General features: G+C 66.6%; 55 protein-coding genes (1 of these 55 only partly in view). 48 read left to right on the top strand and 7 right to left on the bottom strand.

What is annotated here, in order from left to right:
• The 5 genes from B5F79_RS08910 to B5F79_RS08890 form a co-directional block, all read left to right on the top strand.
• Positions 1-169 carry the end of a homoserine O-succinyltransferase gene (locus B5F79_RS08910; protein ID WP_087220450.1) on the top strand. 797 nt of this gene lie to the left of the window's left edge, so the window shows 169 of its 966 coding nt (coding positions 798-966); its start codon lies beyond the left edge, outside the window; it ends in the stop codon at positions 167-169.
• 61 nt (positions 170-230) lie between these two features.
• The gene (locus B5F79_RS08905) at positions 231-692 is read left to right on the top strand and encodes a helix-turn-helix domain-containing protein (protein WP_087220447.1); all 462 of its coding nucleotides are present in this window, start codon (positions 231-233) and stop codon (positions 690-692) included.
• A gap of 139 nt (positions 693-831) precedes the next feature.
• A complete protein-coding gene (locus B5F79_RS08900; RefSeq protein ID WP_143786281.1) occupies positions 832-2,496 on the top strand; it encodes a serine/threonine protein kinase in 1,665 nt (554 codons plus the stop codon).
• Between the two features lie 107 nt (positions 2,497-2,603).
• Positions 2,604-3,155, top strand: coding sequence for a hypothetical protein (locus B5F79_RS08895; RefSeq protein WP_087220441.1), 552 nt, complete (start codon positions 2,604-2,606; stop codon positions 3,153-3,155).
• A gap of 29 nt (positions 3,156-3,184) precedes the next feature.
• Entirely contained in the window at positions 3,185-4,246 is a 1,062-nt protein-coding gene (locus B5F79_RS08890; protein WP_143786280.1) for a DUF6591 domain-containing protein, read from the top strand.
• Positions 4,247-4,249: 3 nt separating this feature from the next.
• Here the strand turns inward: B5F79_RS08890 and B5F79_RS08885 are convergent, their stop codons facing one another.
• The gene (locus tag B5F79_RS08885; protein WP_087220435.1) at positions 4,250-4,465 is read right to left on the bottom strand and encodes a helix-turn-helix domain-containing protein; all 216 of its coding nucleotides are present in this window, start codon (positions 4,463-4,465) and stop codon (positions 4,250-4,252) included.
• A gap of 82 nt (positions 4,466-4,547) precedes the next feature.
• On the opposite strand from B5F79_RS08885, the gene B5F79_RS08880 reads away from it, so the two are divergent.
• The 3 genes from B5F79_RS08880 to B5F79_RS08870 all read left to right on the top strand — a co-directional run bounded on the left by B5F79_RS08880 (position 4,548) and on the right by B5F79_RS08870 (position 7,955).
• Positions 4,548-5,198: a DUF4230 domain-containing protein gene (locus B5F79_RS08880; RefSeq protein ID WP_087220432.1), complete on the top strand. Its 651-nt coding sequence runs from the start codon at positions 4,548-4,550 to the stop codon at positions 5,196-5,198.
• An 81-nt stretch (positions 5,199-5,279) separates the two neighbouring features.
• Positions 5,280-6,404 (top strand): hypothetical protein, encoded by a 1,125-nt coding sequence (locus B5F79_RS08875; RefSeq protein WP_087220429.1) that lies wholly within the window; start codon positions 5,280-5,282, stop codon positions 6,402-6,404.
• Between the two features lie 237 nt (positions 6,405-6,641).
• Entirely contained in the window at positions 6,642-7,955 is a 1,314-nt protein-coding gene (locus B5F79_RS08870) for an ATP-binding protein (RefSeq protein ID WP_087220427.1), read from the top strand.
• A gap of 328 nt (positions 7,956-8,283) precedes the next feature.
• On the opposite strand, the gene B5F79_RS08865 is transcribed toward B5F79_RS08870, so the two are convergent.
• A complete protein-coding gene (locus B5F79_RS08865; protein WP_087220424.1) occupies positions 8,284-10,863 on the bottom strand; it encodes an FAD-dependent oxidoreductase in 2,580 nt (859 codons plus the stop codon).
• A 189-nt stretch (positions 10,864-11,052) separates the two neighbouring features.
• Here B5F79_RS08865 and B5F79_RS08860 point away from each other — a divergent pair, with 189 nt between their 5' ends.
• From B5F79_RS08860 to B5F79_RS11075, 10 genes are all read left to right on the top strand, one after another.
• Positions 11,053-11,415 (top strand): NifB/NifX family molybdenum-iron cluster-binding protein, encoded by a 363-nt coding sequence (locus B5F79_RS08860; protein ID WP_087220421.1) that lies wholly within the window; start codon positions 11,053-11,055, stop codon positions 11,413-11,415.
• Between the two features lie 20 nt (positions 11,416-11,435).
• Entirely contained in the window at positions 11,436-12,155 is a 720-nt protein-coding gene (locus B5F79_RS08855; RefSeq protein ID WP_158094872.1) for a sirohydrochlorin cobaltochelatase, read from the top strand.
• 156 nt (positions 12,156-12,311) lie between these two features.
• Positions 12,312-12,860: a phosphodiesterase gene (gene yfcE, locus B5F79_RS08850; RefSeq protein ID WP_087220415.1), complete on the top strand. Its 549-nt coding sequence runs from the start codon at positions 12,312-12,314 to the stop codon at positions 12,858-12,860.
• Between the two features lie 212 nt (positions 12,861-13,072).
• On the top strand, positions 13,073-14,977 hold the full coding sequence (dnaK, locus tag B5F79_RS08845; RefSeq protein ID WP_087220412.1) for a molecular chaperone DnaK: 1,905 nt from the start codon (positions 13,073-13,075) through the stop codon (positions 14,975-14,977).
• Between the two features lie 126 nt (positions 14,978-15,103).
• A complete protein-coding gene (locus B5F79_RS08840; protein WP_241147298.1) occupies positions 15,104-15,847 on the top strand; it encodes a nucleotide exchange factor GrpE in 744 nt (247 codons plus the stop codon).
• 90 nt (positions 15,848-15,937) lie between these two features.
• Positions 15,938-16,906 (top strand): DnaJ C-terminal domain-containing protein, encoded by a 969-nt coding sequence (locus B5F79_RS08835; protein ID WP_087220409.1) that lies wholly within the window; start codon positions 15,938-15,940, stop codon positions 16,904-16,906.
• Positions 16,890-17,354, top strand: a complete 465-nt coding sequence (locus B5F79_RS08830) for a heat shock protein transcriptional repressor HspR (protein ID WP_087220406.1) — start codon at positions 16,890-16,892, stop codon at positions 17,352-17,354. The genes B5F79_RS08835 and B5F79_RS08830 overlap by 17 nt, the downstream gene beginning before the upstream one ends.
• A gap of 350 nt (positions 17,355-17,704) precedes the next feature.
• Complete coding sequence (gene clpB / locus B5F79_RS08825) at positions 17,705-20,374, top strand: ATP-dependent chaperone ClpB (RefSeq protein WP_087220403.1); 2,670 nt, start codon at positions 17,705-17,707, stop codon at positions 20,372-20,374.
• 95 nt (positions 20,375-20,469) lie between these two features.
• Positions 20,470-22,200 carry a PASTA domain-containing protein gene (locus B5F79_RS08820; protein ID WP_087220400.1) on the top strand — a complete coding sequence of 577 codons (1,731 nt, stop codon included), beginning with the start codon at positions 20,470-20,472 and terminating at the stop codon, positions 22,198-22,200.
• 5 nt (positions 22,201-22,205) lie between these two features.
• A complete protein-coding gene (locus tag B5F79_RS11075) occupies positions 22,206-22,352 on the top strand; it encodes a hypothetical protein (RefSeq protein ID WP_164484278.1) in 147 nt (48 codons plus the stop codon).
• Between the two features lie 73 nt (positions 22,353-22,425).
• Here the strand turns inward: B5F79_RS11075 and B5F79_RS08815 are convergent, their stop codons facing one another.
• Complete coding sequence (locus B5F79_RS08815) at positions 22,426-22,860, bottom strand: hypothetical protein (protein ID WP_087220395.1); 435 nt, start codon at positions 22,858-22,860, stop codon at positions 22,426-22,428.
• Positions 22,861-23,129: 269 nt separating this feature from the next.
• Here B5F79_RS08815 and B5F79_RS08810 point away from each other — a divergent pair, with 269 nt between their 5' ends.
• The gene (locus B5F79_RS08810) at positions 23,130-23,561 is read left to right on the top strand and encodes an Hsp20/alpha crystallin family protein (protein WP_087220391.1); all 432 of its coding nucleotides are present in this window, start codon (positions 23,130-23,132) and stop codon (positions 23,559-23,561) included.
• Positions 23,562-23,663: 102 nt separating this feature from the next.
• On the opposite strand, the gene B5F79_RS08805 is transcribed toward B5F79_RS08810, so the two are convergent.
• Entirely contained in the window at positions 23,664-24,476 is an 813-nt protein-coding gene (locus B5F79_RS08805; protein WP_087220388.1) for an MBL fold metallo-hydrolase, read from the bottom strand.
• Positions 24,477-24,540: 64 nt separating this feature from the next.
• Between B5F79_RS08805 and tilS the strand changes: the two genes are divergently transcribed.
• From tilS to B5F79_RS08770, 7 genes are all read left to right on the top strand, one after another.
• On the top strand, positions 24,541-26,055 hold the full coding sequence (gene tilS / locus B5F79_RS08800; protein ID WP_206391093.1) for a tRNA lysidine(34) synthetase TilS: 1,515 nt from the start codon (positions 24,541-24,543) through the stop codon (positions 26,053-26,055).
• A gap of 63 nt (positions 26,056-26,118) precedes the next feature.
• A complete protein-coding gene (gene hpt, locus B5F79_RS08795; RefSeq protein WP_087220382.1) occupies positions 26,119-26,670 on the top strand; it encodes a hypoxanthine phosphoribosyltransferase in 552 nt (183 codons plus the stop codon).
• 96 nt (positions 26,671-26,766) lie between these two features.
• Complete coding sequence (gene ftsH / locus B5F79_RS08790; protein ID WP_275084028.1) at positions 26,767-28,665, top strand: ATP-dependent zinc metalloprotease FtsH; 1,899 nt, start codon at positions 26,767-26,769, stop codon at positions 28,663-28,665.
• A 278-nt stretch (positions 28,666-28,943) separates the two neighbouring features.
• Positions 28,944-29,276: a hypothetical protein gene (locus B5F79_RS08785; RefSeq protein ID WP_087220379.1), complete on the top strand. Its 333-nt coding sequence runs from the start codon at positions 28,944-28,946 to the stop codon at positions 29,274-29,276.
• Positions 29,277-29,405: 129 nt separating this feature from the next.
• Positions 29,406-30,590: a pyridoxal phosphate-dependent aminotransferase gene (locus B5F79_RS08780; RefSeq protein WP_087220376.1), complete on the top strand. Its 1,185-nt coding sequence runs from the start codon at positions 29,406-29,408 to the stop codon at positions 30,588-30,590.
• 44 nt (positions 30,591-30,634) lie between these two features.
• Positions 30,635-31,462 carry a phosphatase gene (locus B5F79_RS08775; protein ID WP_087220373.1) on the top strand — a complete coding sequence of 276 codons (828 nt, stop codon included), beginning with the start codon at positions 30,635-30,637 and terminating at the stop codon, positions 31,460-31,462.
• 157 nt (positions 31,463-31,619) lie between these two features.
• On the top strand, positions 31,620-32,405 hold the full coding sequence (locus tag B5F79_RS08770) for an exodeoxyribonuclease III (protein ID WP_241147297.1): 786 nt from the start codon (positions 31,620-31,622) through the stop codon (positions 32,403-32,405).
• Between the two features lie 93 nt (positions 32,406-32,498).
• Here B5F79_RS08770 and B5F79_RS08765 read toward each other — a convergent pair whose 3' ends face one another.
• Entirely contained in the window at positions 32,499-33,452 is a 954-nt protein-coding gene (locus tag B5F79_RS08765) for a patatin-like phospholipase family protein (protein WP_087220367.1), read from the bottom strand.
• 163 nt (positions 33,453-33,615) lie between these two features.
• Between B5F79_RS08765 and B5F79_RS08760 the strand changes: the two genes are divergently transcribed.
• The 3 genes from B5F79_RS08760 (at position 33,616) to B5F79_RS08750 (ending at position 36,512) form a co-directional block, all read left to right on the top strand.
• Positions 33,616-34,353, top strand: coding sequence for an NAD-dependent protein deacylase (locus tag B5F79_RS08760; RefSeq protein ID WP_087220364.1), 738 nt, complete (start codon positions 33,616-33,618; stop codon positions 34,351-34,353).
• 150 nt (positions 34,354-34,503) lie between these two features.
• A complete protein-coding gene (gene folP, locus B5F79_RS08755; protein WP_087220361.1) occupies positions 34,504-36,000 on the top strand; it encodes a dihydropteroate synthase in 1,497 nt (498 codons plus the stop codon).
• Positions 35,991-36,512 carry a hypothetical protein gene (locus B5F79_RS08750; RefSeq protein ID WP_087220358.1) on the top strand — a complete coding sequence of 174 codons (522 nt, stop codon included), beginning with the start codon at positions 35,991-35,993 and terminating at the stop codon, positions 36,510-36,512. The genes folP and B5F79_RS08750 overlap by 10 nt, the downstream gene beginning before the upstream one ends.
• A gap of 15 nt (positions 36,513-36,527) precedes the next feature.
• On the opposite strand, the gene B5F79_RS08745 is transcribed toward B5F79_RS08750, so the two are convergent.
• Positions 36,528-37,307, bottom strand: a complete 780-nt coding sequence (locus B5F79_RS08745) for a type III pantothenate kinase (protein WP_087220355.1) — start codon at positions 37,305-37,307, stop codon at positions 36,528-36,530.
• Positions 37,308-37,503: 196 nt separating this feature from the next.
• On the opposite strand from B5F79_RS08745, the gene rpmE reads away from it, so the two are divergent.
• A complete protein-coding gene (gene rpmE / locus B5F79_RS08740) occupies positions 37,504-37,917 on the top strand; it encodes a 50S ribosomal protein L31 (protein WP_087220352.1) in 414 nt (137 codons plus the stop codon).
• Positions 37,918-38,022: 105 nt separating this feature from the next.
• On the opposite strand, the gene B5F79_RS08735 is transcribed toward rpmE, so the two are convergent.
• Positions 38,023-39,465, bottom strand: coding sequence for a hypothetical protein (locus B5F79_RS08735; RefSeq protein WP_087220349.1), 1,443 nt, complete (start codon positions 39,463-39,465; stop codon positions 38,023-38,025).
• A gap of 186 nt (positions 39,466-39,651) precedes the next feature.
• Here B5F79_RS08735 and prfA point away from each other — a divergent pair, with 186 nt between their 5' ends.
• The 18 genes from prfA to B5F79_RS08650 all read left to right on the top strand — a co-directional run bounded on the left by prfA (position 39,652) and on the right by B5F79_RS08650 (position 56,244).
• The gene (gene prfA, locus B5F79_RS08730; RefSeq protein WP_087220346.1) at positions 39,652-40,716 is read left to right on the top strand and encodes a peptide chain release factor 1; all 1,065 of its coding nucleotides are present in this window, start codon (positions 39,652-39,654) and stop codon (positions 40,714-40,716) included.
• A gap of 396 nt (positions 40,717-41,112) precedes the next feature.
• Complete coding sequence (gene prmC / locus B5F79_RS11070; RefSeq protein WP_241147296.1) at positions 41,113-42,054, top strand: peptide chain release factor N(5)-glutamine methyltransferase; 942 nt, start codon at positions 41,113-41,115, stop codon at positions 42,052-42,054.
• A 2-nt stretch (positions 42,055-42,056) separates the two neighbouring features.
• On the top strand, positions 42,057-42,704 hold the full coding sequence (locus B5F79_RS11065) for an L-threonylcarbamoyladenylate synthase (protein ID WP_164484277.1): 648 nt from the start codon (positions 42,057-42,059) through the stop codon (positions 42,702-42,704).
• Between the two features lie 158 nt (positions 42,705-42,862).
• Entirely contained in the window at positions 42,863-44,116 is a 1,254-nt protein-coding gene (gene glyA, locus B5F79_RS08720; RefSeq protein WP_087220343.1) for a serine hydroxymethyltransferase, read from the top strand.
• Between the two features lie 70 nt (positions 44,117-44,186).
• Positions 44,187-44,834, top strand: a complete 648-nt coding sequence (gene upp, locus B5F79_RS08715; protein ID WP_087220340.1) for a uracil phosphoribosyltransferase — start codon at positions 44,187-44,189, stop codon at positions 44,832-44,834.
• Positions 44,835-45,001: 167 nt separating this feature from the next.
• Positions 45,002-45,289, top strand: coding sequence for a hypothetical protein (locus tag B5F79_RS08710; RefSeq protein WP_087220337.1), 288 nt, complete (start codon positions 45,002-45,004; stop codon positions 45,287-45,289).
• 20 nt (positions 45,290-45,309) lie between these two features.
• Positions 45,310-46,119 (top strand): F0F1 ATP synthase subunit A, encoded by an 810-nt coding sequence (gene atpB / locus B5F79_RS08705; protein WP_206391091.1) that lies wholly within the window; start codon positions 45,310-45,312, stop codon positions 46,117-46,119.
• 103 nt (positions 46,120-46,222) lie between these two features.
• Positions 46,223-46,426, top strand: coding sequence for an ATP synthase F0 subunit C (gene atpE / locus B5F79_RS08700; protein WP_075278954.1), 204 nt, complete (start codon positions 46,223-46,225; stop codon positions 46,424-46,426).
• Between the two features lie 28 nt (positions 46,427-46,454).
• The gene (gene atpF / locus B5F79_RS08695) at positions 46,455-47,066 is read left to right on the top strand and encodes a F0F1 ATP synthase subunit B (protein WP_087220335.1); all 612 of its coding nucleotides are present in this window, start codon (positions 46,455-46,457) and stop codon (positions 47,064-47,066) included.
• Complete coding sequence (locus B5F79_RS08690; protein ID WP_087220332.1) at positions 47,056-47,529, top strand: F0F1 ATP synthase subunit delta; 474 nt, start codon at positions 47,056-47,058, stop codon at positions 47,527-47,529. The genes atpF and B5F79_RS08690 overlap by 11 nt, the downstream gene beginning before the upstream one ends.
• Positions 47,526-49,172, top strand: coding sequence for a F0F1 ATP synthase subunit alpha (atpA, locus tag B5F79_RS08685; protein ID WP_087220329.1), 1,647 nt, complete (start codon positions 47,526-47,528; stop codon positions 49,170-49,172). The genes B5F79_RS08690 and atpA overlap by 4 nt, the downstream gene beginning before the upstream one ends.
• 3 nt (positions 49,173-49,175) lie before the next feature.
• Positions 49,176-50,090 carry an ATP synthase F1 subunit gamma gene (gene atpG, locus B5F79_RS08680; RefSeq protein ID WP_087220326.1) on the top strand — a complete coding sequence of 305 codons (915 nt, stop codon included), beginning with the start codon at positions 49,176-49,178 and terminating at the stop codon, positions 50,088-50,090.
• Entirely contained in the window at positions 50,090-51,571 is a 1,482-nt protein-coding gene (atpD, locus tag B5F79_RS08675) for a F0F1 ATP synthase subunit beta (RefSeq protein ID WP_087220323.1), read from the top strand. Before atpG ends, atpD begins: the two co-directional genes overlap by 1 nt.
• 7 nt (positions 51,572-51,578) lie before the next feature.
• Complete coding sequence (gene atpC, locus B5F79_RS08670) at positions 51,579-52,013, top strand: ATP synthase F1 subunit epsilon (protein ID WP_087220319.1); 435 nt, start codon at positions 51,579-51,581, stop codon at positions 52,011-52,013.
• 12 nt (positions 52,014-52,025) lie between these two features.
• Entirely contained in the window at positions 52,026-53,306 is a 1,281-nt protein-coding gene (murA, locus tag B5F79_RS08665; RefSeq protein ID WP_087220316.1) for a UDP-N-acetylglucosamine 1-carboxyvinyltransferase, read from the top strand.
• Between the two features lie 24 nt (positions 53,307-53,330).
• The gene (locus B5F79_RS08660; protein ID WP_087220313.1) at positions 53,331-53,756 is read left to right on the top strand and encodes a metal-dependent transcriptional regulator; all 426 of its coding nucleotides are present in this window, start codon (positions 53,331-53,333) and stop codon (positions 53,754-53,756) included.
• A 186-nt stretch (positions 53,757-53,942) separates the two neighbouring features.
• Complete coding sequence (locus B5F79_RS08655; protein WP_087220310.1) at positions 53,943-54,848, top strand: UTP--glucose-1-phosphate uridylyltransferase; 906 nt, start codon at positions 53,943-53,945, stop codon at positions 54,846-54,848.
• Positions 54,841-56,244, top strand: coding sequence for a phosphoglucomutase (locus B5F79_RS08650; protein WP_087220307.1), 1,404 nt, complete (start codon positions 54,841-54,843; stop codon positions 56,242-56,244). Before B5F79_RS08655 ends, B5F79_RS08650 begins: the two co-directional genes overlap by 8 nt.
• Positions 56,245-56,625: the final 381 nt, after the last annotated feature.

Here is a 56,625-nt window from a genome sequence, read left to right as displayed (position 1 = left end):
CGACGACCCGGAGAAGCAGCCGCTCTTCACCTGGCGCGCGCACGCCAACCTGCTCTACCGCAACTGGCTCAACTGGGTCTACCAGATGACGCCGTACGACCTGGACGAGATCCCGGCCGCGATCGCAGACCTGCGCCGCCGCGCCACCGGCCACGTCGACAAGTTCTGACCCCTCAAAAGGGAACAGGTACAAAACCGCAGATAAAACCTGTTAAAAGTTGGGAGGCATCGTGGCAGAGAAGGGCGAGGCGCCACAGGAGCGCCTGACCGAGGAGCTTCTCGAGCGGCTGCTTGCCGCGCAGTCGCCCGAGGCCTATCTCGACCAGGATCTCACGCTCGACCGCGAGCTGCCCGACTACCTGCGTGGGCTTCTCGCCGAGAAGGGACTCAAGCGCGCGGACGTGATCCGCGCCTCCGGCCTCAACGGCACTTTCGTCTACGACGTCTTTACCGGCAAGAGCCGCCTCGGCCGCGACAACGCCCTCATGCTCGCCCTCGGCCTCGGCTGCAGCCTGCGCGAGACCCAGCGCCTGCTTCGCCTGGACGGCGTCTCCGAGCTCTGGCCCAAGGTCCGTCGCGACGCGGTGATCATCTGGTGCGTCGAGCACGGCTTCACGCGCTCGCAGACGGACGACGAGCTCTACCGCCTGGGCGAGAAGACCCTCTTCGGGACGGGCCCGCTGCGCTCCTAGGCCACGTGCCGCCGGCGGGGGGCAGCCCCCCACGTCCTTCTCGTTACGCTCTTTTCAGTTCCCAACTGAGGAATCAGTTACTGACTGAATATAGCCTGTACTATGGTCTTACGAGCGGTCTCGACTGAGGGCGGCGGCCTTGAACGACGAGCAAGTCATACATGCCATGGGCATCGACGACGCCTATCGCGTCGAGCGCGTTCTCGCGCAGGGCGCGGGCGGGACGACCGAGCTCGTGACGCTCGAGGGCTCCGGCCCCTTCGTGCGCAAGCGGATACCCTCCAAGCTCGCCCGTCGTGGCGTCTGGGCGACGCTCGTCGAGTGCGAGTGCGCTCGCCTTCCCCACGTTGAAGCGACCTACGAGATGCCCGACGAGTTCGTCATCGTGTGCGACTACGTGCCCGGCGAGAACCTCGAGCAGCTCGTGACCGCTCGCGGCCGACTTGCCGAGAAGGACGCGCGCCAGCTGGTCCTCCAGCTCTGTGAGGCCGTGGGCGCGCTCCACGAGCACGGCATCGTCCACCGCGACGTCTCTCCCACCAACGTGATCGTGGCGGCGGACGGGGCGCACCTCATCGACCTGGGCATCGCGCGCTTTCGCGTGGAGGGCGCCACGCGCGACACCACGCAGCTCGGGACCTACGGATTTGCCTCCCCCGAGCAGTACGGCTTCGCGCAGACGGACGCTCGCTCCGACGTCTACTCCCTCGGCCGCATGCTCGGCTACCTGCTCACGGGCGTCTCTCCGGCAGAGGCGGAGAAGTACGAGGCCGCGCTTGCGGACACGGCGGTCGTGTCGCCGGCAATGCGCGAGCTTGTCGCCCGCGCGACGGCCATGGAGCCGAGTGCCCGCTATCAGACCGTGACGGCCCTGGCGGCGGCGCTCAACGGCGAGAAGGGACCAGAGCCCGCGGCGTCCGTCCCGGAGACGCCCCGCACGGCGGAGCCCGACATCCAGCTCCAGGACTACCGTCACTACCTGAACCCGACCAAGATCCTCGTGGCGCTCATGGCGCTCGCGGCCTTTGCCGTTGCCGTGGTGCTCATTCTCTTCAACGAGGGGATTGTCGGCGGCGAGAAGAACGGCGGCGTCGCGGAGGGCTCGGGTACGCCCGCCGCAAGCGAGCCAGCCCCGGGCTCGGATGGGGCCGAGGGCTCGGGTGAGGCCCCGGTTGCGGACGACACGACGGCCGACGGTCCCGCATCCGGCGTCGCGCCCGTCGAGAGCGCCCCCGAACTCGAGATCGTCGAGTCCGGCTGGTCCGTCGACGCGCAGGGGTTCGTGCACTACGGGATTGCTCTCAGCAATCCCGGAGACGCATCAGTCGAGTTTCCCTCGTACACCGTCACGGGTCGCGACGAGGCGGGCAACGTCCTCTTCTCCCAGGACCACACTCTCTCATCCATAGCTCCCGGGGAGACCATCTATTGGGGCGATCTGGCCGGCGATGCAGGTAAGTCTCCCGCAAGGGTTGAGTTCAAGCCAACGCCTATTGAGGACTACCAGCTAAGTACGACCTTCTATTCCAAGGCAGCCTTTGAGGTTACTGGGGTCAATCCCGTTTCTGACAGCTTTGGGGGCACCGATTTCGTCGGCGAGGTCACTACTCTAGAGGATGACGAGTCGGGCATAGGCAGCCAGGTTGCCCTGTCTCTGCTGCTGCGTGACGAGTCCGGTGCAATCGTCTTTGGATCGGTGGGTTTTGCTGACAGGCCCGCCGTTGGGGAGTCTACCTCGTTTGAGATTTCGGCCCACGGTGCCCCCGATTACGCTACCTACGAGGTCTACGCCCAGGCGTGGTAACGCGATCGGGCACGACCATCCGCCGTTCGCATAATTCAGTTGCCAACTGAGGAATTGCATTCGCCTCCTTTTCAGAATGGGTCTCGTTCCGCTGAAAGGAGGCTCAAATGCAGACCGAAGGCTCAGGAGTCGAGAAGACCAAGCAGCTCAGTACGATTGCCGCGGCGGCTACCATTGTTGCCGCCGTCCTTCTCGTAGCTGCCTTCTTCCTGCCGTACGCGGCCGGAAGCCAGGAGTTTCGCGATGGTTTGAGCTCGATGTCGCTCAACCCCTATTCCGAGACGCTCGGCATGAGCAACCAGGACCTTGCCGACATCTCCCTCTTTGAGTACGTGCGCATCTACAGCTCGTCGGGAGAGCTGGGAATGAGCGAGGCATTCTCGATGCTGTACACGGCGCTCACGGCTGCCGCGGGAGTTCTGGGCGTGTTGACGCTGCTCTTCGCGCTGGTGCGCAAGCCCATCCCGGTAGTCGTGTTCTCCGTGCTTACGGTGGCGCTGTCGCTCCTTTTGAGCTGGGACTTCGAGGACCGTGGCGTGATTCCCAGCACCAGCTACGACTGGGGCGTTGCCCGGTGGGTGTATCTCGCGGCCGGTATCGCGGCGGTCGCGCTTGCTATCTGGCAGATCGTGCTGCGCAGGCAGTCAAAGAGGGCGTAGGCGCCCGTAACAAAGAGAGGGTGACGAACGTGAAAAAGGGATTCGCATGCGTTGTTGCCATGGCGGCCGCTCTGTCACTGGGCGCGTGCGGTGGCAGTGGTGGGGAAACGACACAGCCTGGGACGACTGACGCGCCCCCTCAGCAGGAACAGGCTGCTCCCGCAAACAGTCTGGAGGCTTTTATCCAGGACGTGCAAGCAGATTTCTCCAGTACGAGCAAGAAACTGCTTGACGAGCAGGAAAAGCTGTTTGCCGAGGTGGGAGAGACCTACGAGGACTACTTGGCGAGCGTAGACAAAATACAGCAGTGGTACGACCTAGCGGTGAGTGAGACCGAGGCGCTGGGTGCTCGTGCCGTTGAGAGTGGCAGGGAGTATTACAAGCTGGTCGTCGACAGTGTTGACGTTACGGACGACCGCGAGCTCGACAAGGCAACCGAGGAGTACTACGACTCCGTATATGAGGACGCATTCGAAGACTACTACGACGAGATATACGAGGACGCGTTTGACGAGATGTATGACGCCTACTATGACGGCGTCATTCAGGACGCCTACGATGTGACACCCTATGATGAGTGGTCCGAAGCTCATAGCGACGCCTACGATGCCTGGTCGGACGCACGCAGCGATGTCTACGACGCATGGTCGGACACCAGGTCAGATGTCTACAGCGATTACTCGGATGTGCGCAGCGCGTTCTACTCTAACGACTTTGACGTCGAGGGTGTCTTCGCCCCTGTTCAGGTAGTGGAGAATGGCGGGACGGTCGAAAGCGCAGAGTCTGCGGCTGGTGACGCCGAGCCGGCCGCTGCGGACTCGTCGGATGCTTCCGGCGTGGACCCTGAGTTCAAGGCGATGATGGATGGCTATGAGTCCTTCTTCAACGAGTACGTCGAGTTCATCAAGGCATATGGGGAGAACCCCACCTCGACTGAGCTAATCGCTCAGTACTCCAACTTGATGGCTCAGTACACGGAGAGCATGGGTACGATGAGCGAGGTGGATACCTCCGACCTCTCTCCGGCGGATGCTGCCTACTATGCGGAGGTTACCGCGAGAATCTACGAAAACCTCGCCGAGGTTGCGTAGGTCCTAGAACTCGATGAGGTCCCGAACCCGCACGCCAAGAGCCCGGGCAATGCGGATAAGAACGTCGAGGCCCACGTCAGCCGCTCCTGTCTCGATCTTCCAGAGGTAGGAGCGGCTCGTGCCCGTCATGAGCGCGAGCTGGCGCTGAGAGATGCCGTGAGCATCGCGCTCGGCGCGGATTCGGGACCCGATGGCCTTTTTCTCCTTCGCGTTGTCCATGCAGGCAAGGATAGAAGCGCTACCATCAGGTCATGCTCTCTATAGAGAGCCACTACGAGGCAAAGACGGGTGAGGGGTAACTATGGCAATCAAGATTTCGGATGCGAAGATCAAGCTCGCCAAGGTCGGGGGTGCCTGCGCGGCCGTAGGTCTGATTGTCGGCATCGTGGGGACGCTGTTCTTTGCTAATTACAATCCGCCTGACAAGGAGGTTCCCGAGAACGCATCGGTCGTTTTCGGACGAATCGTTGAGCAAAACGAGCTGGTTTCCGTCTCGCAGGACTACAACATTGTCGACAAGCAATCCGATTCCAATTCCTTCTTCGGCCTATTTGACCTGCCCTTTACCAGCAACAGCTTCTGGTATCGCTACGCAGGAACGATAAAGGCCGGCGTGAATCTAGAGACGGCGGAGATTGACGATCAGGGCGACCGTGTGACGATTACCCTTGATCCTGCGTACATCATCTCCAATACGCCCGACATGGAGACGTCTGGGGTACTTGAAGAGAACAACAACGTTCTCAATCCAATTCAAGTGGGTGACGTTGACGAGTTCCAGCGCTGGTGCGTCGAACAGAGTGAGGCGCAGGCGACTGAGGGTGGATTGCTCGATGAGGCTCAGGAGCAGGCCGAGGCGCAGCTCTCCCAGCTTTTCTACGCCGCCCTTGGCGATAAAGTGGCCATCAGCTATGTCTGGCGCGACGCGCCGGCCGATAATTCGGGGGAGTAGCCCGTTATTTGCTCCAGGATGGCAATGGCCAGCTGCAATAATGAAGACGAACGCCAAGTGCTAACGAAGGGCGGATAGACGATGGCGGACAAAGGCAAGTCCCTATCCACCGAAATGGCTGTCCGGAATGAGTCTCCCTCCGACGAGGAGGCGGAAGCGCTCGCGAGAAGGGTCATGGCTCGTGCAGCGAGCCTGACGGGAGTGAAGATTAACAGAGGTGCTTTCCTCAGGGCGGAGTTAAGGAAACGGTTTCCGCGGATTGATGTGAAGCTCGCGGTTAAGACAACCCCTCTTGAAGCCGGCGTCTCTCCCTCGGAAATTGACTCTTTGGCACTTGACGTCATCGATTACGAGACAAAAAAGTGCGCGGCAATCTCTTTTCTCGCCGGGCTTCCCGGAGGGGTTGCAATGGTGGGGACCATCCCAGCCGATTTGGCTCAGTACTTTGGTCACGTTATGCGGGTTGAGCAGAAGCTTGCCTACTTATACGGATGGCAATCGTTTTTGAACGAGGATGACGAAGTTGACGATGAGACGGTGACTCGTCTCGTGGTTCTCATGGGCGTGATGCTCGAGGTTGGTGGTGTGGCCAACAGCGTTACCAAGTTTGCTGCAACCGCAGCCCAGCAGAGTGTTGCAAAACAGATTGAACGACAGGCCCTTACCAAAACCTTCTTCTACAATCCGATGAAGAAAGTGCTGCGCTATTTGGGCGTCAGCATGACGAAGCAGACGTTTGCTAAGGGTGCAAGCAAGATTGTGCCGGTGATAGGTGGTGTTATTTCCGGTGGTATAACCTATGCCTCGTTCAAGCCGGGCGCAGAACGCTTGCGTCGCTATCTCCGCTCTCTCCCGCTGTCCGGGATTGATGAGGAACTCTATCCAGATATTGCAGTGATCAGGGCAGAGCTTGCGGCTAGGGAGCGCTCTGAGGCAATTGAGAAAGCGGGAGAGGCGGGAGTTGCCGCGCTAAAGGCCGCCGGGGTCACGATTTCATCTGGTGCGACGGCTGCCGGTGCAGCGGTATCTGAAGTTGCCGGGAATGCTGGAGCTGCGGTAGCTGAGACTGCTCAGAACGTAGGCCGTGCTGCTGGTGATGCATTCGGGTCATTGCTCGGGTCGCTCAAGAGGGACAGCGAAAAACGCTCAGCTAGCGCCGATCAATACACTGAAGGACAACCCGATCCCTCCAGAGACCTGAAGTAACTGACTCACGGGACAACTATTTCGAATACTGAAACTTCCGTAACGGTGCTATATTCCGCCGTCGTATCAATGGCTTGCAAGTTGCCAATTTGAGCACAATAACAGGTTTGTAAGTTGTCAACTAGACCAAGAATAACGGGTTGCAAATTGTCATGATAGGGGCAATACTTGGCTTGTAACTTGCATCCCGTCGGGTAATCGAGGTGTGTCTTGCTGCGGAGAAAAGCACTCGAAGCCATGAAGGAGTGGAAGCGCCTCAAGACGTCCCAAGCCCTTCTTGTCACAGGCGCTCGCCAGGTCGGAAAGACCTATCTCATTAGGCAGTTCGCGCGCGAATGCTACAGACATTTCGTAGAGCTGAATCTCATTGAGCAACCCGACTTCCGAGATGCCCTTGCTAGCGCGCCGGACGCGGCAACTCTATTTCTTCGCATCACCGCCTTCGCGAAAGACGATCTGGTTCCTGGCGAGACACTTGTGTTCATCGACGAGGCACAGGAGTGCCCCGAGATTGTCACTGCTCTCAAGTTCCTGGTAGACCGCTATGGCAAGGACTTTGATTTCGTGATCTCTGGCTCGTTGCTGGGAGTGGAGCTCAAGGATATCCGCTCCATGCCCGTTGGGTATCTGAGCGAGGTCGAGATGTTCCCCCTCGACTTCGAGGAGTTTTGCTGGGCTCAGGGGGTTGCGGACGCCGTCATCGCAGAGGTGCGAGCCGCCTTTGAGCGGATTCGCTCCGTCGACGAGTTTGTGCACGCAAGGTTGTTGCAGACGCTTCACGTCTACCTAGTTGTCGGGGGGATGCCGGACGCAGTCCAGGCGTATGTGGAAAGCAACGACCTCAGGCGCGTTCAGCGCATACAGAACGACATCATCAATCTTTATCGTCGCGACATCAGCAAATACGCTGGGAACCGGGCGCGCGTTGTGCGACGCGTGTTCGACCTCGTGCCTGCGGAACTCAACACCCAGAGCAAGCGCTTCATCGCGTCTCACATCGAAGGCACGCCGCGCTTCGACAGATACGACAATGATTTCTCCTGGCTCGTGGATGCGGGCGTGGCCCTTTCGACACAAAATGTTGCAGAGCCTCGGTACCCGCTCGAGCTTTCGACGAATGCATCGTACTTCAAGCTCTTCATGTCCGACGTGGGGCTTCTTGCGCGCGCGTGTGGAATGGAGGTCGTCAGGGATCTGCTTTTCAGCAGGGAGGACGTCAACTACGGATCAATATACGAGAACTACGTGGCACAGGAGCTCGTCGCGCATGGGCTTTGCTCGCCGTCTCCCGACAGGCACCTCTATTACTTCCGAAGCCGAAAGATGGGAGAGCTGGATTTCCTCGCTGAATGGCCCGGGGGGAGGGTCCTGCCCATAGAGGTCAAGTCCGGAAAGACCTACAAGCGGCATAGCGCGCTTACGAGGGTGCTCGGAGTTGAGAACTACGGTCTCGACCACGCATGCGTCCTCTGCGAGAGAAACGTCGAGCACGATGGCAAGGTTACCTACCTGCCAATATACATGACAATGTTTATGCTGAGAGAGTCGTAGCACTCGGCGCGCCCGACTCCGATGCCTATCTCAGTTATGGCTCTAAACCGGGATGCCATTTCGTTATGAAGTGAGCGCTACAGCTGTTTCGCGAAGCAGCCATATCGACAGAAAGCGCCCCCGTGTCTCATTGGCAACAGCTTTGGGAAGATCGTCATTGTGAACAAGGTGATGAAGCCGTATATGGACGATGACGGCATCCTCACGATGGGGCTGCTCGACTTCCCGCTTGATCAGGACGGCCTCAACCTGGTGCCGGGCCCGGACGCTCACGTCCGAGCCCGGCCGAAGCTGCGCGGGTTGACAAAGGGACTGTCCCCTTGTCAAGTTAGCAGGTGGCGCCGCCAACTACGTTCTTGTTGAGGATGGCCTCCTTGTCGATGGGCGCCGTCAGCAGCTTCTCCTGCACGTAGTCAAAACCGAGGCGCGTCACGGTGTCGGCAAAGCGCTCGCCGCTCTGGCCCTCGTCGCGGAAGAAGAGGATGGCGCGCTCCACCACGTCCATGACCTCGTCCTCCGTGGTGAAGATCTTGTCCAGCGCGCGCCCGTGAGCCGTCTTTTTGCCCCAGCGCCCGCCGATGTAGGCCTTGTAACCTGCGAGCCCCTCGGTCACGGCGCCAAACGGGCAGGCGCCCACGCAGCGGCCGCAGTGGTTGCAGGCGGAGTCGTCGATGGTGATCTTGCCGTCCGGCCCGATCTGGGCGTCGCCCATGGGGCAGGCCTTCACGACCTGGCAGACCTTGCATGCGCGGCACTTCTCGAGATCGATCTGCGGCACGCGCTGCCCGACGATGCCGAGGTCGTTGAGGTCGGGCTTGACGCACATGTTGGGGCAGCCGCCCACCGCGATCTTGAACTTGTGCGGCAGCTCCACGCCGTGGTACCCCACGTAGAAGCGCTCGTGCAGCTTCTCGGAGAGGTCGAAGGTGTCGATGAGGCCGTACTGGCACGTGGTGCCCTTGCAGCTCACCACCGGGCGCACCTTGGAGCCGGTGCCGCCGGCGTCGAGCCCCGCGTCCTGCAGGAAGGCGATGCACGCATCGATGTTTTCGTACTTCACGCCCTGGATTTCCAGCGTGAGGCGCGTGGTCATCGTGACCTCGCCGGAGCCAAAGCGCTCTGCGGCCTCGGCCACGACCTTCTGCTCGGCCGAGGTCAGCTTGCCGTTGCGCGTGATCACGCGGATGTTGAAGACGTCGTCATAGCGCTTGTCCTGCAGGCATCCCAGACCCTTGAGACGCTTGATCTCTGCTGCGGGGAGCTTGGCTCCGGCCGGGCGCGGCACCTTGACCTCGTTGAACGTCACGCCGCCCTCGAGCACGCGCGTCGCCGTGTAGCCCGCGGCCTTGAGGCGGTTCTGCGCGAAGTAGCCGCGCTTGCCCTTGGCGCATACCAGCAGGAGCTTCTCGTCCTTGGTGTGGCCGGGCAGGCCGTCCGGGCCGATCTTGGTGAGGTCCACCCACTCCGCGCCGGGGATTGTGGCCACAGGCAGCACGTCGATCACCGCGTAGTCGGACGCGGCGCCGGCGGCGTACTCGGCGGGCGTGAAGCTCTCGAGCTCGCCCGCGAGCTTGTTCTCCAGGATGTAGCCGGCCGTGACCAGCGGGTGGATGGCGGTCGAGAAGGGCGGCGCGTAGGAGAGGTCCATCAGGTCGAGGTCCTCGACGGCGAGCTTCTGGTAGAGCGCGGCTACCACCACGTCTACCACCTTGTCCACCGCGCCGGCGCCGAGCACCTGCACGCCCAGCAGGCGGTGCGTCGCGCGCTCGGCGATCAGCTTGATGAAGAAGCTCGAGGAGCCGGGGTAGTAGTGCGCCTTGTCGTCAACCACGCAGACGATGCTCACGGGGTCCATGCCCGCCTCGCGCGCCGCGGCCTCCGTGAGGCCGGTGCGCCCGCCGTTGAGCGTGGGGAGCAGGCGCACGACGCCGGTGCCCAGTACGCCGGGGTACGCGGTGGGCGTGCCCGTGAGCGTGCGGGCGAGCGCGCGTCCGGCGATGTTGGCGGTCGACCCCATGGCGCTCCACTGCGGCTGGCCGGTGATGGCGCTGCGCACCTCGGCGCAGTCGCCGGCGGCGTAGACGTCCGGCAGGTTGGTGGCGGAGAGCTCGTCCACCACCACGCAGCCGTGGTCGAGCTCCACGCCGGAGCCCTCGAGCCACGCGGTGTTGGGCCGGATGCCGATGGAGAGGATTACAAGGTCTGCCGGCAGCGTTCCCGTGCCGGTCTCCACGCCCTCGACCTTGCCGTCGCCCTTGATGGCCGCCAGCGGACAGGACGTCATCACGCGCACGCCGGCTGCCTTGAGCTGGCGCTGGGCGAAGCCGGCCATCTCGGCGTCAAAGACGTTGGGCATGATCTGCGGCATCGCGTCTATGACGGTGACGGAGAGACCTCTCGCGAGCAGGTTCTCGGCGACCTCCAGGCCGATGAAGCCCGCGCCCACCACCACGGCGCGGCGCGCGCCGGCCTCGGCGTAGCTGCGGATGGCCTCGGCGTCGTCCGGGGTGCGCACGGTGAAGACGCCCGGCAGGTCCGTGCCGGGGATGCTCGCGGGCACGATCGGCGAGGCGCCGGTGGCTATGACCAGCTTGTCGTACTTCTCGGCATGGGACGTGCCGTCCTTCTCGCGCACCGTGACCTCGTGGGCGCTCGCGTCGAGCGCCACCGCCTCCGTACCCGTGCGCACCTCGACGCCGGTGAGGCCCTCGTAGGCAGCCGGCGTGTTGACGATGAGCTCGCCGCGGGTCTGGATGTCGCCGCCAATGTAGTAGGGCAGGCCGCAGCCCGCGTAGCTGATGTCCTCGCTCTTGGTGACAACCACGACCTCGGCCGAACGGTCGCAGCGCTTGAGCTTGGCCGCGACCTTGGTTCCGGCGGCAACGCCGCCAACAATCAGGTACCTCATGGGCGCCCCTCTCCTGGCAGTCTTGCGCCGACTTCGCGGCGCGCATAACACCATGGTAGGCCCTTGCGGGTCCCGTCCTCTTGGGATTTGCGACAGCGGTGAGGGATTTGTCCCGGCCGGTGGGCTAGAATGACCTCGTCAAACACCGCGGGCCGGCTGGAGCTCCGCCCGCAGCGAGAGGAGAATCCCATGAAGGTTGCCATCCCCACCCTTGGCAAGGGCGGTCTGGACTGCGAGCGCTCCGGCCACTTTGGCCACTGCGACTGCTTTACCGTGGTTGACGTCGAGGACGGCAAGGTCGGTGCCGTGAGCGTCATCGACAACCCGCCCCACGAGGAGGGCGGCTGCATGCGCCCCGTGGCCCTTCTTGCCCAGAACGGCATCGACGCCATCGTTGCCGCCGGCATGGGCATGCGCCCCATGATGGGCTTTGCGCAGGCGGGCATCACCGTCTTCTTTGAGAACCAGACCCCGGGCGTGGGCGACGTCGCTCAGATGGCCGCCGCCGGCACCCTTCCCGTCATGGGCGAGGAGCACGCCTGCCATCACTAGTTGACAGGGGGACAGTCCCTTTGTCACGTTATGTGCTTGTCATAGCTGGGTGCCTTTCCGGAGAGCGTGGGGACGAGGGCATTGCTGCCCTGGTTGATGCGCTGACGGACGCGATCGGTGCCGACGTTGTCCTGCGCGCCCGCACGGGCGGGCGACCTGTGGGCGCCTTGCTGCCCGAGGTGCTGGCGAATGTGCGCGAGCGAGGGGTGCGGCGGGCGCTCGTGGCAACCACGCACGTGGCCGACGGCCGCCTGCAGCACGAGGCGACGGGCGCGCTGCGCGATACCGCGACCACCTTTGACGAGCTTCGGCTTGCTCCGCCCCTGCTCGCGAGCGCCGAGGACCTGGCTGTCGTTGCCCGTGCGCTCGATGCCGTGCTGCCCGCGGAGCCCGGGCGCATCGTGGCGTTGGCGGGCCATCGCGGCGCCGAGCTCGAGGCCGCCCTCGCCCGGCTGGAGGCCGCGCTGAACGCCCGCGGTCGGGACGACGTGCTGGTGGACGCGCCCGACCGTCTGGTGGCGCGCCTGCGGGGGTGTCCCGGGCGGCGGGTCCTTCTTGGCCCCTTCCTCATGGCTCTTGGCCATCATGCCCGCCATGACGTGCTGGTGGACCTGCGCGCGCGGCTCGAGGGCGCCGGCCTTGACGTCGCCACCTGGCCGCATTCCCTCGCGGAGCTGCCCGCCGTCCGGGCCCTCGTGATCGCGCACGCGCTCGCCGCGGAGCCGATTTTGGTGGGATAGAATGGGCTCGGCCGGCGCGTCTCGCCGCGCCTCCGGATATTAACGTACTTTGGATTATTCAGCTGAGAGTACCAACTGGGGTAACACAGTTATTTCAGGAAACCAATGCGAACTAATTTCCAGGCCCTCCGGAAGACCGCGTCGAAAGGACTGCCCATGAAGCTCGTTATCGCCTCCGACATCCACGGCGCCGCCGACGCCTGTGCGCGTCTCATGTCCGCCATCGAGGCGGAGTCCCCGGATCGCGTGGTCCTCCTGGGCGACCTGCTTTATCACGGCCCGCGCAACGACCTCCCCGCGGACTATGCGCCCAAGCGCGTGATCGAGATGCTCAACTCCATTGCCGACCACGTGATCGCCGTGCGCGGCAACTGCGAGGCCGAGGTCGATCAGATGGTCCTCAAGTTCCCCTGCATGGCGGACCACAACATCCTGGTCGATCCCACGGCGGAGGGCGGCCCCCTCACGCTCTTCCTCACGCACGGGCACGTCTACGGTCCCGGCTACCACAACAGCGTGGACGCATGGCCCGCGCTGCCCGAGCGCTCCGCCCTGGTCTACGGTCACACCCACATCAAGGTGAGCGAGAAGAACGAGGAGCACGGCGCTTGGGTCTTCAACCCCGGTTCGGCGGGCATCCCCAAGGACGGCACGGCCAGCTTCGGCGTCTACGAGGACGGCCGCTTCGAGCATCGCCTGCTGTAACAGCGGCAGCGACGCAACCCTCGCGGGCCTGGGAAGCGGCGCGACCGCGCTCCCGGGCCCGTCGTTGTCTCCACACTCAAAAAATCTCATATGTGGAGACTTAGATAATGTATAGAATCGAAGCGCATGGGGGATAAACTCCACCGTACAGAAAAGGAATCACGCGAGAGGGCGGCCAGGGAAGCCGCCCCACGCAGGAGAAGGAGACCAACATGAGCAAGATTCTCGGCATCGACCTTGGTACCACCAACTCCGCGATGGCGGTCCTCGAGGGCGGCGAGCCCACGATCATCGTCAACGCCGAGGGCGACCGCACCACCCCGTCCGTCGTGGGCTTCCGTGCCGACGGCGACCGCATCGTGGGCAAGGCGGCCAAGAACCAGGCCGTCACCAACCCCACCAACACCGTCTTCTCGATCAAGCGCTTCATGGGCCGTCGCTACGACGAGGTTACCTCTGAGCTCAAGACCGTCCCGTACAAGGTCAAGCCCGGCGTGGGCGGCCGCGCGGTCGTGGAGATCGACGGCGAGGACTTCACCCCGGAGCAGATCAGCGCCATGATTCTCTCCAAGATGAAGGCTGACGCCGAGAAGTGCCTCGGCGAGCCCGTCACCGACGCCGTCATCACCGTTCCGGCCTACTTCAACGACGCCCAGCGCCAGGCCACCAAGGACGCCGGCAAGATCGCCGGCCTCAACGTCCAGCGCATCGTCAACGAGCCCACCGCCGCGGCCCTGGCCTACGGCCTCGACAAGAAGGGCATCGACCAGAAGGTCCTGGTCTTCGACCTGGGCGGCGGCACCTTCGACGTGTCGCTCCTCGACCTCGCCGACGGCGTCGTTGAGGTTCTCGCCACCAACGGCGACAACCACCTCGGCGGCGACGACTGGGACCAGCGCGTCATCGACTGGCTGGCGGACAAGTTCCAGGCCGACAACAGCATCGACCTGCGCAAGGACCCCATGGCCCTGCAGCGCCTGAAGGAGGCTGCGGAGAACGCCAAGAAGGAGCTCTCCTCCGCCCAGCAGGCCCAGATCAACCTGCCCTTCATCACCGCTGACGCCACCGGCCCCAAGCACCTCGACTACACGCTGACCCGCGCCGAGTTCGAGCGCATCACCCGCGACCTGCTCGACCGCTGCAAGGGCCCCGTCACTAAGGCCCTGCACGACGCCAACCTCCAGCTCTCCGAGGTCAACGAGGTCATCCTCGTGGGCGGCTCCAGCCGTATGCCCGCCGTCCAGGAGCTCGTCAAGCAGATGACCGGCAAGCAGCCCAACATGTCCGTGAACCCGGACGAGGTCGTGGCTGACGGCGCGGCTGTCCAGGGCGGCGTCCTCACCGGCGACGTCTCGGGCATCCTGCTGCTCGACGTCACGCCGCTGTCCCTGGGCGTCGAGACCATGGGCGGCGTCATGACCAAGATGATCGACCGCAACACCACGATCCCCACGTCCAAGACCGAGATCTACTCCACGGCGGCCGACAACCAGACCTCCGTCGAGATCAACGTCCTGCAGGGCGAGCGCGAGATGGCCGCGGACAACAAGTCCCTCGGCAAGTTCAACCTCACCGGCATCCCGGCCGCCCGCCGCGGCGTGCCGCAGATCGAGGTCACCTTTGACATCGACGCCAACGGCATCGTGAAGGTCACCGCCAAGGACAAGGCCACCGGCAAGAGCCAGCAGATCACCATCTCCGGCTCCACCGCCCTCTCCGACGACGAGGTCGACCGCATGGTCAAGGACGCCGAGGCCCACGCCGAGGAGGACAAGAAGCACAAGGACGAGATTGAGGTCCGCAACCAGGTCGACTCCCTCGCGTACTCCACCGAGCAGACCCTCAAGGACCTGGGCGACAAGGTCCCGGCCGACCAGAAGAAGGCCGCCGAGGACGCCGTGGCCGAGGCCAAGAAGGCCCTCGACGGCACCGACGTGGACGCCATCCGCGCCGCCGGCGACAAGCTCCAGGAGGTGGGCCACAAGCTCGCCGAGGTCGTCTACTCCGCCACGCAGGAGGACGCCGCCGCGGGCAACGCCGGCACCGGCGCGACCGACGCCGCGAGCGACGTCGTGGACGCCGACTACGAGGTCGTCGACGACGACAAGAACAACTAGTTCGGGCTGGCCGTACTAACGGATTCAAGCGAGGGGCGGCCACGGCTACGCGGCCGCCCCTTCCGGATAGCGTGACTCAGGGGGGATGACCCCGCGTGAGCCACTGACACAGTCGAGGAGGGTGACGTGAAGGTGCCCATCGAGGTTGAGGACGAGAAGAACGAGGCCATGGAGCCCGAGACCGCCGTCGAGGACGCCCCTGAGGCCGAGGCCGGCGAGCCCGAGGTCGTGGACGCCGAGGAGACGGACGAGGAGGCTGAGGAGCGCGCTCGCGTGGAGGCTGCCATCCGCGCCGGTGAGGAGGCCGCAGAGCGCGAGCTTGCCGCCGACGCGAGCAAGATCCGCGAGGAGCGCGACGAGCTCCAGAAGAAGCTCGCGGACGTGGAGGACCAGATCGAGGCCGCCAAGAAGGAGGCCGCGGACGCCACGGAGCGCATGCTGCGCCTCCAGGCGGACTGGGAGAACTTCCGCCGCCGCACTGCCGCCGAGCGCCTGGCGGAGAAGGAGCGCGCGGCCGAGAAGCTGGTGACCAACCTGCTTCCCGTGATCGACGACATCGAGCGCGCCATCGAGCACGCCGGGGCCACCGACGGCGACACCCAGTTCCAGCAGTTCGTGGACGGTGTCTCCGCGGTGCATGCCAAGATGCTCGGGGTGCTGGAGAAGGAGGGCGTCGAGCCCATCGACCCCGCCGGCGAGCCCTTCGAGCCGCTGGCCCACCAGGCCGTCGGCCGTGTTGAGGACAAGGACGCCTACGACGAAACCGTCGCCCAGGTCTACCAGAAGGGCTATCGCATGGGCGACAAGGTCATCCGCACCGCCATGGTCACGGTGACCTACGGCGGCCCCAAGCGTCCCACCGACGAGTAGTCTGCAAATTGGGGACAGTCCCCAATTTGCACAAAAGTTTTATGTGAATTGGGGACTGTCCCCAACTAACAGAAAGGAGGCTCGTGCGACATGGCAAACAAGCGAAGCTACTACGACGTACTGGGCGTCAAGCGCGACGCCTCTGACGACGAGATAAAGAAGGCCTTCCGCAAGCTCGCCGCGAAGTACCACCCGGACGCCGGCGGGGACGAGGCCAAGTTCAAGGAGGTTAGCGAGGCGTATACCACCCTCTCCGACCCCCAGAAGCGCCGCGAGTACGACCAGCTGCTCATGTTCGGCGGCATCCCCGGGGCCGATTTTGGCGGCTCGGGCGGGCGCGGCCGCTACACCTACACCACCAACGTGGGCGGCGACTGGTCCGACATCTTCAACAACATGCGCGGCGAGGGCGGCTTCGGCGGCTTTGACTTCTCGTCCATCTTTGGCGGGGCCGCCGGCGCGCGCGCCGCGAGCAACCGCCCCACCAAGGGCAGCGACCTCACCATGTCCGTGGACGTTACGGCGGAGGAGGCCTTCCGAGGGGCAACCCGCAAGGCAACCTACCGCGTGCCCTCCACGGGCGAGGAGCAGACGCTCACGATTAAGATCCCGGCGGGTGCGGTGGACGGCGGCAAGCTGCGCTACCGCGGCCGCGGCGAGTACGGCACCAACGGCGGCGACCGTGGCGACCTCGTGATCACCACGCACGTGGCCGAGCACCCGCTCTTCAAGCGCGACGGCGCGGACGTTCGCATGGACCTGCCCATCAGCATGTACGAGGCCGCGCTCGGCGCCACCGTGGAGGTGCCCACGCCCGACGGCACGGAGGTCCGCCTCAAGGTGCCCGCCGGCACGCAGGACGGAAAGACCTTCCGCTTCCGCGACCTGGGAGCCCCCAATGTCAAGCGCAAGGGCTCTCGCGGCGCGCTCTACGTGACCGTGCGCGTGAAGGTGCCCACGCTGCTCACCAAGCAGGAGCGCGAGGCGCTCGAGGCCCTGCGCGCCGACGACGCGCGCGACTACCGCGAGGAGGTCAGCCGCTATGGCGCGAAGCGATAGCGAGGGAAGGGAGCCCGGCCGCGGGTCGGACCGCAACAAGCCTCTCTACATGATCAGCGTTGCCGCCGAGCTCACGGGCATGCACCCGCAGACCCTGCGCGTCTACGAGCAGAAGGGTCTCGTGACGCCCGGGCGCTCGCGCGGCAACACGCGCCTCTACTCCCAGTCGGACATCGACCGGCTGAACCTCATCTCCAAGCTCACGGACGAGGGCATCAACCTCGCCGGCGTGGTGCGCATCCTCGACATGCGCGAGCGCATGCTCGAGCGCGAGGACGAGCTCGAGGAGCTGCGCCGCCGCGTGCGTCAGCTTGAGGACGAGGTCCACGAGTTCCGCATGCAGGAGAAGATTACCGCGCTCGCCCGCTACGACGGGCAGGGAAGCCCCGAGCAGGTCATGCGCCGCCTCCTTCTCAACGGCGCGCCTAGCGAGAAGAACGAGGGGTAGCGGCGCGCCATCGAACGAGCTGCGATTCGTAAGTGCGCCCGTCCCTCCTGCTGCCCCGTTCTCTCGTTTTTCTGTATATTGCGCTCGGCTGAAGAAGTTCAATAACATATATTGCCAGCTCAAAAGGGCACCGTTCTTCTCGCCCACTCGAGAAGGGCTGACAATGTACAGAAAAATGGAAGTTGCCGAGGTGGGTCGCGCATGGAGGCCCTCGCCGCCAGCGCCCCCGTTCGTCCTTCTCGCCAGCACGCAGAAAATCTACTATGTATACGCTTAGATTTGCGTATAAGCCCCAGCTCCCGGGGAACAATAGACGTTGATAAACAACGAAACCCAAGAAGGGGGCAACCATGAGACTAGACAAGTGGGCCGTCACGGCCCAGGAGGCGCTGCAGGCGGCGGTGGGCATCGCCACGGACGCCAACGCCGGGCAGCTCATGCCCGTGCACGTGCTGAAGGCCCTGCTCAGCTCCGGCGAGCACAACCTGCGCGCGATCATCGAGCGCGTGGGTGCGGACCCGGCGTCCATCGAGGCGCAGGCAGACGACGCCATTGCGCGCCAGCCGCAGGTCAGCGGCGATGCCGCCCAGATGGGCATGGGCGACGCCACCGTGCGCGTGGGCAACGCCGCGGAGAAGCTCGCCACCAAGATGGGCGACTCCTACGTCACCTCCGAGCACCTGCTCTGCGCGCTCGCGGATGACAAGACGGACGCCGGCTCCATCCTCAAGGCCGCCGGCGTCACCGCCAAGCGCGTGGAGGAGGCCTACGACGCCCTGCGCGGCGACGAGCGCGTGACCAGCCAGGACTCCAAGCCCGAGTTCGAGGCCCTGGAGAAGTACGGCCGCAACGTCACCGACCTCGCCCGTCAGGGAAAGCTCGATCCCATCATCGGCCGCGTGGAGGAGATCCGCCGCACCATCCAGGTGCTCAGCCGCCGCACGAAGAACAACCCCGTGCTCATCGGCGAGCCGGGCGTGGGCAAGACCGCCATCGTGGAGGGTCTGGCCCAGCGCATCGTCAACGGCGACGTCCCGTCCACCCTGCGCGACAAGGACCTCGTGGAGCTTGACATGTCCGCCCTCGTGGCGGGCGCCAAGTACCGCGGCGAGTTCGAGGACCGCCTGAAGTCCGTGCTCAAGGAGGTCGAGAAGTCGGACGGCCGCATCATCCTGTTCATCGACGAGCTTCATACCATCGTGGGCGCGGGCGCCACGGAGGGCTCCATGGACGCCGGCAACATCCTGAAGCCGGCCCTCGCGCGCGGCACGCTGCACGCCATCGGCGCCACCACGCTGGACGAGTACCGCAAGTACATCGAGAAGGACGCGGCGCTCGCACGCCGCTTCCAGACCGTCATGGTCTCCGAGCCCACCGTGGAGGACACGATCTCCATCCTGCGCGGCATCAAGGACCGCTACGAGCAGCACCACCGCGTTCGCATCACGGACTCCGCGCTGGTCAGCGCCGCGGACCTCTCCAACCGCTACATCTCCGACCGCTTCCTCCCGGACAAGGCCATCGACCTCGTTGACGAGGCGGCAAGCCGCCTGCGCATGGAGCTGGACTCCATGCCCGCGGACATCGATGCCGTGGACCGCCAGCTCACGCAGATGCAGATCGAGGAGCAGGCCCTCATGAAGGAAGAGGACGAGGCCAGCAAGGAGCGCCTCGAGACCCTGCGCGGCGAGATCGCCACCACGCGCGAGAAGCTCGACGGCATGAAGGCCAACTGGGAGAACGAGAAGGGCGCCATCGACCGCGTGCAGGACCTCAAGTCCCGGATCGAGGACGCGCGCACCGAGATGGAGCGCGTCACCCGTGAGGGGGACCTCGCCCGCGCCTCCGAGCTGCGCTACTCCACCATCCCCGCCCTCCAGCACGAGTACGAGGAGGCGGAGGCCGCGCTCACGGCCAAGCAGGAGGCCGGGGGACTCCTCAAAGAGGAGGTCACCTCGGAGGAGATCGCCGACGTCGTGAGCTCGTGGACCGGCGTTCCCGTGTCCAAGATGATGCAGGGCGAGATGGACAAGCTCCGCAACCTCGAGTCCGAGCTGCACAAGCGCGTCGTGGGCCAGGACGAGGCCGTCTCGGCCGTGGCCGCCGCCGTGCGCCGCAGCCGCGCGGGCCTCTCCGACCCCAACCGTCCCATCGGCAGCTTCTTCTTCCTCGGCCCCACCGGCGTGGGCAAGACGGAGCTCGCCAAGGCGCTCGCGGAGAACCTCTTCGACGACGAGCGGGCGCTCGTGCGCATCGACATGTCCGAGTACATGGAGAAGTTCAGCGTCCAGCGGCTCATCGGCGCGCCTCCCGGATACGTGGGCTACGACGAGGGCGGCCAGCTCACCGAGGCCGTTCGTCGCCGTCCGTACTCCGTGATCTTGCTGGACGAGATGGAGAAGGCGCATCCCGACGTCTTCAACATCCTCCTGCAGGTGCTCGACGACGGTCGTCTCACGGACGGCCAGGGTCGCGTGGTGAGCTTCAAGAACACGATCATCATCATGACGTCCAACGTCGGCAGCCAGTTCATCGCCGGCGCTAGTGCGGCAAGCGATCCGGACGAGGTCCAGCGCGAGGTCAACAACGCCCTGCGCCAGACCTTCAAGCCGGAGTTCCTCAACCGCATCGACGACGTGGTGGTCTTCCACGCCCTGGGCCTCGCGGATATCGAGCGCATCGTGGACATCCAGCTGCGCGACGTGCGCGAAAGGCTCGACCGCGACCGCATCCAGCTCGAGCTCACGCCGGCCGCCAAGCAGTCGCTCGCGCTCGACGGCCTGGACCCGGTCTACGGCGCCCGCCCGCTCAAGCGCCTCATCCAGCGCCAGGTGGTGGACTCCGTGGCCAACCTCATCATCGACGGAAGGCTCGGCGAGGGCGACGTGGTGCGCGTGGACGTGGGGGAGGACGACCGCCTCTTTGCCGCGCGCGATGACGCGGCGTCCGAGCGCCGGCGCTCCGGCGGCGCGGCCGCACCCTCGGACGACGAGCCCATCGAGCCCGACGCCATGGAGTAGCGCGTCGCAGATCTTTCAGGGGGCGAGGGAGGTAGTTCCCTCGCCCCCTTTTTTCGGTACGATAGGGGTACGTTCAACGACAGGTTGGGGGCAGCATGGCGGCTCAGGACGAGAAGAACCTCCCGGATGCGACCGTCTCCCTGCCGCCGGAGGAGCAGCCCGGCGCAGACCCGGACGCCACGCGCCTGGCCGGACCCGAGACGGACCCGGACGCCACGCAGCTGGCGGACGCCGCCGAGACCCGCGCCGTCGCCCCCGACGACCTCCCCACCATCGTGGTCCCCTCCTCGCGAGCTGCCGCGGCGCCCGAGACGGCGCCCGACGGCCTCGACGTGATGGACAGCCCCTACTACGCTCCCGCCTCCATCGAGGACCTCGCGTCGGCCCAGGCGCCCGTCACCATAGAGTCGCCCGTGCAGAGTCTGCCCGAGCGCAGGAGGCGCCTGCCGCGCTGGGCGGTGGCGCTGCTGGTGGTCGTTCTTCTCGCCGTGGCGGGAGGCATTGCCTGGTACACCTACGACCAGGAGATCTGGGGCGGCAAGACCATCCCGGCCGTGGTGGGCAAGACGCAGGGGGAGGCGGTGCGCGCGCTGGAGGCGCTCGGCTTCGTGGTGAGCATCGAGCCCGTGCCGGCGGACGACGCCATCGACACGGTCCTCACCTGCATGCCGCTGGAGGGCACGCGCGCGGACCCGACGGAGGGCGTCACGCTGGGGGTGGCGGTGCAGCGCACCGTCCCGCAGGTGGTGGGCATGGACGTGCGGGACGCCCAGGACGCCCTCAACGAGGCCGGCGCCCAGAGCATCTCCATCTCCTACCAGAACTCCGACGAGGCGGCGGGCACCGTCCTTGCGGTGGACCCGGCGGAGGGCGAGCCCTTCCGCCCGGAGGACCAGATCTCCCTCGTGGTCGCGCGCGCCTACACCGTGCCCGACGTGCTGGGGCTCCCGCTTGACGAGGCCCAGGAGCGGCTCTCCTCCGGCGGCCTTGCCTCCAGCGTCACCTACGTCCGCTCGGATGCGCGGGCAAACAGCGTGGTCCAAGCGAACCCGGGCGTGGGCGCCGAGGTCGAGCCGGGCGCGACGATTGTCCTGAGCGTGGCGACCCCGCTCCCGAGCGACCCGTACGACCTCCTGGCCTACTTCGACGCCGTTCCCCAGGCGCTGCCCGGATACCTTGACGAGGAGGGCTTCGTCCTGAGCTACGGCGAGATCTACGCGTCCGGGGGCAACGCCAACGTGGCGTACACCGGTGAGTCCGGGGAGCTTCTGCGGCTGACCAACGAGCCCGAGACCGGTCACTACGCGGGAGGCTCGCAGGCCGACGTGCTCGCCACGGGGGCGGGCGTGGGCGGCGTGCGCTATGCGTTCTCCTCCGGAACGCTCCCCGAGGGGGCGGCCGTCGAGAACGAGTCCGGCGTGCGAGCGGTCATGGCCGCCTGCGGGCTCGACGGGCTGCTGGACACCTGCACGCAGGACGACATCGTGATGCCGGAGCCCGAGCCTGTGCCGGAGCCGGAGTCCGAGGAGGGCTCCGAGGAGGAGCGGCCTGACGCCCAGGAGGCCGCAGAAGACGAGAAGGACGCGGAGGACGAGAAGGACGCCGAGGAGGCCCCCGAAGAGGAGCCCGAGCCCAACCGTCACTTCATCTGCGGCTACGGACGCCAGGGCGGCTACACCTGGGCCGTCATCATTGGCGGCTACGACGAGGTCACGCGCGTGGTGGCGCTCGCCGCGCCGACCTCCCACTTCGAGGCGGTCGACCTGAGACCCTTCGGGGGCTCCGTCTGCGACTACATTGCTTACATCGACCAGTACACGGGGTGATCGTCATGGACAAGAAGCCGGAGAAGAAGCAGGGCGCCACGACGGACGACGAGTTCGTCCGTCCCGAGAACGAGGACGACGACGGGTACGACCCCTACTCGGACAGGCGCCCCGACCCAGAGCCGCTCTTCGAGCGCGACCCCTGGTCGTAGCGCGGCACACGGGGGGCGCCGGGCGGTCGCTCTTCTCGCCCGTTCTTCTCGCCAGCCCCTCCTGCGCGCGGGCCTAGCCGGTGGAGCCCCAGTTGGTCTGCATGTAGCCCCAGGCAAAGTAGGCGACCACGGCCAGAAGCGCCAGCACGGCCACGAGCGCGATGAACGTCTTCACGCGCGTCTTGCGCTCGCGAGAGACGAAGATGTCGCGCCTGCCCTTGGGAATCTCGAGGTACTGACCGTAGTGGAGGTCCCGCCTCAGCTGCTTTCCCTCCGCGCGCGACCGCTTGTAGGCGCGGCCCGAGAGGGCGCTTCCGCGGACGGTGTAGCCCGAGTCGTGCGTCACCGGGATGCTGGCCTCCTCGTCCTCGGCAAGGTCGTCGATGGGCTCGACGGTGCGGTGCGGGGGACGCTGGCGCACGTAGGGCGCCGGTGCCGGGGCAGCCCCGGACTCCGGTGCGGAGGGGGATTCCGTTACGGCGCGCTCCTGATCGGTCTCGTTGGCCATGCCTGCCTCCGGTAGCGATTACAAACAGCAACGGCCACATGATAGAGCAGGACCGCGTTATGTCGCTTCTCCAAAGGCGAATATCTCAAACCGCAGGAAACCAAAGAGCGTTTTCGTTTGCCATATCTAAGCCAAAGACACTTAGATATGGTGAGTATATGTCGCTCAGAAAAATAGGCATCGAGTGAATAAAGCCGAGCTGGCGGGGAACAACTACCTATGAACGACAGGCGCCACCCAGGCGCCGCACAACAGAAGGAGTGGTCACTATGGCAAGCATGGTTCCCTACGATCGTTACTCTCGCGCGCTTCGCAACTGGCCGTTTGACGCGCTGGACAGCTTCTTCGACGCGCCCTTCGCACCGCTCTCCTCCACCGCCAGCAGCTTCAAGATGAACGTCGAGGACGCGGGCGACAAGTACGTGGTCTCCGCGGAGCTCCCGGGCGTCAAGCGCGAGGAGATCGACGTCGAGCTCAACGAGGGTCGTCTCTCCATCTCCGTCGAGAAGAAGGAGACCGAGGAGGAGAAGGGCAAGAACTACCTCTACAAGGAGACTTCCGACTGGAGCGCCACGCGCGGCGTCTACCTCAAGGACGCGGCCGTCGCCGGCCTCTCCGCCAAGCTCGAGGGCGGCGTTCTCACCGTGAACGTCCCCAAGCAGCAGGAGAAGGCCAACGTCACCAAGGTCTCCATCGACTAGTTGACAGATTGCTCAGGTCAAACTGTCACGTTGGGCCGGCGCCGCAGGGCGTCGGCCCGCTTTTTGGACAGGGGGACGGGGGGTACCGTCACCCTGTCCCGGTTACCACACGCTGAGCGGCCAGTCCTGGGCGGCGCAGCAGATCGAGAGGTGCCCGTCGGGAGTGCGCGCCTCGGGGCGACCGTCGTCGCCGGTCACGACCTCGGCGCCCACCGCCTCCGCGAGCGTGCGCACGCAGAGGCTCGGCCGGTTGTTCTCCTGCGAGAGGTGCATGGCAACCACGGTCTCCGTGTCATCCCCCACAAGGGCGCGGAGCGCCTCGGCCGCCTGCTCGTTGGAGAGATGGCCGGTGGGGCCCGCCACGCGAGCCTTGAGGTGGCCGGGGTAGTCCCCCGTGGCGAGCATGCGCGCGTCGTGGTTGGACTCCAGCGCGAGGATTCGCACGTCGGCGAGGGCGTCCAGCGCCTCGGGCCCCAGCTCCCCCGTGTCCGTGCAGAAGCCGAGCGCGTCACCTGCCGTGGAGAAGCGAAAGCCCATGGGGTCCGCCACGTCGTGCGAGGTGGGGAAGGTCCGGACGCGCATGCCCGCGAGCTCGAAGACCTCCGAGTGTCCCACGAGCGTGAACGGCAGGTTCGTGAGGTAGCTCCTCGCTCCGGCGGTACCCGCCGTGCAGAGGAGCTCGCCCTCGAAGTGGTTGCAGAACACGGTGAGCCCGCCCACGTGGTCCGAGTGCTCGTGCGTGAGCAGCACCGCCGTCACGCGCCCCATGTCCACGCCCAGCTCGTCCGCGCGCCCCAGAAGGGCGCGACGGGAGATGCCGCAGTCCACGAGCACGCTTCCCTCGGGGCCCTCGACCACGGCGGCGTTTCCCCTCGAGCCGCTGGCGAGGACGTGCAGGTGAATCTCGGGCGTCATGGCGGTCCCTCCGCTGTCGTAAACTTTGACTCGCAGCATAGTAGCGCAGCCGCTGGAGGGCATCATGCCAAGCGTTTCCCGCAGATACGCGTCGTCGAGGTCGCGCTTCTCTCGGCCGGGCGGCCCGGCGGGGGAGGAGCACGCCGCCCCGGTGGTGCTCATGGTCTCGGGCGGCGCGGACTCGACGGCCCTTCTCGTCCTTGCCGCCACCTCGAGCCTGGACATTGACGACGGTCGCGGCACGGCGCGCATAGCCCGCGAGCGCCTGCACGTGCTGCACGTCAACCACGGCCTGCGCGGTCTGGACGCCGAGGAGGACGAGGAGTTCGTGCGCGACCTCTCCGCCCGCTACGGCATCCCCTGCACCATCCGGCGCGTGGACGTGGCCGAGGCAGCGGCTGCGGCGGACGGCAACGTGGAGAACGCCGGACGCGAGGCGCGCTATGCGGAGGCGGCGCGGCTGGCGAACGAGCTCTCCGCCGAGTTTGGCACGCCGCGCTCCGCGGCCCGCATCCTCACCGCGCACACGGCGGACGACCGTGCCGAGACCTTCTTCATGAACGCGATACGCGGCTCGGGCGCCGCGGGGCTCTCATCAATACCCCGCCGCCGCAATCGCATCGTGCGCCCGCTCCTGGACCGGACGCACAAGGAGCTCTGCGACCTCCTGCGCATGCGCGGGATCGTCTGGCGCGAGGACGCCACCAACGCGGACACCCACTACCTGCGCGCCTACGTGCGCCACGAGGTCATGCCCGTGGCGCTGCGCCGCAACCCGCGCGTGGTCTCGAGTCTTGCCACCACCTGCGACATCCTTTCGGACGAGGACGCCTACCTCACGTCCGTCGCCGCGCGCGCCCTTCGCGACCTCACGCGCTCCCGCAAGGAGGGCGCGCTCGTGCTCGACGCCGCGCGGCTCGCCGCCCTGGAGGTGGCCGTTGCGCGCCGCGTGGTGCGCATGGCCCTTCTCGCCGTGTTTCCCGAGGCCCGGCTCGAGGCCCGGCACGTTGCCTCGGTCCTGCGGGCGGTCGCGGACGGCGAGGGCGCGGTGAACGTCCCCCTGGGCGGGGAGGCCCGCGTGGAGCACGGTGTGCTCAGCATCCGCTCGAGGTCCGCGCACCGGGAGCCCATCGCCCGCTGGCTTGAGGTCCCCGGCCGGCTGGAGCTCCCGGACGGCCGCGTGCTCACGGCACGTCTTGTAGAGGTCCCGCAGGGCACGGACCCCGTCGCGCGCGCTCGCGCCCACGGGCTCGAGTGGGCGGGCGAGTCCGTCCTCCTGGACGCGCGTGCTGCCGGCGTGGACCCCATGAGGGGAGGACGGCTCTGGGTGGACGGCCCGCGCGCGGGCGAGGTGCTCTGCCCGCTGGGGATGCACGGCCAGTCAAAGAAGCTGTCCGACCTCCTGGGCGAGGCGCACCTGCCGCGCCCCGAGCGCGCGGACGTGCCCGTCGTGCACGCGTCTCCCACGGGCGCGATCCTCTGGGTGGCGCCGCTCAGGGCTGACGAGCGCGCGAAGTGCGTCCCCTCCACCAGATGGGCGCTCGAGCTGAGCCTCGTTACCGCCGCCCACCCCTCCTGAGCTATCCTTATGCAGACAAGCGGTCACGAGGGACGCCCCGCGGCGTCCGGGAAGGGGAGCGCAATGGAGACGCTGCACCCCGACGTACAGGACATCCTGCTCAGCGAGGAGGACATCCGGGGCATCGTCGCCCGCATGGGGGCGGAGATCACCAAGGACTATGCCGATAAGAACCCGCTGGTCGTGGCCGTTCTGCGCGGCGCCGTGGTCTTCATGGCGGACCTCATGCGCGCCGTCGACTGCCCCATCGGCATCGACTTCATGGCGGTCTCCAGCTACGGTGACGGCGCCAAGAGCTCGGGCGTGGTGCGCATCGTCAAGGACCTCGACACCAAGATCGAGGGGCGCGACGTGCTCATCGTCGAGGACATCCTCGACTCCGGCCTCACGCTCTCCTACCTCATGCGCATGCTCGAGAACCGCGGTCCGGCCTCCGTTGAGGTCGCGGCCTTCCTCGTGAAGGACGTCCCCGGCAACGCGCCTGCGGTCAAGCCGCGCTACGTGGGCGCGCACGTGCCCGACGAGTTCATCGTGGGCTACGGCCTCGACTTTGCCGAGCGCTACCGCAACTTGTCCTACATCGGCATCCTCAAGCCCGAGGTCTACCAGAAGTAACCCTGACAAAGGGGACAGGGTATTTTGTCAGCCTCCTCCGGCTTGACAAAGTGCCAGTCCCTTTGTCAAGCCCGGCAAGGCCGGAAGGAGTCATGCGTGCCCGAAGAAAATAAGAACGTCCGGCCGCCCCGCCAGGTGGGCATATCCGCCATCATCGTGGCCCTTGTGGCCGGCTACCTCCTGTACATGGTGATGACGGGCTCCTTCCGCGCTCCCGGTCGGGTGGACACGCTTCCCACCAACGAGTTCGTGAGCGCCGTCGAGGACGACCGTGTGGCCGAGGTCACGTTCCGCACGGAGGACGGGGGCCTCACGGGCGCCTACTGGCCGGACGAGGCGAAGAAGGACGACGAGACGGCGCTCGTCGACTTCGAGAGCGTCTACGTGGGCTCTGACTCCCTGGCCGAGCTCATGGCTGCCCACCCGGACGTGACCTACGAGATAGACACGAGCTCCTCGGCGTTTCTCGAGACGTTCCTCTTCTCGGTTCTTCCCACGCTCGCCCTCGTGGCCGTCTTCGTCTACTACATGAACCGCATGTCCGGCCAGCAGGACAAGACGATGTCCTTTGCCAAGACCAAGGCCCGCACCAGCGAGGCGGAGCGTCCCAAGGTCAGGTTCTCGGACGTCGCGGGCATAGACGAGGCCGTGGAGGAGCTCCAGGAGGTCCGCGACTTCCTCTCCGATCCCGAGCGCTACCACAAGATGGGCGCGCGCATCCCGCGCGGCGTGCTGCTGGTGGGCCCTCCGGGAACGGGCAAGACGCTGCTCGCCAAGGCGGTGGCCGGCGAGGCGGGCGTGCCGTTCTTCTCGATCTCGGGCTCGGACTTTGTTGAGATGTTCGTGGGCGTGGGCGCCTCGCGCGTGCGCGACCTCTTCAAGCAGGCCAAGGAGGCGGCCCCCTGCATCGTCTTCATAGACGAGATCGACGCCGTTGGCCGTCAGCGCGGCGCGGGCCTGGGCGGTGGCCACGACGAGCGAGAGCAGACCCTCAACCAGCTCCTCGTTGAGATGGACGGCTTCGAGGACAACTCCTCCGTCATCCTCATCGCGGCTACCAACCGGCCGGACATCCTGGACCCGGCGCTCCTGCGCCCCGGGCGCTTTGACCGTCGCGTGACCGTCGACCGCCCGGACGTGCGCGGGCGCGAGCAGATTCTGCGCGTGCACGCCGAGGGCAAGCCCTTTGCGGAGGGCGTGGACTTTGCGCGCCTGGCCAAGGTGACGCCAGGCTTCACGGGTGCCGACCTGGCGAACCTCGCCAACGAGTCCGCCCTTCTCGCCGCGCGCCGCAACAAGGAGGAGATCGGTCCCGCCGAGGTGGAGGAGGCCATGGAGCGCGTGATGGCGGGCCCCGAGCGCAAGAGCCGCGTCATCACGGAGAAGGAGCGTCGCGTCATCGCCTTCCACGAGTCCGGTCACGCGCTCGTGGGGCACGTGCTCGCCAACTCCGACCCCATCCACAAGATCAGCATCGTGAGCCGCGGGCAGGCCCTGGGCTACACCATGCAGGTGCCGGAGGAGGACCACTTCCTCGAGACGCGCGACGGCATGCTCGACCAGATTGCCGTGCTCCTGGCCGGGCGCACGGCAGAGGAGCTCTTCTGCGACGACGTCACCACCGGCGCCTCCAACGACCTCGAGCGGGCCACCAAGCTCGCGCGCACCATGGTCACGCGCTACGGCATGAGCGAGGAGCTGGGCGCGCAGGTCTTTGGCGAGGCCCAGCACGAGGTTTTTCTCGGCCGCGACTACGCCAACCACCAGGACTACTCCGCCGAGACCGCAAAGCGCATCGACGACGAGGTCGAGCGCATCATGCGCGAGGGGCACGAGCGTGCCCGCGAGGTGCTGGACGGGCGCCGCCCCCAGATGGACACCATGGCGCGCGTGCTTCTGGAGCGCGAGACCGTGGAGGGCGAGGCGGTGACCGCCCTGTTGGAGGACCGCTGGGACGAGTACGTCGCCGGCGAGTCCGCCGAGCAGAGCAAATAATGATGGAACCTATCACTTTGTAGATATGGTGAACAAGCTACCAGAGAGAACGGAAGTTTCTACAGAGTATTGATAGGGGCCACGGTCATTATTAAGTGCTGCGGCCAGAAGACGCCGAACAGACGCTCTCGACGTCCGCCAGAGGTCGTGCCCCTATCAAAATATCGGCAGCTCAGACCTCACATGTACTGTTATGTAACGTGACCCGCGATGATACCGTCTCCAACGAGCCCGGGATTCTACGGTACCCGGCCGGCGCATGGGGGGCGGTGTCTTCGGTGGCGCGCAAGCTGGAATACAAGATCACGTTTGCCATCAACGAGACCGAGCGCGCCCTCCTGGGCTTTCTTGGCGTCGAGCTGAGGCATGCCGGCGGCCCCGTCGTCCTGTCTGCGACCGGCATCTCCCAGAGCCTCAGCATCACCGAGCAGACCGCGCGACGCACCTGCCGCAGCCTTGCCGAGAAGGGCCTCATCTCCGTCAGTCCCAAGACGCGCGAGGACGGCAGCCGCGCCGCCAACGAGTACCGAATCACGCTCCTTGGCTGGAAGATTCTCGAGTCCAAGCCCCTCCCGCGCCCCTCCAGGCTTCCCGAGAGGCGAAAGGGCTAGATTCCGGATACCCGACCCGCTCCCCGTCCCAACGTTGCGGTTGTGGTTCCTCCGCTGACGCCCGGCTTCGCCCCCGCACGCCGCGCGCGTACAATGGTGCGCAGCCAACAACGTCGGAAGGGGTCGCCCATGTCCATCAACGAGGCCAGCCGCGCGTACGGCGCGCAGAAGTCGTCCATCCGTGAGATCGCGGCCTACGCCGGTGCCCGCAAGGCCCAGATCGGGGCGGAGAACGTCTTCGACTTCTCCCTGGGCAACCCCTCCATCCCCGCGCCGGACGCCGTGCGCGCCTCCATCGAGAAGAGCCTCACGCTGCCGGCCACGCAGCTCCACGGCTACACGCCCGCAAACGGCCTGCCCGCCGCCCGCGAGGCGGTGGCCGCGAGCCTCTCCCGGCGCTTTGGCGAGGGCGCCGCCTCCATGGACGACCTCTACCTCACCTGCGGCGCCGCGGCCTCGCTCTCCATCACGTTCCATGCGATCGTGAACCCCGGCGACGAGGTCATCGTGATCGCCCCGTACTTCCCGGAGTACCGCGTCTGGATCGAGACCTCCGGTGCCACCTGCGTGGAGGTCATGGCGGACGCCGCCACCTTCCAGGTCGACGCCGCTGCCGTGGCGGCCGCCGTCACCGAGCGCACCAAGGCCGTGGTCATCAACTCGCCCAACAACCCCGTGGGCTCGGTCTACTCCCGCGAGAACCTGAGCGCGCTCGCGGACGTGCTGCACGAGGCCCAGGATCGCCTTGGCACCACCATCTACCTCGTCGCGGACGAGCCCTATCGCGAGATCACCTACGGCGCCGAGGTCCCCTGGGTGCCCGGCGTCTACGACCGCACGATCGTCTGCTACAGCTACTCCAAGTCCCTCTCGCTCCCCGGCGAGCGCATCGGCTGGGTGCTGGTGCCGCCCACCAACCCCGAGCACGACGATCTGGTCCTGGCGGTCGCGGGTGCCGGCCGCAAACTGGGCTTCGTCTGCGCCCCCGCCCTCTTCCAGCGCGTCCTCATGGACTGCGTGGACGAGCCGAGCGACGTCGAGGCCTACGCGGAGAACCGTCGCGCGCTCACGGAGGGGCTCTCCAAGCTGGGCTATGAGTTCATCGAGCCCGAGGGCGCGTTCTACCTCTGGGTCAAGGCCCTCGAGCCTGACGCCCAGGCGTTCTTCGAGCGTGCCAAGGCCCTCGAGCTCCTGCCCGTGCCGTCCGACTCCTTCGGCTGCCCCGGCTGGGTGCGCGTGGGCTACTGCGTCTCCCACGACACGATCGTGCGCTCCATGCCCGCCTGGGCCAAGCTCGCCGATTCCTACGCATGACAAGGGGACAGTCCCTTTGTCATGTTATGCAGGAGAGGTGACCGATGCTCCAGAACCGCTGTGACACCCACACCCACACCCTCTACTCGCGCCACGCCTACTCGACGGTGCGCGAGAACGTGATCGCCGCGCGCGACGCGGGCCTGGAGCTTCTGGGCGTCACGGATCACTTCTCGGACATGCTCTTCCCCAACACCGACCTCTCGCACGGGAGCCTGCGCGACTACCAGCACTTCATCAACATGCGGGTCTGGCCGCGCTCCTGGGAGGGCGTGACGCTGCTCCGCGGTATGGAGGCGGACGTCCGCACGCTCGAGGGGCGTCTCTTTGGCCAGGACATAGAGGTCACGGAGGACATCACGGGCCGTCCCGTGCGGCGAGTCTCCACGCTCTACGATCGCGCCGCAGCTGGTTGCGACTACGTCATCGCAAGCGTCCACTACAAGAACTTCGCCGACGGAGCGCCGCTCGCCCAGACCACGGAGATGTACCTCGGCGCCCTGGCTCAGCCCAAGGTGCTGATGCTCGGCCATACGGGCCGGGCAGGCGTGCCCTTCGACGTGCGGGAGGTCGTGGGCGAGGCCGCGCGCCGTGGCAAGCTCATAGAGATCAACGAGCACAGCCTGGACACCCGCGGGCGCGAGGGCCGCACGTGGGCGAGCTGCGCGGAGATCGCAAGGGTCTGCGCCGAGCTGGGCTGTCAGATCGCCGTGAACACGGACGCGCACGTGTGCTGTGACGTGGGGCGCTTCTCCTCCGCGCTCTCCATGCTCGAGGAGATCGGCTTTCCGCAGGAGCTCGTCGCCACCCGCTCTGCGGAGGCCTTCCTCGCCGCCATGCGCGACGCGGGCCTCTCGGCGCCGGAGCTCTAGTCGCCCCCCCGTTTGTAGGGTACTTTCACGAGGGCATTCTAAGTACTACCGATTTGATATCATTTTATCTACCAGCGGATTTGTGCCGAAACGTTTGTAGGGTATTCGGAAACGCCCGCAGCAAGTACCCTGCAAATGAACGATGGAGGAGAGACCCTTGTCAGATGCCCCCGCGCGCGAGCTGCGCCTCGTCTCCTGGAACGTCAACGGCCTGCGCGCCGTCATGAAGAAGGATCCCAGCTTCACGGACGTCGTGGCCGCGACCAACGCCGACGTCTTCGCCGTCCAGGAGACCAAGCTCCAGGAGGGTCAGATCAGTCTGGACCTGCCCGGGTACCACCAGACCTGGAGCTATGCCGAGCGAAAGGGCTACTCGGGAACGGCCGTGTTCAGCCTCGAGGAGCCGCTGCAGGTCATCAACCACATTGGTGCGCCCGAGGCCGATGACGAGGGCCGCGTCTGCGCGCTCGAGTTCCCCTCGTACTGGTTCGTGGACGTCTACACGCCCAACGCCCAGAACGAGCTCGCGCGTATAGAAACGCGCCTGGCATGGGACGCGGCGTACCGGGAGTTCCTGGTGGGCCTGGCCGCAAAGAAGCCCGTGGTCACCTGTGGCGACTTCAACGTGGCCCACAACGAGATCGACCTCAAGAACCCCGGTCCCAACCGCGGCAACGCCGGCTTCTCGGACGAGGAGCGCGAGAGCTTCACCCGCCTGCTCGATGCCGGCTTCACGGACACCTTCCGCGCGCGCCATCCGGACGTGACCGGCGCCTACAGCTGGTGGAGCTACCGCTTCAACGCGCGCAAGAACAACGCCGGCTGGCGCATCGACTACTTCCTCGTGTCCAACGACGTCGCCGACCGCGTGACCGGTGCCTCGATCCTCTCCGAGGTCTACGGCTCGGACCACTGTCCCGTGGAGCTCACGATAGAGCTCTAGCCGCGGGGAAAAAAGAACCGCGAGGCGAGAAGAACCGCGCGCACGATAAACGGCCGGAGCCGCCATCGCTCCGGCCGTTCTTCTCGGCGTCTCCTATCCCAGCGTGATGTAGCCGGTGCCCGCGTCCGGGTCGTCCGGCTGGGGGCCGGCGTCCGGCGAGCCGAAGAGGAACTCGCGCACGCGCGGCATCTCGCGCAGGTACTGGGCGTGGCCCGCGTCGTAGGCCGCGGCGAGCTTGCGCGGGTTGACCGTGGCGTTCTCCACGGGCATCTCGTCCGGGTAGATGATGAGGGCGCGCCCCTCCGCCGCGAGCTCCTCCACGTGCTCGATCGCGGCGTTGTAGCGCTCCCAGCGCGTGAGCAGGGCGTTGCGCAGGTAGGGGTGGTCCTTGGCCATGGCCTTGAACATCTGGGCGTCGCGCGCGCCGGGCTTCTTCTTGCGGTACCCGCGCGGGCGCGTGGCAACAAAGACAAACCGGTCGAAGCCGTCGTCCTCTGCCATGCACACGGGGATGCCGGCGCCCGTGCCCAGGCCGCCGTCCAGGAGCACGCGCCCGTCCACCTCGATAGGCTTCATCATCCCGGGCAGCGTGGAGCTCACGCGCACGAGGTCGATCATGCGCATGGGGTCGGTCATGTCCTCGCGCCCAAAGCGCACCGTCTTGCCGGTGTCGCGCTCGAAGGCCTGGATGCGCAGGCGCGCGGGGTTGGCGGAGAAGGTCTCCCAGTCGAACACGAGCGTGCCGTCTCGAAGCGCACCCTCGTAGAGCGAGTCGGCGTCGAAGTAGCCGCGCCCGCGCAGGAGCGAGGGCAGGCCCACGAGGCCCTTGGCCGCGCCGCCGGTCATGAAGGCCTCGCGCACGCGCTTGCGGTCTCGGGAGAGGTAGTTGACGGAGTTGCTTGCGCCGGCGGAGAGACCGCAGACGTAGTCGAAGTAGATGCCCCGCTCAAGGAGGACGTTCGCAAAGGCGCAGGTGTAGCTCGCGCGGTAGCCGCCGCCCTCGAAGACGAGAGCGCAGTCAAAGACGTTGCTGGTGAGTTCCTCCATGGCGAGCCTCCTTCTGGTATGACGCAGCCTGTCCGCCACTGTCATTCGTTACGCATAAAGCTGTTTCTTCCCCAAAACCGTCCGCCCCAACCGTTCCCGACGGTATCTCCATGCGGCCGCTGCATGGACTACCATGGCCACAGAGGCGAGGAAAGGGGTCGGCATGTCACGTACGCTCACCAGTCCCGGGGAGGCCGCGACCGAGCTCTCCCGGCTCTTTGGCTCCGCAACGAGGACGGTCTTCTTTGGCGGGGCGGGTGTCTCCACCGCAAGCGGGATCCCGGACTTCCGCAGTGCCGACGGCCTCTACCACCAGCACTTTCGCTACCCGCCGGAGACCATGCTCTCCCACAGCTTCTTCGTGAGCCACACAGAGGAGTTCTTCGACTTCTACCGCGAGCGCATGGTCTGCCTCACCGCCCGCCCCAACCAGGCGCACAGAAAGCTCGCGCAGCTGGAGCGAGAGGGGCGTCTTGCGGCGGTGGTCACGCAGAACATCGACGGCCTTCACCAGGCGGCGGGCTCGCGCGTGGTCCACGAGCTCCACGGCTCGGTCCACCGCAACGTCTGCCAGCGCTGTGGCAAGACGTACTCGGCGGAGTGGGTCCTCGCCACCACGGGCGTCCCACACTGCGAGAAGTGCGGCGGCCTCGTGAAGCCCGACGTGGTGCTCTACGAGGAGCAGCTGGACGAGCGCGTTCTCCTGTCCAGCGTGCGGGCCATCTCCGAGGCTGACCTCCTGGTCATAGGGGGCACCTCGCTCGTGGTGTACCCCGCGGCGGGCCTGGTGAACTACTTCCAGGGCTCCAACGTGGTGATCGTGAACCGCGACCCCACGCCCGCCGACGCCCGCGCGGACCTCGTGTGCGCCTGCGACATCGCGGCGGCGTTTGATTTCTAGCCCGGCTTGCACAAAGGGGGACGTGCCTGAAACGTGCAACTTTCTGCACGTTTCAGGCACGTCCCCCTTTGTGCAACGCATTGAGGCGTTTCCCGTGGCACGCCGGGCCGAGTACAATGGTTCGTAATACGTACGGCAAGAGGGGGCGCCATGCTGAGAGAGAACTACACGACCTGGCACTGCGGAGAGCACGAGGTCTCGCTCGCGCGGCCGCGCATCATGGGCGTCCTCAACGTCACCCCCGACTCCTTCTCGGACGGCGGCGAGAACCTCGACCACAAGGTCGCCATTGCGCGCGGCCTGGAGATGCTCGACCAGGGGGCGGACATCATAGACGTGGGCGGCGAGTCCACGCGTCCCGGGCACACCCCCGTCTCGCCAAAGGTCGAGGCCGAGCGCGTGGTTCCCGTGGTCCGTGCCCTCGTGGAGGCCGGCGCCGTGGTGTCCATCGACACGCGCCACGCGGACGTCGCGCGCATGTGCGTTCGCCTGGGCGCCGCCATCGTGAACGACGTCTCGGGCTTCACCAACCCCGAGATGGTGGACGTTGCGGCGGACACCTCCTGTGGCTGCATCATTATGCACTGGAACCAGGAGGGCCTGGGCACGCGCGCCCCGCGCCGCGAGGTCATGCTCGAGCAGAGCCGCCCCAACGGCAAGGCCCTGCCGCGTCCCGTGACCTCCCAGCGTCGCTTCACGTTGCCCGAGGAGGCGCCCATCATGCGCCAGGTTATGGGTTTCCTGGGCGACCAGGCGCGCACCCTCGTGAGGGCGGGCGTGGCGCGCGAGCGCATCTGCCTCGACCCGGGTGCCGGCTTCGACAAGACTGCCGACGAGGACGTGGTCATCCAGCGCGCCACCCGCTCCATGGCGTCCATGGGCTACCCGCTCGTCGCGGCGGTGTCGCGCAAGAGGTTCGTCGGTGCCGTCTCGGGCGTCCCGGAGGCGGCGGAGCGCGACTTCGCCACTGCCGGCATCTGCATCTCCGCCATCGAGAACGGTGCCCGCATCCTGCGCGTCCACGACGTCGCGGGCGTCTCCCAGGCGGTGAACGCCTACTGGTCCGTCTCTCACAAGGACGCGCGCCAGGGCTTCGTGAGCCTGGGCTCCAACGTGGGCAACCGCGTGGGCAACATCGCCCGCGCCGTGCGCCTCATAGACGAGATTCCCCTCACCTGCGTGGTCTCCGTGAGCCACGCGTACGAGACCGAGCCCGCCTACGGCATCGCCACCCCCGTGGCCAACGCCGTGGCCGAGATCAGGACCGAGCTCCACCCGCTCGTGCTCATGGACAAGCTGCTCGAGGTGGAAAACGAGCTCGGTCGCATCCGCGAGAAGGCAGAGGGGGACGAGAAGGATACGGAGGCCGAGAAGAGCGTAGAGGCCGCGCGCATACCCAAGAAGCCCGGCACCGGTCCGCGCACCATCGACTGCGACCTCGTGTGGGTGGAGGGCGAGCGCCACGCGGGCGCCCGCCTCACGCTCCCGCACCCGCGCGCCGGCGAGCGCGACTACGTGATCGTGCCCATGGAGGACCTCATGCACGCCCCCGAGCGCTTCCTCGCCCACGGCGGCGTGCCCGTGACCCCGCGCGAGGAGCGCGTGGGCCACGTGACGGCGGACCTCGGGGAGGTAACGTGGGAGTAGCGGGGACCTCTCTGACGCTGCGCCCGCGCGTTCCCATGGGCTTCGTGACGGGCGCGCCCTACGTGTGCGCGCTCGCCGTGGCGCGCTCGCTCGAGGCTCGTGTGGCCTGGCCGCACGAGGTGGTCTCGACAGAGGGCGAGCCGCTCGTGGGCATAGAGGCCCGTGCCGGGTACGACGACGAGGGCGTCTTCGTGCGCTGCACCCTCTCATGGGATGCCGAGAAGAACCTCGACGCGGCGGAGCTCGAGCGCTTCGCTTCGGAGGGGACCGACGCCTGGGAGTCCGCATATGCCGCCGGCCGTGGTGCCGCCGGGCCGCTCGCGTCCGTGCTGGGGGACTACTTCGACGTTCTTCTCGGCATGGGCGAGGAGGTCGAGGTCCTGCGCGGCGGCCGTGCGGTCGGTCGCGGGACGCTCGCGGGCGTTGACGTGTGGGGCCGCGCCACGGTGCGGCTCACGGATGGCCGGGAGCTGGAGCTCGCCCCCGAGCAGGCCCGGCTGAGGCTTGCCTAGGCTACAAACCTGTCCCTACACGCGCGCCTGCTCCCAGAGCCAGATCTCGCGGATGCCGCGGAGCGTGAGGTCGGGATCGATGGCGTCAAAGAGGTCGGTTGCCTTTGCCACGGTGCGTGCGAGGCCGCCCGTGCCCACCACGGTGGCGCGGGGCTCGCCAAGCTCTGCCTGGATGCGCGAGACGAGGCCCTCGGCCTGCGCCGCGGCACCTATGACGAGGCCGGACTGGAGCGCCGCCTCGGTCCCGTCGCCAAGGGCGTGCTCCGGAGCCTCTATGGGGATGCTTGCGAGCTTGGCCGCGCGCGAGAAGAGCGCGCTTGCGGAGAGCATGAGCCCCGGCGAGATGGCGCCGCCACGGTAGGCCCCCGAGGCGTCCACGACGTCGATGTTGGTGGCCGTGCCAAAGTCCACCACGATGACCGGCGCGCCGTAGGTGCTGCGCGCCGCGATGGCGTTGGCGATGCGGTCCGCGCCCACCTGCCGTGGGTTGGGCATCGCGACCTCCATGCCGTAGCTCTTCCCGGCGCTCACGACGAGCGGCTCGTGTCCGAGGTGCTGTCCCAGGCAGCGCCGCCACGACCTCTCGAGCGCGGGAACGACGCTCGCCACCCCGGCCTCGGTCACGCACCCCAGCTCGAGGCCGTCCTTCATGAAGAAGCCCCAGAGGCGGGAGTGCAGCATGTCGGAGGTGTCGCTTGCGGTGGTGGACATGCGCCAGCCGCGCTCGAGCGTCCCGGCCTCGTCAAAGAGGCCGAGCGTGGTCTGGGTGTTGCCAACGTCGATGGCGAGGAACATGGGGACCTCCCGGTGTGGGCGCCGCTTAGGGCTGCTCGTTCTTGTCGCCGGTTCTTCTCGCCTCATCTTACGCGTAATTCTTCACAGATGCCCCACAGGCTTTCTGATATAGTCATACGGCTATCGTGTCTCGGTCGGAACCGAGACGAACCCCTGCCCTGGTCGGAAACCAGGGCCGAAGAAGAGGAGTCCTGCCATGAAGCAAGGTATCCACCCCGACTACGTGGAGTGCACCGTTCGCTGCACCTGCGGCAACACCTGGACGACCCGCTCCACCAAGAAGGAGATCGTGGTCGACCTCTGCGACAAGTGCCACCCGTTCTACACCGGCCAGCAGAAGCTCGTCGACACCGGCGGCCGCGTCCAGCGCTTCGCCGACAAGTTCGGTGGCGCCGCTGCCGCTCAGCTGAAGAAGGCCCAGGAGGCCAAGGCCGCCAAGGCTGCCAAGGCTGCCGAGGAGGCCGCTGCCAAGAAGGCCGCCAAGGAGGCCAAGGCCGCCGAGAAGGCCAAGCGTGCCGCCGAGTACGCCAAGAAGGCCGAGGCCGAGGCTGCCAAGGCTGCCCCCGCTGAGGAGGCCGCTGCCGAGCCCGAGGCCACCGAGGCCGAGTAGCCCAGACCCACAGAGTCACGGGATTGCAGGCGCCCCGCTCCTCGCATGAGGGACGGGGCGCCTTCCTGTGTCGATTGTCTTAGGCTGCCAATTGCGGTGCGGAGCCTACTCCGCGTCTGCGCTGCGCACGAGGGAGAAGAGGTCCTCGTACGTGAAGGTCTCGTCAAAGGGGACGAAGAAGAACGAGCCCTCGTGCACGTAGGTGGTGGTCACACGCGCGACGGCTCGGGACGGGTCGTCTGCGGAGCCAAACGTGAGCGAGAGGGTGACGGTGCCCCCCACGTCCTCGGGGAGCGCGCTCTCAAAGACGAGGGTGCCGTCGGATTCCTCGACGAGCGCCGCCGTGAAGGGAACGTCGGAGAACGGGGTGTCGCCGTCGCTCGCGGCGGTGTCGGAGGAGGGGGCGGCGTGGTAGTGCGCCACGCCGGACACGGTGCCGGAGACCTGCTCGACTCCGGCCTCGCTGCGAACCGAGGAGATGGTCACAACGAGCCCTGCCCCACGTGCGGCGAGGCACTTCTCGCCATCTGCCTCCTGGCTCTGGAAGGTGCCCGTCCACGTGCCGACGAGGGGCTCGAGGCTCCGCTCCCTCGCTCCGTCCTCCACGCTCACGCCCTCGATCTCCCACTGTCCGGAGGCGGAGCGGAAGGCAAACGAGACCGCCATGCGGCACTCGTATCGCTCGTATGCGCTCTCGCGCGTGAAGAGCAGCTCGACAACCTGCGTCTGGGACTCGACGTCGGGGGCGCTCGCCTCCGCCTGGACGCTCGCGCCCGCATAGAGCTCGGAGAGCGTGGGGCCTTCGGCGTCGTCCTGCCCGAGGGCGCGGTCGGCTCGCTCGAGGATGGACCCGGCGTTCTTGATGACCCGCTCCTCGTCCACGCCCTCGGTCGTGTGCCAGGAGACGCGCACGTTCTCCGGCTCGCCCACGAGCGCCCATGCGCCGCCCGTGGCGGAGTAGCGCAGCGTGGCGGCCTTCTCGGCGCTGATGCCGTGGCTGCCGGAGTACGTGACCATCACGTCCGCGACCGCCTCGCCCGTGCTCCCGTCGCGCGCGATTGAGCGCACGTCCACCTCGCGGGGGACGATGATGTCGTCCCGACCGAAGGATCCGCTCGAGTAGGCGGGCGTCTCGAGCCGCGCCGCCGCGTCGTCGGACACGAGCTCCTCCGAGGGGAGGGACGGCGCGCTCGTGGCGAGGGCGACTGCGGCAACGACGGCTGCGATCGCTGCCACTGCCACCAGCGCGGCGGCAAGACGGTGCGCTCGGACGGCCCCGGCCAGCGCCGTGAGGCGCGAGCGCAGGTAGTCACCGATGGTGCCCGTCACGTCGCGAAGGCGGGGCGGCTCGCCCTCGGGCTGCGGCGCGTCGGCGGCGGCAACGGGCGGGCGCCTCTCCGTAGGGGCGTCCTCGTGACCGGGGAGCTCCGCGGTCTCTCCGGCGATGGTGTCGTCCGGAGTCGTGCCGGGGGCGTCGTCCCCCGGCCCTTTCGATGGCTCTGGCCCCGCCTGCTCGGGCTCCAGGGGCATGTCTTCGGGCTCTGCCATGGTTTCTCCTTCATTCGCTGGCACTAAGTGTCGCATACCCGACGGTCGGGGTATGATTACAGGGCTAACGTGACCCAATCTCGAGGGAGGCTCCGTGTACCTGCGGTTTGACATGCTCTAGCTGTGCCCTGGGCGCCCCGCGCCCCAACACGCATGCCCAGTTACGCAACACATAAGGAGATTCCCGTGCGAGACAAGCTCTTGAAGATCATCCAGGCATACGAGGAGCTCGAGAAGAAGCTCATGGACCCTGCCGTGGTGTCCGACCCCAAGGAGTACGCGCGCCTTGCCAAGGAGCACGCGAGCCAGTCCGAGCTCGTGGCCAAGGCCCGCGAGTACCTGGGCGCGCTTGACGACATCGAGGCCGCCAAGGAGATGCTGCACGAGGCGGACGCGGACGAGAAGGCCATGCTCCAGGAGGACATCTCCGCCAACGAGGCCAAGCTTCCCGAGCTCGAGGACGACATCAAGTTCCTCCTCATCCCTGCGGACCCCAACGACGAGAAGGACACTATCGTCGAGATTCGCGCGGGCGTGGGCGGCGACGAGGCCGCCATCTTTGCGGGCGACCTCTTCAAGATGTACCAGCACTTCTGCGAGAGCCGCGGCTGGAAGATCCAGATTCTCTCGTCGTCGCCCAGCGAGGCCGGCGGCTTCAAGACCATCGAGTTCAAGGTCACGGGCGAGAAGGTCTACTCCGTGATGAAGTACGAGTCGGGCGTGCACCGCGTGCAGCGCGTTCCCAAGACCGAGAGCCAGGGCCGCATCCAGACCTCCACGGCCACCGTGGCCGTGCTGCCCGAGGCGGACGAGATCGACATCCAGATCGACCAGAACGACCTGCGCATCGACACCTACTGCGCCTCCGGCCCCGGCGGTCAGTGCGTCAACACCACGTACTCTGCCGTGCGCATCACCCACCTGCCCACCAACACCGTGGTTCAGTCCCAGGACCAGCGCTCGCAGATCCAGAACCGTGAGGTGTGCATGCAGATGCTGCGCGCCCGCCTCTACGAGATGGAGCTCGAGAAGCAGCAGGCCGAGCAGGGCGCGGCGCGTCTCAGCCAGATTGGCCACGGCAACCGCTCGGAGAAGATTCGCACGTACAACCAGCCGCAGGACCGCGTGACCGATCACCGCATTGGCTTCAACGGCACCTACAACGGCGTCCTTCTGGGCGACGCGCTGTCCTCCGTCATCGAGGCTCTCGCCGCTGCCGAGCGCGCCGAGAAGCTCGCTCAGGCAGTCTAGCGCCTCATCTGGCATCAGCTTCTTCTGGGCCGTCAGCCTTCCGCGAGGCTGGCGGCCCAGATTCTTCTGCAGATAACGCGCTCGGGCCGGCTGGTGAGAGGCCCCGCCGCAAAACGGGCCTTCGGGTCAGTGGATTTTGGGCTCTTCGGCGCCCCACTCATGGAGGTCATTTTCATAATCCAGGCAGAACGTTGTGATCTAGGCCGTCGAGGGCGAGGCGCTCCGTCAAAAACCACCGGCCCGAAGGGCAGTTTTGCAGCGGGACTGCCCGCCAGCCGGCCCGAGCGCGTTATCTGCAGTGCGGGGAGACGCTCGAGTGGCGCGTGTCCCCCGATGCGGGCGGCTCGCGGATACTGAGCTATGATGCAGTGACCCTGCAAGACCTAGGAGCGGAGGATGCGGATGTCGCGCGGTGACCTCTGGACAATCAAGCGCGTGCTCGACTGGACGAGCGGCTACCTCGAGCGCAAGGGCGACGAGCATCCTCGGCTCTCTGCCGAGTGGCTGCTCGCCAACGTCTGCGGGCTCTCGCGCGTGGAGCTCTACGTCAACTTTGACAAGCCGCTGGAGGCAGACGAGCTCGCTGCCATGCACGCGGCCATCGAACGGCGCGCGTCCGGCGAGCCCCTGCAGTACGTGACCGGCGAGATGCCGTTCCGCCACATCGTGCTGCGCTGCGAGCGCGGCGTGCTCATCCCGCGGCCAGAGACGGAGATTCTCGTTGACGCCGCCCTCGAGGGGGTGGACGAGGCGCTGGCCCGCCAGGGGGGCGGCGCGACGGAGGGCGAGGCCCAGAGGTGCGTGCGCGTGCTCGAGGTGGGCACCGGCACCGGCTGCATCGCGCTCTCCGTTGCCTCCGAGCGCCCCGGAACGCACGTGACCGCCACCGATCTCTCCGAGCGCGCCGTGGAGCTCGCCACGCGCAACCGTGAGGCGCTCGGGCTCGAGGATGCCGTCGACATCGTGGAGTGCGACCTCGCCGAGGGGGTGGATCCTGAGCTCATGGGGGGCTTCTCCGTGCTCGTGTCCAACCCTCCCTACATCCCCACGCGCGTGCTTCGCGAGGAGGTCCCGGCCGAGGTGGCAGACTTCGAGCCCGAGCTTGCGCTCGACGGCGGGGAGGACGGGCTGGACGTGTTCCGCCGCCTGCTCGACCTGGCGCCCGCCGCCCTCGAGGCGGGCGGCATGCTCTGCGTCGAGCTCTTCGAGGGCTCGCTCGAAGACGCCGCCGCGCTCGTTCGGGAGCGCGACGGTTGGGCCTCCGTGGAGATCCGCGAGGACCTCACGCACAGGCCTCGCGTCCTCGTGGCAAGGCGCGCGCTGGACAAGGAGGAGTAGCCGTGGAAATCCTGTTCGCAGACGGCCTTGACGCCGCAGACCCCCTGCTGGTCGATCGCGTGGCGCGGAGCCTCGGGAGCGGCGGTGTGGCCGTGCTCCCCACGGACTCCGTCTACGGCATCTGCTGCGCCGCGACTCCGAACAACCCGGGGCACGAGCGAATCTTCGAGGTCAAGAGGCGCGACAGGGCGCAGACGCTTCCGTGGTTCGTGGCGGATGCGTCCGACCTGGCCCTCTACGGAAAGGATGTCCCCGCATGGGCGCTCCGGCTGGCCGAGCGCTACTGGCCCGGCGCGCTCACGCTGGTGGTGCGGGCGTCCGATCTCGTGCCCGCGGAGTATGCGCAGCCAGCTCCGGGAGGGGGCACCATCGCGCTGCGCGTACCCGGGTCCGAGCTCGACCGCGCCATCGTGCGCGCCCTTGGGTGCCCCGTCGCCCAGACGAGCGCCAACGTCCACGGCGCCCCCTCCGCCACCTCCGGGGCGAGCCTCGAGCCCGCCGTCGCGGAGGCGGTCGACCTTGTGGTGGACGCGGGCCCTGCCACGGTGGGCGTCGCCTCGACCATCGTGGACGCCACGGGGGCGCTTCCGCGCGTGCTGCGCGAGGGCGCCATTTCCGAGGCCGAGGTTCTTCTCGCTGCGGGAGCCTAGCCCGCGCCGGTCGCGACCCGAGTGTTTCTCGCTCGCTTCCAGATTGCGTCGTCCGCAAATCGGGGAGGAGGGGCGCCTCGCGCTCCGTGCTACATTTATGATGCAGCACCTCGCGCGCCCGCCGAGGGCGGGCTCCTTTCAAAGAAGAGGGGGTTCCCATGTTCTGCGAGCACCTGAGAGAGTCCGACCCCGAGGTCTTCTCGGCCATTGACGACGAGCTCCGCCGGCAGCGTTCCTCCATCGAGCTCATTGCCTCGGAGAACTTCGTCTCGATGGCCGTTCTGGAGGCGGTGGGCTCGCCCCTTACCAACAAGTACGCGGAGGGCCTCCCCGGCAAGCGCTACTACGGGGGCTGCTGGGCGGTCGACGAGGCGGAGAACCTCGCTCGCGACCGCGCGAAGAAGCTCTTTGGCGCCGGCTTTGCCAACGTGCAGCCGCACTCCGGGGCGCAGGCAAACTACGCCGCCCTCGCCGCCCTCGCCCAGCCCGGCGACACGGTCATGGGCATGGCGCTCGACAACGGCGGGCACCTCACGCATGGTTCGCCGGCAAACTTCTCCGGCAAGCTCTACCGGATCGTCTCCTACGGCGTCGACGCCCAGACCGAGCGCATAGACTACGATGCCGTCGCGGCGCTCGCTCAGGCAGAGAAGCCCAAGGTCATCATCGCCGGAGCCTCCGCCTACCCCCGCACCATCGACTTCGAGCGCTTTGCGGAGATCGCTCATTCCGTGGGCGCCTATCTCATGGTGGACATGGCGCACATCGCCGGCCTCGTGGCCACGGGGCGCCACCCCTCGCCGGTCCCCTGCGCGGACGTGACCACCACGACCACGCACAAGACCCTGCGCGGACCGCGTGGCGGCCTCATCCTCTCCAACGACCCGGAGATCGCAAAGCGGCTCGACTCCGCGGTGTTCCCCGGAAGCCAGGGCGGCCCGCTCGAGCACGTGATCGCCGGCAAGGCCGTTGCCTTTGGCGAGGCGCTGAGGCCGGAGTTCGCGGACTACGCGGATGCCATCCTCGCCAACGCCAAGGCGCTTGGACGCGGCATGGAGTCCCGCGGCCTGCGCCTGGTCTCCGGTGGCACGGACAACCACCTGCTGCTCGTCGACCTCACGCCTGCCGGCGAGGTCACCGGGCGCGACGCCGAGCGCGCGCTCGACGCGGTGGGCATCACCGTCAACAAGAACACCATCCCCGGGGAGAGGCGCTCGCCCTTTGTCACGAGCGGCATTCGCGTGGGCTCCGCCGCCGCCACGACGCGCGGCTTCTCCGAGCAGGAGTGCGAGCGCATCGGTCAGCTCATCGGCGACGTCGTGACCAACGTCGACAACGAGCAGCTCGCCGACCGCACCGCCCTCGAGGTGCGCGAGCTCCTCGCCGCCCACCCCCTCTACCCCGAGTTGTAGGTCCAGATCGTGACTGGGGGACGGAGGCTCTGTCACCGCTTCGTCCCCCGTCACAAGAAAGGAGACCCCAATGGCAGAAGAGTTCGACCCGAGCCGCTTCACGGTCATCGACCACCCTCTCGTGCAGCACAAGCTGCACATCCTGCGTGACAAGAGCACCGGTACCAAGCAGTTCCGCGAGCTCGTGACCGAGCTCGCCATCTTCGAGGGCTACGAGGCCATGCGCGACTTCCCGCTCGAGGACGTGGAGGTGGAGACTCCGCTCGAGACCACGACGTGCAAGCGCGTCTCCGGCAAGACGGTCGCCATCATCCCCATCCTGCGCGCTGGCCTGGGCATGGTGGACGGCATCCTCCAGCTCGTCCCGTCGGCGAAGGTGGGGCACGTGGGAATGTATCGCGACGAGGTGACGCACGAGCCGCACCAGTACTACTGCAAGTTCCCGGAAGACATCCAGAGCCGCACGTGCCTCGTGGTCGATCCCATGCTCGCCACGGGCGGCTCGCTCACCGCCGCCATCCAGTTCCTGCGCGAGGCCGGCGTGCGCGACATCCGCTGCCTCACTCTCGTCTCCGCCCCCGAGGGCGTGCGCACGGTGCTGGACTTTGATCCGGACGTGCGCCTCTACACCTGCTCGCTCGACCGCTGCCTCAACGAGCGCGCCTACATCCTGCCGGGCCTGGGAGACGCCGGCGACCGCATCTACGGCACCAAGTAGCATTGCGGGACAGGGGGATGGAGCTGTGACAAAGCCCCCGTCCCCCTGTCCCACGTCTTTATCTTGTCTTTATGTCGAATGGGGGGCGCGCTCGCGTCCCCTTGACGTTTCTGACGGTTGCTCTAGACTTCTCGTGTTTCTATATCGCACGGACGGGAGACGGTGACATGGACCTTCCGGTTGCCATCGTCTTCGGAGCGCTCTTCGGGCTCATGGGGTGCGTTGCCCCGGCTGCCCTCTACGAGCGCGTCCTGAGGGGAGGGAGCGTCAGCCTCGCCGCCGGCATCGCCGCGGTTGGGATGTCGCTCCTCACGCTCACGGCCGTCCTGCTCGTGGTGTACACTGCCACGAACGCCGGATTCCTCGAGTTCGGTTGTGCGATGGTCGGCTCGTTCCTGCTCTTCTGGGCGGTCGAGGCGGTGAGGGGCTGGCGCGCTGCCAACGGCAGGGCCTAGCCGGGGGGAAAGGACATAGCGTGGGCAATCCTCTGGACAGCCTGGGCGAGGAGGTCAACGAGCTGGTAGCGAGCTTCACCTCGCAGCCCATCGTCGGCAGCCTCGACTCTTTTGGCTTCACGCAGTACTCGTTCTGGTTTGCGGTCGCCGTCATCCTGCTTCTCGTCTTGCTCTTCATCTTCAAGAAGAAGCAGGCGGCAAGCCTCGTGCCCCAGGGCACGTTCGTGAACGGCGTCGAGTACGTCGTCGAGTTCGTCCGCGACGACATGTGCAAGGGCCTGCTCGGTGAGTCCTGGAAGCGCCACTTCCCGTTCATCGCCACGATCTTCCTCGTGGTGCTTGTCAACAACATCGTGGGCATCATCCCGGGCTGCAAGCCCGGCACGGGCACCATCTCCACGACGGCGGCCCTCGCCATCTGCTCGTTCGTCTACTTCATCGTCTGCGGCGTCAAGAAGCACGGCGCGCTCGGTTACGCCAAGAGCCTCGCTCCGGCGGGCGTCGCCTTCCCGCTCAACGCCCTCGTGTGGCTCATCGAGGTCTTCTCGACCATCCTGCGCCTCATCACGCTGGCCGTGCGACTCTTCTGCAACCTCTTCGCCGGCCACGTCGTCATGGGCACCTTCGCGATTCTCGCGTCGCTGTTCTTCGAGCCCATGATCGAGGCGTTCTCCCTCGCCACCGCCGTGCAGGCGGGCGCGTCCGTGCTCTGGGTGGGCATCCTGCTCGTCATCTACGTGGTCGAGATCATGGTCGCCGCCATCCAGGCGTACGTCTTCGCGCTGCTTTCCGCCGTCTACATCCAGATTGCGGAGTCCGACGAGGAATAGTCCCCTTCCGGGCAACCCGCGGGCGATTGCCCGCCGTGCATAGAACGTTTGGCGTTAAGCTCGCGCCGCGACAAGGGCGGACGCGAATGACAAAGGAGGAATTGTGGGAGCTCTCGGTGTCGTTGGTTATGGTCTTGGCGTTATCGGCGCCGGCATCGGCATTGGCCTCGCCGCAAGTGGCGTCGCGCAGGGCATGGCTCGCCAGCCCGAGGTCCAGGGCCGTCTGTTCACGGTCTTCATCCTGGGCTCGGCCTTCGTCGAGGCCCTCGCCCTCATCGGCTTCGTCGTCAGCCTCATCGTCAAGTAGGCTGTCGTCGAGCGAGTTGGAGGCAAGCATGAAGAACACACCGAGAAGGCTCGTCGCCGGCGGGCTCGCAGCGGGAGGCGCCCTTGCGTCGCTCGTGGCGACGCCCTGCGTGGCGCTGGCCGAAGAGTCGGCGGTCGGGGCTGACATCCTCATCCCCAAGCCCGCCGAGTTCATTCCGGCGCTCATAGCCTTCCTCATCATCTGGGTCGTCCTGGCCAAGCTCGTGTGGCCGTCCGTCCTGCAGATGATGGAGAAGCGCCAGGAGAAGATCCAGTCCGACCTCGATGCCGCCGAGCGCTCCAAGGTTGAGGCCGCGGAGGAGGCTCGCGCCTACGAGTCCAAGATCCTCGAGGCCCAGCGCGAGGCCGAGTCCATCGTCGCCAAGGCCAAGAAGGAGGCCGAGGAGGAGCGCGTGCGCATCCTCGCCAAGGCCCAGCGCGAGGCCGCCGACGTCATCGCCAAGGCTCACGGGGCCGTTGACTCCGAGCGCCACAAGGCCATGATCGAGCTCTCCGGCTCCGTCGTCGACCTCTCCGTCGAAATCGCCACCAAGATCATCGGCGAGAGCCTGAGCGATGCGGACCAGCGCAAGCTCGCCGAGAAGTACCTCGCGGAAGTGGGCAAGTCAGATGGCAACTAAGCACGTCGACGCCGATAAGGTCGAGGCGTACACCAGGGCTCTCATGGAGGCCGCCCGCGCCGAGGGCCGCGCCAACGCCGACCTCGTGCAGTGGCAGCACGCGCGAAAGTTCTCGCCTGAGGTCCTGGAGACCCTCGCGGCCATGCAACGCGAGGACGACCTCGACCTCGTGGAGCAGGTAGCCAAGCACTACAAGGAGCTCCTCGACGCACAGGACGTGACGGTCTCGGTCACCGTGACCACCGCCGTGCCCATGGACGACGACCTCCGCGCCAAGGTCCGGACAAAGGCCCAGAAGGACCTCGGGCTGCCCGTCTACCTCGTCGAGCGCGTGGACCCGTCGATCATCGGCGGCATCATGCTCGAGGTGCGTGGCAAGCGCTACGACGCCTCCGTCCGCGCCCAGCTCGCAAACATCCGCAAGACGCTTTCCGCTTCGTTCATTGGAGGTGAGGAGAAGTGACTGAGGCCATCAGCTCCAAGAAGATCATCGACACCCTGCGCGAGAACCTCGCCGCGATCAACGCGACGGTAGACCGCCAGGAGGCCTCCGTGGTGACGGAGGTGGGCGACGGTATCGCGCACGTCTCCGGCCTCAAGACCGCCATGGCAGGCGAGCTGCTCAAGTTCACCAGCTCCGCCACCGGGCGCGATGTCTACGGCCTCGCCCAGAACCTCGACGTCGACGAGGTCGGCGCGGTTCTCTTTGGCGACGTCGAGGACATCAAGGAGGGCGACGAGTGCCGCACGACCGGCCGCGTCATGGACATCCCCACGGGGCATGCCATGCTCGGTCGCGTGGTCAACCCGCTCGGCCAGCCCATCGACGGTCTCGGCCCCATCAACACCACCCACCGCAGGCCCATCGAGTTCAAGGCCCCCGGCATCATGGACCGCCAGCCGGTGTGCGAGCCCGTCCAGACGGGCCTGCTCGCCATCGACGCCATGGTTCCCATCGGACGCGGCCAGCGAGAGCTCATCATCGGCGACCGCAAGACGGGCAAGACGGCAATCGCCATCGACGCCATCGTCAACCAGCGGCGCACCAACATGATCTGCATCTACGTGGCCATCGGCCAGAAGGCCTCCACGGTCGCCGCCATCCGCGAGTCCCTCTCGCAGCACGGCGTGCTCGACAAGACGGTCATCGTGGCCGCCACCGCGGCGGACTCCGCCCCGATGCAGTACATCGCGCCCATGGCGGGCGCCGCCATCGGCGAGTACTTCATGTACAACGACGAGCACGGCAACCCCGCCGATGCCGAGCACCCCGGCGGCCACGTCCTCGTTGTCTACGACGATCTCTCCAAGCAGGCCGTCGCCTATCGCCAGATGTCGCTCACGCTTCATCGTCCGCCCGGACGCGAGGCCTATCCCGGCGACATCTTCTACCTGCACTCGCGCCTCCTGGAGCGCGCCTGCAAGCTGTCCGACGCCAACGGCGGCGGCTCGCTCACGGCGCTCCCCATCATCGAGACGCAGGAGGGCGACGTCTCCGCCTACATCCCCACGAACGTGATCTCCATCACCGACGGGCAGATCTACCTGCAGTCCAACCTCTTCTTCCAGGGTCAGCGCCCTGCTGTCGACGTGGGCATCTCGGTGTCCCGCGTTGGCGGCGACGCCCAGGTCAAGGCCATGAAGCAGGTTGCCGGCACGCTGAGGCTCGACCTTGCGAGCTATCGCGATAAGCAGGCGTTCTCGCAGTTTGGCTCTGACCTCGACGCAACCACGCGCTACCAGCTGAACCACGGTGCGCACATGATGGAGATGCTCAAGCAGCAGCGCTACTCCGCGCTCGACGTCCGTGACCAGATCATCGCGATCTTTGCTGCCAAGGAGGACTTCCTCGACGACATCGACCTGCCCAACGTCAACCTGTTCCGCGACGGTCTCTGCCGCTACATGGCGGAGAGGCACCCGCGTCTGCGCAGCTCGCTCACGGAGGGCAAGATGGGCCAGGAGACGCAGGAGCGTCTCAAGGTCCACATTGCCCACTACAAGGCGGCGTTCCTCAAGGAGCACCCCAACAAGAAGCGCGCCGACGTCGAGGCCAACGCGGAGCCCACGGCCCCCGCGCCGGCGGCCAAGCTTCACCAGGAGTAGGGCATGGCAAACCTTCGCGAGATATCGAGGCGCAGGAGCTCCATTAAGAGCACCATGCAGATCACGCGCACGATGGAGATGATCTCCACGGCGCGCATCCGCAAGGCGCTCGAGCGCGCGGAGGCGGCCGAGCCCTACAAGGACGCCATCACGCGCATGCTCGCCAACGTCGCTGCCGCGGGCTTCGACTCCTCGCAGCCGCTCCTCGCCAACCATGGCGAGGAGAAGCACGTCCTGTTCATCCTGATCGCCTCCGACAAGGGCCTTGCCGGCGGGTTCAACATCGTTCAGGAGCGGGCGGTCGAGCGCGAGATGGAGAAGCTCCACGAGCGCGGGGTGGAGTCCTCGGTCATCACCTGTGGCCGCAAGCCCACCGAGTACTTCACCTATCGCAAGGTCGCCCCGGCGATGTCCTTCGTGGGCATCTCGTCCGAGCCCAACATGGACCAGGCGGACCGCATCGCGTCCTACGTCATGGAGGGCTACGCCACCGGGGCAATTGACCGCGTGGTGCTCTACTACTGGCACGCCAAGAACCGCGTCGAGCAGGACCAGGTCATCGAGCAGCTCCTCCCCATCTCAAAGGATCAGCTCACGATGCCCAACAAGCCTCGCGAGCGAGAGGCCCTCGCAAGCGTGGCCACGCGCGAGCACACCGACTTTGCCTTCGACCCCTCGGCCGAGGAGGTCCTGAGCAAGCTCATGCCGGCCTACTTCAGGACGGTCATCTTTCACGCGCTGCTCGACTCGGCAGCGGCCGAGCACGGTGCACGCCGCAGGGCGATGCAGTCCGCGACCGACAACGCCAAGGAGGTGCTCGACGCCCTCGCGCGCACCTACAACCGCGAGCGTCAGGGCGCCATCACCACCGAGCTCAACGAGATCATCGGCGGCGCGTCCGCATTGGAGGACAACTAATGGCAGATAAGAACCAGGAGCCTCGCACCGCCCTCGAGGAGGCTGCGTACCACAAGCTCAACAAGAGCGTGGGCGTGGGCAGGATCGTGCGCGTGGTGGGCCCCGTCGTCGACGTCAAGTTCGACGGCCAGGTCCCGAGCGTCTACACCGCGCTCGAGGTCGAGGGCGACACCCCCGTCGGTCACGTCAGCACGGTCCTCGAGGTCGAGTCCCAGCTTCCCAACGGCGTGGTGCGCACGGTTGCCATGTCTTCGACCGACGGCCTCACGCGCGGCCTCAAGGTGCGCGACACGGGACATCCCATGATGATGCCCGTCGGCCCCTCCACCCTCGGTCGCGTCTGGAACGTCATGGGCCAGCCCGTCGACGGCCGTCCCACGCCCGACGACGTCCAGTACTACCCGATCCACCACCCCGCCCCGGCCTTCGACGAGCTCACCACCACCACCGAGATCTTCGAGACGGGCATCAAGGCCATCGACCTTCTCGAGCCCTACGTCCGTGGCGGCAAGACGGGCCTCTTTGGCGGCGCCGGAGTTGGCAAGACGGTCCTCATCCAGGAGCTCATCAACAACCTCGCCCAGCAGCACGGCGGCACCTCGGTCTTCACCGGCGTCGGCGAGCGCACCCGTGAGGGCACCGACCTCTACCTCGAGATGACCGAGTCTGGCGTCATCGACAAGACCTGCCTGGTCTACGGCCAGATGAACGAGCCGCCCGGAGCGCGCATGCGCGTCGCGCTGGCCGGCCTCACCACGGCCGAGTACTTCCGCGACCAGGGCCAGGACGTCCTTCTCTTCATCGACAACATCTTCCGCTTCTCGCAGGCGGGCTCCGAGGTCTCGGCCCTTCTCGGCCGCATGCCGTCCGCCGTCGGCTACCAGCCCACGCTGGCAACCGAGATGGGCGAGCTCCAGGAGCGCATCACCTCCACCAAGGAGGGCTCCATCACCTCTGTCCAGGCCGTCTACGTTCCCGCGGACGACCTCACGGACCCGGCGCCCGCGACCACGTTCACGCACCTCGACGCCACCACGGTCCTCTCGCGCTCCATCACCGAGCTCGGCATCTACCCGGCCGTCGACCCGCTGGCGAGCTCGAGCTCCGCTCTTGACCCGTCCATCGTGGGCGAGGAGCACTATCGCGTGGCCATGGCCGTCCAGGAGACGCTTCAGGAGTACTCCGACCTCCAGGATATCATCGCCATCCTGGGCATGGACGAGCTCTCCGAGGAGCAGCAGCACGTCGTGGCACGCGCCCGCAAGATCCAGCAGTTCCTCTCGCAGTCGTTCCACGTCGCGGAGAAGTTCACGGGCAACCCGGGCGCCTACGTGACCGTCGCCGACACCGTTCGCTCGTTTGCGGAGATTGTCGACGGCAAGTGCGACGACATTCCCGAGCAGGCCTTCCGCTTTGCTGGGAACATCGAGGACGTCCGTCGCCGCGCGGCCGAGATGGCCTCTGCGGAGTCGAAGGGCTAGGAGCGTCATGGCTGAGCTCACCTGTCAGTTCGTACGACCCGACAGGTCCCTCTTTGAGGGGCCTGTCGCCAGCCTCGTCCTCGTGACCTACGCCGGCGAGCTCGGCGTGTGGCCCGGCCACGCGTCCGAGATCGTGGCGCTCGGCGACGGCGTCGTGCGCATAACGCGCAGGGCCGAGGACGGCGGGGGAGAGTACGACGTCGTCGTGTCCGGCGGCTATGCCGAGATAGACAACGACGAGGTCATCATCCTGGCCGATCACGCCCGTCGCGCGGACGACATCGATCCCGAGAAGGTGAGGGAGACGCGCGACGAGGCTCTCGAGGAGCTCGACCGCATAGAGGAGGGGAACCACCGCCGCGCCTATTTCGAGAACAAGGTAAGGTGGTGTAACCTTCTTCTCAAGCAGGTCACGGGGAGCTCGGCAGCGGGCACCCGCTAGCACGGAGGCTTCATGGAGGTTATTCAGATCGAGGGCGGGCACCGCGTAACCGGCGAGGTGCACGTTGAGGGGGCCAAGAACTCGGCCCTCAAGCTCATGGCCGCGACCATTATGGCTCCCGGCGTCACTACGCTCACCAACGTCCCCAACATCGCCGACGTCCACGTGATGGGCAAGGTGCTCAAGAACATCGGCGCGAGCATCGAGGTCGTAAACGAGCACGAGCTCAAGATCGACACCTCTGCGGTGGACTCCTGGGAGACGCCGTACCACCTCGTGGCGCAGATGCGTGCGTCGACGGCCGTTCTCGGCCCCCTGCTCTCCCGCTTTGGGAAGGCGATCGTCGCCATGCCGGGCGGCTGCAACATCGGCGCCCGCAAGATCGACATGCACATCCTCGGCCTCGAGGCCCTGGGGGTGGAGTTCAAGGTCGACCACGGCAACATCTACGCCACCGCCCCCAACGGCCTTGTCGGTGACACCGTCACCCTCTCCTTTGCGAGCGTGGGCGCCACGGAGAACCTCATGATGGCGTCGGTCTTCGCCAAGGGGACGACCACCATCGACAACGCCGCGCGGGAGCCCGAGATCGTGGACCTCGCGAACATGCTCAACGAGATGGGCGCCAAGATCAAGGGCGCCGGCTCCCCCGTCATAGAGATCGAGGGCGTCTCCGAGCTTCACCCCGTCACGCACGAGGTGGTGGGCGACCGCATCGAGGCCGGCACGTTCCTCGCCATCGGCGCGCTCGTGGGCGAGCCGGTGACCGTCACGGGCTTCTCGCCCGCGCACCTCGGCCTCGTCCTCAAGAAGTACGAGCAGATGGGCATCTCCCTCGAGCGCGGCACCCGCTCCTGCACCGCGTGGCGCGACAGGCCGCTGCGCCCCACCGACATCCAGACGCTGCCCTTCCCCGGCTTCCCCACGGACATGCAGGCCCAGACCATGTGCCTGCTCGCCCTTGCCAAGGGTAGCTGCATCATCACGGAGAACATCTTCGAGAACCGCTTCATGCTCGCGAGCGAGCTCTCGCGCATGGGCGCGGACATCGTCATCGAGGGTCACCACGCCATCGTCCATGGCGTGGAGCGCTTCTCCGGAGCTCAGGTCAAGTCTCCCGATCTTCGCGGCGGTGCCGCCCTGGTGATGGCGGGCCTCGTGGCGGATGGCGTCACGACGGTCTCTGCCATCCATCACATCGACCGCGGCTACGAGGGCTTTGTCGAGAAGCTCGCCTCTCTTGGTGCATGCGTGTCCCGCACGACGATTCCCGACGAGGAAGACGACCTGTAGATTGCCCACGGGAAGGAGGCTCGCATGATCAACACCGGCGTTCAGGAGGACCACTCCCTCACGAGGGCGGGGGAGGACTACCTCGAGGCGATCTATCGCCTTGCCACCGAGGGCTCTGCTGGCGACGGGACCGTCAGGTCCGTTGACGTTGCCGACAGGCTCGGGGTCTCCAAGGCGAGCGTGAACAAGGCGCTCTCCATGCTCAAGGAGACGGGCATGGTCGAGCAGAGTCGCTACGGCAGGGTGACCCTCACCAGCGAGGGCGAGAAGTACGCCGCCCTGGTGTGGCGCTCCCACCGCGCCCTTCGCCTCTTTCTCGAGAAGGACCTCGGGGTCGACCCGCAGAAGGCCGACGAGGAGGCCTGCCTCATGGAGCACGTCCTCTCCGCTGACACGATGGAGCGGCTCATCGGCTATCTCGAGCGTCAGGGGATCGAGATCTCTGACTAGTTCCGAGCGTTTGTCCCGACAAGCTATGTGGATACGTTGTGGCGGCGCGCCCTTCCCGTTGCGGAGGGCGCGCTTCTCTGTCCGCTGGCGGTTAAGTAAGAATTGAGTCCCGGTCAATGGGGTATGTTTCTTGTGCCGCCGGGCGTGCCCCGCGGCGACACGATTACCTACTCGAAGGGACCTTTGATGAAGGCACTCATTCCCGCCGCCGGACTTGGCACGCGCTTCCTTCCCGCCACCAAGTGCACCCCCAAGGAGCTGCTCCCCGTTCTCGACAAGCCCGTGATTCAGTATGTGGTCGAGGAGGCCCTCGAGCCTGAGGGCGTCGACGGGGTGGTCATCATCAACTCGCACGAGAAGCCCCAGATCGAGTCCTACTTCTCCGTGGACCACGCCTTCGAGACCATGCTCCGCGAGCGTGGCAAGAAGGAGGAGGCCGCCCGTGTCCATGCGGCGTCCACGCTCCCCGTCTCCTTCGTCTATCAGGATGAGGCGCGCGGCCTTGGCCACGCGGTTCTCCAGGGTGCGGACGAGATCGACGGCGAGCCCTTCTTCGTCCTCCTTGGCGACTACTTCGTGCCCGGAAGACAAATGTGCGTGCGCATGGCGGAGGTCTCCAAGGCACACGGCGGCGCGTCGGTCATTGCCGTGGCGCCGGTTCCCGAGGACCAGGTGAGCCGTTACGGCATCATCGCCGGCGAGTGCGTCGGCTGCCTGCCCGGCACGAACGCCGAGGGCGAGCAGGAGGGGGCCGTCTGGAAGGTGACCGGCCTCGTCGAGAAGCCCAAGCCCGAGGAGGCGCCCTCCCACCTGTTCATCGTCGGTCGCTATCTGCTCTCCCCGCGCATCATGGAGCTCCTGGCGACGCAGGGGCCCGGCGCGGGCAACGAGATCCAGCTGACCGACGCCATGGAGCGCCTCCTTGCCGAGGAGGAGATGTACGCGCTGGTCGTCGACCCCACGGAGGGCTGCGACACCGGCACCCCCGCCGCATGGGCCGCAACCAACGCCCGCATGGCGCTTGACGATCCGAGCCAGGTCGACGCTTTCCTCGAGGCGCTTGGCGAGAGGGGCGAGCGCTTCGTTGGATAGAAGGTCTGACATCATCCGCTTTGGCGTGGATGGCTGGAAGGCGCGCTTCGATGACGGGTTCGACGCCGATGGCGTGGCCCGTGTGGCGGACGCCCTTGGGCTCATCTGGGCCGATGCCGCTCCCGGCGGGACGATCTACGTTGGCTACGACACCCGTCACGGTTCTCGTGGGTTTGCTCAGCTCGCCGCCAGCGTCATCGCGTCCTATGGCCTCGTCGTGAAGGTCTCCGACGGCCCGTGCCCCACACCGGCCGTGGCGTGGTGCTGCTCGCGCGACGAGAGCGCGTACGGCGCCGTGATCATCACGGCCAGCGAGCTCTCCTGCGAGTACGGCGGGCTTCTCGTGAGGGGGCGCGACGGCGGTCCCGTCCCCAGGAGCTTCCTCGACCAGGTCGAGCAGGCGGTCTCGCTCGCGCCCACCACGTCACGCGGCGCGTTCGAGGAGTGCGACCTCGTGAGCGCCTATCTCGCAGACCTTGCGGCGTTCGTTGACGGGGACTCCATCGCCCGGCGCCGCCCGCGCATCGTCGTGGACGCCATGTGCGGGGCGGGGACGACGCACCTGGCAAGGCTCCTCAGCGACCTCGGCTGCGAGGTCGTCGAGATGCATGTCGAGCCGAGGGAGGACTTTGGGGGGATTCATCCCGACCCCCGCGACCCGTGGGCGGATGCCTGCGAGCAGGCCGTCATCGCCCACGAGGCGGACATGGGGCTGCTTCTCGACGGCGATGCTGACCGCGCGTCTGTCGTGGACGAGAAGGGCGAGCTTTTGCCCGCGCGCGTGCTGGTGCCCATGCTTCTGGGCAACCTGGTGATGAGCCACGGCGCCCATGGGCGCGTCGTCACCACGCTCACCTGCTCGGCGTGCATCGCGCGCGAGGCGTCGCGCCTTGGGTGCGAGACCACCCAGGTGCCCGTTGGCTTCTCTCGCATATATCGAGAGACGCTCGACGCTGACGTGATAATGGGTGTCGAGGAGTACGGCGGCGTGTGCGTGCCCGCCCACCTGAGGGAACGTGACGGAATCCTGGTCTGCCTTCTCGCCGTCGAGATGTTGGCACGCTCCGGCAAGACGATGTCTACCATGACGTCGGAGCTCGAGGCGATCATAGGGACGATGTCCTATGCGAGGCGCGATCTTCGCCTTGATCCCGCGGTGAGCCAGGCATTCAGAAACGTGCTTCCCGGACTCAACCCTGGCACCCTGGCCGGGCGCGTTCCCGTGGAGGTGTCACACGCGGACGGCCTCAGGGCGCAGTTCGACGACGACGCATGGGTGCTCATCCGCCCCTCGCGAACCAGCTCGGTCGTGAGGGTCTATGCGGAGGCGTCGGACTGCGTTTCCCGAGACGCCCTCCTCTCCGCCGCCTGTGACCTCGTCAGAGCTGACGTCTAGCGTCGCTCCCATGCGAAGCTCCGATCACATCACTCTCCTGAGGGGCGGACACGAGGAGTACATAGGTGCGAAGTGGCGCGAATCTAATGCCCAGGAGCACATACAAATATGGAAGAGGGGCGGCGCCTTCCTCAGACTTGTCGTAAGGCAGGGATAGCGAGAAGAGCCGACATGGCTGGTTTCAGGCGCGGGGTCTTTGACGCCAAGGAGAAGCTGGCAGATACGGACGAAATCTCGCAGCGTGCACCCGGAGCGATCCCTTTGAAAGGGCGGTTTGTGTAGGAATCGTGAACCTCCCGATTCACGCCCCCGGAGGGGCGCGGGGTGCGTATAGTTAATCCCCGCGCAGCGACGCGGCGACGCGAACGACCTGCGCGGCGA

Source organism: Olsenella sp. An285 (genome assembly GCF_002159625.1).
Lineage (GTDB): Bacteria > Actinomycetota > Coriobacteriia > Coriobacteriales > Atopobiaceae > Thermophilibacter > Thermophilibacter avicola.
The sequence above is the reverse complement of the archived record's forward strand: the minus strand, read 5'-3'. Positions and strand labels throughout refer to the sequence as shown.

What these genes read in the sequence shown, in the direction of transcription:
- hpt (WP_087220382.1), top strand. Translation starts at nt 26,119, where the DNA reads ATGGAGACGCTGCACCCCGACGTACAGGACATCCTGCTCAGCGAGGAG.
- B5F79_RS08780 (WP_087220376.1), top strand. Translation starts at nt 29,406, where the DNA reads ATGTCCATCAACGAGGCCAGCCGCGCGTACGGCGCGCAGAAGTCGTCC.
- atpG (WP_087220326.1), top strand. Translation starts at nt 49,176, where the DNA reads ATGGCAAACCTTCGCGAGATATCGAGGCGCAGGAGCTCCATTAAGAGC.
- atpC (WP_087220319.1), top strand. Translation starts at nt 51,579, where the DNA reads ATGGCTGAGCTCACCTGTCAGTTCGTACGACCCGACAGGTCCCTCTTT.
- B5F79_RS08655 (WP_087220310.1), top strand. Translation starts at nt 53,943, where the DNA reads ATGAAGGCACTCATTCCCGCCGCCGGACTTGGCACGCGCTTCCTTCCC.
- rpmE (WP_087220352.1), top strand. Translation starts at nt 37,504, where the DNA reads ATGAAGCAAGGTATCCACCCCGACTACGTGGAGTGCACCGTTCGCTGC.
- tilS (WP_206391093.1), top strand. Translation starts at nt 24,541, where the DNA reads ATGCCAAGCGTTTCCCGCAGATACGCGTCGTCGAGGTCGCGCTTCTCT.
- B5F79_RS08860 (WP_087220421.1), top strand. Translation starts at nt 11,053, where the DNA reads ATGAAGGTTGCCATCCCCACCCTTGGCAAGGGCGGTCTGGACTGCGAG.
- B5F79_RS08820 (WP_087220400.1), top strand. Translation starts at nt 20,470, where the DNA reads ATGGCGGCTCAGGACGAGAAGAACCTCCCGGATGCGACCGTCTCCCTG.
- atpD (WP_087220323.1), top strand. Translation starts at nt 50,090, where the DNA reads ATGGCAGATAAGAACCAGGAGCCTCGCACCGCCCTCGAGGAGGCTGCG.
- dnaK (WP_087220412.1), top strand. Translation starts at nt 13,073, where the DNA reads ATGAGCAAGATTCTCGGCATCGACCTTGGTACCACCAACTCCGCGATG.
- B5F79_RS08895 (WP_087220441.1), top strand. Translation starts at nt 2,604, where the DNA reads ATGCAGACCGAAGGCTCAGGAGTCGAGAAGACCAAGCAGCTCAGTACG.
- folP (WP_087220361.1), top strand. Translation starts at nt 34,504, where the DNA reads ATGCTGAGAGAGAACTACACGACCTGGCACTGCGGAGAGCACGAGGTC.
- B5F79_RS11075 (WP_164484278.1), top strand. Translation starts at nt 22,206, where the DNA reads ATGGACAAGAAGCCGGAGAAGAAGCAGGGCGCCACGACGGACGACGAG.
- B5F79_RS08690 (WP_087220332.1), top strand. Translation starts at nt 47,056, where the DNA reads ATGGCAACTAAGCACGTCGACGCCGATAAGGTCGAGGCGTACACCAGG.
- B5F79_RS08880 (WP_087220432.1), top strand. Translation starts at nt 4,548, where the DNA reads ATGGCAATCAAGATTTCGGATGCGAAGATCAAGCTCGCCAAGGTCGGG.
- B5F79_RS08810 (WP_087220391.1), top strand. Translation starts at nt 23,130, where the DNA reads ATGGCAAGCATGGTTCCCTACGATCGTTACTCTCGCGCGCTTCGCAAC.
- B5F79_RS08760 (WP_087220364.1), top strand. Translation starts at nt 33,616, where the DNA reads ATGTCACGTACGCTCACCAGTCCCGGGGAGGCCGCGACCGAGCTCTCC.
- B5F79_RS08775 (WP_087220373.1), top strand. Translation starts at nt 30,635, where the DNA reads ATGCTCCAGAACCGCTGTGACACCCACACCCACACCCTCTACTCGCGC.
- murA (WP_087220316.1), top strand. Translation starts at nt 52,026, where the DNA reads ATGGAGGTTATTCAGATCGAGGGCGGGCACCGCGTAACCGGCGAGGTG.
- B5F79_RS08805 (WP_087220388.1), bottom strand. Translation starts at nt 24,476, where the DNA reads ATGACGCCCGAGATTCACCTGCACGTCCTCGCCAGCGGCTCGAGGGGA.
- B5F79_RS08710 (WP_087220337.1), top strand. Translation starts at nt 45,002, where the DNA reads ATGGACCTTCCGGTTGCCATCGTCTTCGGAGCGCTCTTCGGGCTCATG.
- B5F79_RS08875 (WP_087220429.1), top strand. Translation starts at nt 5,280, where the DNA reads ATGGCGGACAAAGGCAAGTCCCTATCCACCGAAATGGCTGTCCGGAAT.
- glyA (WP_087220343.1), top strand. Translation starts at nt 42,863, where the DNA reads ATGTTCTGCGAGCACCTGAGAGAGTCCGACCCCGAGGTCTTCTCGGCC.
- B5F79_RS08765 (WP_087220367.1), bottom strand. Translation starts at nt 33,452, where the DNA reads ATGGAGGAACTCACCAGCAACGTCTTTGACTGCGCTCTCGTCTTCGAG.
- B5F79_RS08870 (WP_087220427.1), top strand. Translation starts at nt 6,642, where the DNA reads ATGAAGGAGTGGAAGCGCCTCAAGACGTCCCAAGCCCTTCTTGTCACA.
- B5F79_RS08815 (WP_087220395.1), bottom strand. Translation starts at nt 22,860, where the DNA reads ATGGCCAACGAGACCGATCAGGAGCGCGCCGTAACGGAATCCCCCTCC.
- B5F79_RS08745 (WP_087220355.1), bottom strand. Translation starts at nt 37,307, where the DNA reads ATGTTCCTCGCCATCGACGTTGGCAACACCCAGACCACGCTCGGCCTC.
- prmC (WP_241147296.1), top strand. Translation starts at nt 41,113, where the DNA reads ATGCGGATGTCGCGCGGTGACCTCTGGACAATCAAGCGCGTGCTCGAC.
- B5F79_RS08830 (WP_087220406.1), top strand. Translation starts at nt 16,890, where the DNA reads ATGGCGCGAAGCGATAGCGAGGGAAGGGAGCCCGGCCGCGGGTCGGAC.
- yfcE (WP_087220415.1), top strand. Translation starts at nt 12,312, where the DNA reads ATGAAGCTCGTTATCGCCTCCGACATCCACGGCGCCGCCGACGCCTGT.
- upp (WP_087220340.1), top strand. Translation starts at nt 44,187, where the DNA reads ATGGCAGAAGAGTTCGACCCGAGCCGCTTCACGGTCATCGACCACCCT.
- clpB (WP_087220403.1), top strand. Translation starts at nt 17,705, where the DNA reads ATGAGACTAGACAAGTGGGCCGTCACGGCCCAGGAGGCGCTGCAGGCG.
- B5F79_RS08660 (WP_087220313.1), top strand. Translation starts at nt 53,331, where the DNA reads ATGATCAACACCGGCGTTCAGGAGGACCACTCCCTCACGAGGGCGGGG.
- atpF (WP_087220335.1), top strand. Translation starts at nt 46,455, where the DNA reads ATGAAGAACACACCGAGAAGGCTCGTCGCCGGCGGGCTCGCAGCGGGA.
- B5F79_RS08835 (WP_087220409.1), top strand. Translation starts at nt 15,938, where the DNA reads ATGGCAAACAAGCGAAGCTACTACGACGTACTGGGCGTCAAGCGCGAC.
- B5F79_RS08865 (WP_087220424.1), bottom strand. Translation starts at nt 10,863, where the DNA reads ATGAGGTACCTGATTGTTGGCGGCGTTGCCGCCGGAACCAAGGTCGCG.
- B5F79_RS08885 (WP_087220435.1), bottom strand. Translation starts at nt 4,465, where the DNA reads ATGGACAACGCGAAGGAGAAAAAGGCCATCGGGTCCCGAATCCGCGCC.
- B5F79_RS08735 (WP_087220349.1), bottom strand. Translation starts at nt 39,465, where the DNA reads ATGGCAGAGCCCGAAGACATGCCCCTGGAGCCCGAGCAGGCGGGGCCA.